Here is a 54,390-nt window from a genome sequence, read left to right as displayed (position 1 = left end):
TCCGGGAGCGTGTCGCTGCTACTCGCAGCGGAGCACAGTGCCACCCCCAACGTCCTGGCGAACCAGGAGACGCCGTGGATGCATGGTGACCGCAGCTCGTTGGGCATCCCGGCGCCGTCCAGGAGTACGACTACGTCGTCATCCCAGATCGCGAAATCCTCGTTGGCCCGCCCGGGGCAAGCGCTGCTGAAGGCCGAGACGAACATGTCAGGCAGCCTCGTGCAGCAGCACACCGCTCGCTGATCGGCTCGCCTTCACCGACTTGTCCCCAGGCGTGTAGTCGCACGCAACGACCATCGAGAAGGGGGAAGTACCCGCCTGCTCATAGAGAGAGGCGAGGTTTTCGTTCAGGTAGTGGGCCACGCCCAGTGACCCGACAGCGTGAACACCCGCGATGAGGAGGAACGTTCCCTGCCCGTCCGGCCGAGGAAGCCTTCCCAGGTAGGCCACGTCTGCCGGGGTCGCGTCGTTCGGGTCGTCGCTCGGCGAGGTGTACACCGTGCCGCTCTCTCGCTCCACGAGAGCCCACCGCCCGTCGGTCAGGGTCTCGAACGAGAGCCGCGGGTCCAAGCTGAGCGCGGCCGCAGCGGCAGCAGACGTCTTCGGCCCACAGACGACGACCAGGTCCTCGCGGTTCAGGTCGAGTTCTCCTGAGACCGGGATGTACTGGAGCTCTCCGTCAAGTTGGAGGCTATGCGCCAAGGCCAGCATCTTCTGTCCCGTGGAGCTGTCTTCCACTGCCACGTACTCCCGCTCTCCGGGGCGTAGCGGTACGGCCACCTGGACGCTCTGCGTCCCGAGGAATGCCCGCTCCGGCGGCGGGCCGGCGTCCCGGAGTTGGGCAACTCGGGCGCGACTAACTCCCATGAGCTTCGCTACGTCGGCCATGGAGTGACCGTTCTTCCTCAACCACGCGATGCTCTCCTTGCGCATGCGTGAGGTCTCGATGACAGCCGATTGCAGCTCTGTCATGAGGTCAGCAGCGGCCTTGACTCGCAGGGCATGGTCCTGCATCGCCGAGACCCGTCGAACTTCCTCGATCAATGTCCCGCCTCGCGTATCGGCTCAGTGAAGTACTTCCAGCACCCATGTTAAGGGGGGCTTGACATCAAGCGCCAGCCGCCGCCATGCTCTGTGGCAACCCCCCCTTAACAGGAGGGCTACCGGATCGCTCGGGTGGTAACCCTCCCTTGCCATTTCCGGTGATGCCCGGAGAGCCCGTTAAACGGCTTGAAGGAAGCGATCGGTGCTTGAGAACTGAACAGCGTGATGAGAGATGAGGCCGCCGCCTCCTCGATAAGGCGGTCGGCGCGGCGAAGGTCCGCGCACTCAACCTCTCCGCAGCCCACGGCTGCGGCCGGTTGCCTCCTCCGCCCGTCCGGCCCCTCGCGGGGCCCGTACGGGCGGGGCTGAGGGGAGCCGGAGATTCCTGGTTCTACGGCGTGAGCCCCCGGAGCGGTAACTCCGGGGGCTCGGTTCGGGCCGCTCTCTTGGAAGGGAACACGACCCAATGAAGTCCATCGCTGCACTTCAGGCCGCTGTTACGGCCACCCCGTTCGACGGTGAGCCGTCGGACGCGGAGCTGGACGCGATCGATACCGAGATGCCGCTGATCCTGGCGGAGGTCGACCTGCTCGACGCGCAGATCATGACCATCGACCGGCCGGCCACCGAGCTGGACACGCGCCGTGTGCGCCGGGCCCGGAACCGGGTGCTGGCCGCGCGGCGTGACCTGACGAACCGCACCGCTGGCGGGCTGAGCGTGCCGGGGGGCGCGGCATGAACGCTAAGACTGTGCTGCCCGCCGTCGCGATGACGGCGGTGTCCATGGTGCTGACCCTGGCTGTCGTCGTGATGTGGCTGGGCACGGCGATGCCGTGGCCGGTCGCCCTGGTCGTCGGCCTCGGCATCGACGGCGGGTGGCTGGCCACCCTCGCCTACGAACGTCGCCTGGCCGCGCAGGGCGACCGGTCGAACGGCGTCACGATCGTCGGCTGGTGCTTCGGTCTAGTCGCCACCGGTGTCCTGGTCGCCCACGCGCTCACCGCCGAGGAGTCCACCGGCGCGTGGCTGGCCGTCGCGTGGCTGCCCGTTGCCGCGAAGGCGCTCTGGCTGGTGCACGGGCTGTGGGAGCGCACCGCACTCACCCCGGGAGCTCTGGGAGCGATCCGCGGAATCCAGCAGGAAGCCCGGGACGAAGCGGCCGTGGCCCGCGCCCGGCTGCGGGCCGAGGCCGCCACCGAGGAGACCCGGCTGACGGCCGTGACGCAGGCCGGTGCCCGCGTCGCACGCGTCCAGGCCAAGACGGCACAGACGCTCTCCCGGGCGTGGTCGACGCTGGAGACGGCCCGGGACGGCGAGGACACCGGACGGGCGCTGACCAGCGTGACGACCCGCGTCACGCCCGGCGTCACACCCACCTGGGACTTGCCGGTCTGGGGCCCCACCGAACCCGTGGCGCTCGCCCTGGACGCGGCTCCCGCCCTCACCAACGAAACGCTCGACGCGCTGGTCGACCAGATCCGTCACAGTGAGAACCCGGCACTGTCCTACCGGGAGATGGCCACCCGCTTTCGCGCGGCCGGCCACTCGGCCTCGGAAGTCCGGCTGCGAGCCGCATGGAAGCGCGTGGCCGCCTGATGGGCACCGGTCAGGCGGTTGGACCCGCTTCACGGCTGATCAGGTACTCGATCCGCTCCGGAAATACGGGGATCCCGTACCTGCGCGGGATGTCCGTCAAGACCCGGTCGGGGACGTCGTAAAGGTCCCCATCGAGTCGTTCCAGTTCAACCCAGGACCGAACCTCTGCATCCGATAGCCCCGCCAACCGGTGACGGCCCCGGTACGCGCCTGTGGACCGGTCGAACTCCTCCAGAAGCCACACGGCCACGGACTGCCCTGTCATCCAGCCGCGCTGATCCTCCATGGCCGCGACTGTAGCCGCCGAGACGCCGGGTATCGCATCCCCCGCCTCGCTCGGCATGTGCACCCCCTGCGCCTACCCCGCCGCCGCCGCTTCCTGACCGGCATGACCGGTCAGCTCCAAACGAGGTCTGCCAGCTCCTCCAGCCAGTACCTCACCCGGTGCCACCGGCGACAGAACCGCTTCGGACGCCCCCACCGGCGCTCGCCGAGCGGCCGGTGGCACTGCTTGCACCGCTTCACACGCGTCTGCTGCTCCCCCATGGCCGCGACTCTAGCGGCCCCTCTGACCAGGGAGAACCCGTGAACAATCTGCCCGAACCCGCGCCCGTCGTGAGGCTCCCGGACGGCACGTACACCTACGCCGACCACCTGCTCGCCATCCACCAGCCGACCACCACCCCGCAGGTGGTCCATCAGCACATCCACCAGGCGCCGCCGGACCGCACGGTGCAGCGCATCGCGCTCGGCTCCGGTGTCGGCGCCGGCGCGGTCGCCGCCGGAGTCTACTTCGGCCCCCTCCTCGTCGGCGCGCTCACCGCGATCGCCGCCAACCTCGCCATCCTCGCGTTCCTCGCCGTCGCCCTCACCTGGGTCGTCACCACGGTCGTGAAGACGGTCGGCGGCAGCGACAGCAAGGTCGCCGCGAAGACGGTCCGCAGGGCCCGCCGCCGTCGCTGACGGCTGCCTGTCCGCCCCGGGACGTGCCGGGGCGGGTGGGGAGCCGGACAGCCCGGCCCCAGAAGGGACCCACTGCTGTGGACAGCACCCAGTACCGCGAGCGTGCCGAACAGCTCCTGACCAGTCAGCACCACCTCGACCTCAGCCCCGCCGTCGTCGAGCAGGCGGCCGTCTGGGCCCAGCTCGCCACCGCCGCCGCCATCACCGAGACCAACGAGCAGAAGGCGGAGGCCAAGTGATGGCGAACACCCGTGACCCGAAGCTGACGGCCGGTGAGACCGCCAAGGTCGCGTACTACGTCGCCCGTATGGCCAAGCGCTCCATCGCCAGCGAGACCGTCCACCAGGGCGACCTGGAACGGAAGGTCGAGCGGGTCATCGACAAGGCCCGTAAGCGGGCCGAGAGCGACGCCAAGAAGCGCAAGTAGCTGTGCCCCGGGGCGGTCGACAGCCGCCAAGCATCCCGACCGCCCCGGGCCCTGCACCGCCACCCTTACCGAGCAGCAGCAGGAGACCAGCATGACCGAGAACACCATGGCCGCCCACCTGCGGCCCGTGCCCGACATCGACGAAGAGACCCCCACCGCACCCGTGGCCGTGGACAATCCGGCTCTGCCGGAGCCGAAGGTGACCATCGAGAAGCGCAAGCCGGTCCTCGCCGGGTGGCTGACCAACCGGCGCGACTTCCTCGCCACCACCCGCCACGCGGGCGCCAACCTCGGCTATGCGGCCCTGTTCCACGGGGTGCGCCTGCCGGTCTACGCCGGACGCCTCGCGCTGACGTCACCGCGGGGAGCGTGCCGGTTCATCGCCTCCACCAACCGGTGGGTGTGGGACCGCGAGGCCGCACCGTTGCGGGACTACGCGGTGCGGACCGAGGACGTCGAGGAGTACATGCGCCTGGCGAAGCTGCGGGCCGGACGCATCCGGCTTCGCGGGCTGGTGACGCTGGTCGCGGCCGTGTTCGGCGCCGGGTTCGCTCTCTGGCTCTACGTCATCGCCCCCGCCTACCTGTACGCGTTCGCCGCCGGCGGAGTCCTCCTGCTGGGCTTCGCCGGTCAGCAGCCCGACGCCCCGGTCGTCGGCCCTGCGGTGCTGAAGACCGAGGTACAGAAGCTCACCGGGTCGATCGTGCTGCGCGGCCTGGACTCGATCGGCAACGCAAAGATCTCCGCCGCCATCAAGAAGGGCGGCGACATGAACGGCCTCAGGTTCGTCTCCGAGATCGTCCGTGACGGGCCCGGATACCGGGCCGACCTGGACCTTCCCTACGGTGTGACGCCCGAGGACATCATGGAGGCCCGCAAACCGCTGGCCTCCGGCCTTCGCCGCAAGACCGGCTGCGTGTGGCCCTCCCCTGACCCCGAGCAGCACGAAGGACGCCTGGTGCTCTGGGTCGGGGACAAGCCGATGAACGAGACCACGAAACCGGCCTGGCCGCTGCTGAAGACGGGCACGGTCGACCTGTTCAAGCCGGTCGTGTTCGGCAACGACCAGCGAATGCGGGACGTGACGGTGACCCTCATGTTCGCCGCGATCGTCGTCGGCTCCATCCCCCGCATGGGCAAGACGTTCCTCATGCGGCTGCTCCTGCTCATCGCCGCTCTCGACCCCCGCGCGGAGATCCACGCGTTCGACTTCAAAGGCACCGGTGACTTCGGCGCCCTGGAGCCGGTCTGCCACCGCTACCGCGCCGGCGAGGAAGACGAGGACATCGAATACGTCGTCGCCGCACTGCGGGAGCTGAAAGAGGAGCTGCGCAGGCGGGCGAAGGTCATCAAGTCCCTGCCCCGCTCCCGCTGCCCGGAGTCGAAGGTCACCCCGGCCCTCGCCAACGACAAGTCGCTCGGGCTGCACCCGATCGTGGTCGGGTTCGACGAGTGCCAGGTGCCCTTCGAGCACGAGGAGTACGGCAAGGAGATCGAGGCCATCTGCACCGACCTCGTCAAGCGCGGCCCCGCGCTCGGGATCGTCGGCATGTTCGGCACCCAGCGGCCCGACGCCAAGTCGCTGCCGACCGGCATCTCCGCGAACGCCGTGCTGCGGTTCTGCCTGAAGGTCATGGGCCAGCCCGCCAACGACATGGTGCTGGGCACGTCGATGTACAAGTCGGGATACCGGGCCACGATGTTCTCCCGCTCCGACCGTGGCATCTGCTGGATGGCCGGCGAGGGCGACGACCCCCGCATCGTCGCCTCCGCGTTCGTCGACGCCGTCGCCGCCGAGCAGGTCGTCGCCCGCGCCCGCCAGGCCCGCGAGGAGTACGGCAACGTCACCGGCCACGCCATCGGCAAGGGCCCCGACAAAACCACCGGCAGCGACATCCTCGCCGACGTCCTCGACGTCATCCCCGACGGCGAGAAGGCCGTGTGGTGCGAGCGGATCGCGCAGCGTCTCGCCGAGCTCCGCCCCAACACCTACGCCGGGTGGAAGGGCGAGAACGTCACCGCCGCACTCAAGCCCTGGGGCATCAAGCCCGGCCAGGTCTGGGGCCAGACCGACGACGGCAAGGGCGCCAACCGACGCGGCATCGAACGCGCCGACATCACCGCCGCCATCACACGCCGTAACGCCGACAGGGCCGCCGCCTGACCCCAGCACCACTGCTAGACCTAGCACCCGCGCCCGCTAGGTCTAGCAGCCCCGCTAGCAACCAAACCTGGCCCTGACCTGCGCACTAGCGTCTAGCAGCCCACCTGCGAAAACCCCCGGAAACAGCCCCTGAGAGGGAGTGACCACCCATGCTCGCCGCTAGCACCCTGCTCCTGGTAGCCACCCTCGCCGGTTACGCACTGTTGTGTGCCGCGTCGCCGTTCGGCCCCTGCCGCACATGCCGGGGCCTCGGCTACAAGCACGTCCTCGACTGCAAGGGCCGCCCCAAGCGGGCCAAGCCCTGCCGCCGCTGCAAGGGCCACGGCAAGCGCCTCCGCCTCGGCCGCCGCCTCTCCAACCACAGCCGCGCCGTCCACCAGGCCGGCACCCGCTGAGCCGCGTCGTGGGACCGGTGGCCGCCCACCTAGTCGCGGACTCGCTCAAGAGCAAGGGCTCGCCAGCACGACCACCGGTCCATGTCCCCAAGCTTGCGAGCACCCGGGGCCCCGCGCAGCCTACCCACCCACCTCACCCAGTGATCAAGGGAGTTTCGGCATGGCCATCACGGTCTCGCTCGTCGCCCTGTTCGGGCTCGTCCTGTTCTTCCTCCTGCGCTCCCACAGCCTCACCCCCGGCGCCGCGTTCACCGCCGCAGGGTTCGGGTTCTTCCTCGCCTCCACCGGCGCCGCCGAACCCATCAACCAGCTCACCACGGCCGTCGTCCAGGCCATCCCCAACCTCTAACAACGACAAGGGCGGCCCCCGTCTCGCCAAAGTCCGGGGCCGCCCTCACATCCAGCGCTGAACAAGAGAACTGGAGACACCCAGCATGACTCATCCGACCCTCGTCCGGCGAGACGTCCGGACCGATCATCCCCTCGACATCGCCCTGCACCTGGCGGCCGGCGCCTTGCCGGTGCTACCGCTTCGCGCCGGGAAGGTCCCGTTCGGCAACTGCCGCACCTGCGCGGACAACGCGTGCAGCGGCCGGCCGAACATGAAAGCCGCGGGGAACTGCGCCTGCCCCCGCCCATGCCACGGGTGGGCCGCCGCCACGACCGACCGCGACGTCCTCTCCTCCCCGGCCTGGGCAGTCGCGTGGAGCCGGGCCGAGACGGTCGCCTACCACCCGGGCGGCGCCGGGGTGACGGTGGTCGACCTGGACGACGCCGACGCCATCGCGTGGGCCCGCGAGAACCTGCCACCGACCCGCACCGTCGCGACGACGCGGGGCGAGCACTGGATCTACCGGGGCACGATGCGCTCCGCTAACGCCGTGCGCCCTGGCGTGGACATCAAGTCGTCCATGTCCTACGCCCGATGGCTCGGGACCGGAACCGGCATCATGGCTCCGCTGCCGTCAGTCGTCCGAGCTCTGGTCGTCAAGGCGTCCGCCGTCGTCCGGCCCGTGCGGTCCGCCGTGTCCGCGCCAGCCGGTGACGGGCAGTGCCCTCACCGTTCGCCCGTGTTCCTGGAGCGTGGCATCGCCATGGCGGAGCAGCGCATCACCGAGGCACGCACCCAGGTCCACGCGACCGTGTACCGGACGTTCCTCGCGGTGCTGTCCGCACACGGCCGGTGCGGGTGCCTCACCGAACCGCACATCGACCGGCTGTTCACCGCCGCGCAGGCCCAAGGTGAAACGGCCCGGCACTGCACCGAAGCGTGGGCCAACGCCCGAACGAGCCTGGGACTGTGACGATGGCTGACGACGAGAAGACTCCGGCCCGCGAGGTCATCACCGACTACGCGCAGCAGCATTTCCGGTACTTCCGCACCGCCGACGGCACCGTCTACGCGCAGAAGAACGGCCATCCCGTCGCACGGCCGATCCGCTCACAGGGCACGACCGGCAGCCACCGCCAGGAACTCATGGTCGGCCTGTTCAAGGACGGACACGGCGTATTCAACGGCACCGCCCTCAAGGAGGCATTGGACTTGATCGAGGCACTCGCACTCACCGAGACCGTGCAGCCGGTCCACATCCGCGTCGCGCCCGGGTTCGACGGGGCGACGTGGCTCGACCTGGGTCGCGACGACGGCAAGTCCGTCCGCATCCACCCCACCGGCTGGGACATCACCATCCCCGACCCCCAGGAAGTGTGCTGGCGCCGTACCCAGCTCACCGGGGAACTGCCCCTGCCGGCCAAGGACACCAACGGCAAGGGCATCGACCTGCTGATGCGGCTGTGTAACTTCGCCAATGCGGAGACCGAGTGCCTGGCCCTCGCGTGGCTGATCGGGTGCCTCGGGCCGTCCGTGCCCGTCCCCGCACCGTTCCTCACCGGTCCACAGGGCGCGGGCAAGTCCACCGGCGGACGGATGCTGGTGCGGATCATCGAGGGGATGAGCGGCGACCTGCGCCGCGCGCCGAAGGACGAGGAGAACCTGATCGCGGCCGTGGCCGCGGGCTGGGTCACCGCCCTGGACAACCTCTCCCACATGACCCCGGACCTGTCCGACGCCATGTGCTGCATCGTCACCGGAGCCGAGAACGTCAAACGCGCCCTGTTCACTGACGGCGACGTCGTCCGCTCCCGCTACCGCCGCCCGATGCTCCTCACCGGGATCGACGTCGGAGTGATCCGCCCCGACCTCGCCGAACGTCTCCTCCCGCTGCGTCTGGAGCGCCCGCAGGTGCGGCGGACCGAGGCGGAACTGTGGGCGGAGTACGAAGAGGCCCTGCCCCTCATCCTCGGCTCGCTCCTCGACCTGACGGTCAAAGTGCGGGCCGCCGAAGCGGACATCCCCACCGACCTGCGGATGGCCGACTTTGCCCACCTGTGCGCGCAGCTCGACGCGGCGACCGGCGTCGGTGCACTGGACGCCTACCGGGCAAGCCTGGACGACCTCAACGACGACGTCATTGAGGGTGACTTGCTGGCCCAGACCGTCCTCAAGCACGCCGCCGGGATGGCTCCAGGCGCGGAAGTGCGGATGACGTCCTCGGAGTGGCTGCACGCGCTCACCGGCCTCTACAGCGGCGAGGAATGCCGTCCCTTGCCGAAGGGGTGGCCCACCACCGGCAAAGTCCTCTCCGACCGGCTCAAGCGACTCCAGCCGACGCTTGCCGCACGCGGCGTACTCGTCGACTGGGGCCGCACCAGTACCGCCCGCTACATCGAGATGACCCGACGCCCCGCCCCGGCCCTGGACCAGCCGGACCCGATGTTCTGACCCGACCCGCCGCCAGGGCTCACGCACAAGCAAGAGGAGCACCCGCGCCCAGGCCAGGGGTGCTCCTCTTGCTGTTCGGCGGCTCGCCGCCGCCCGAGGGACGCGCCGCGAAGCGGCCCCTCTTCACGTCCTAAGGCACGCACAACCACAGACACCACCCCCTTCTCTTTTCCTAAGAAGGGAAGCGCTGCGTCACCTGCGTCACGACAGCCCCGCATACGGCTCGTGAGCTGGGGCTATGGCGGTGACGCAGGCGCCAATCTCTGCGTCATCCCGCGTCACCTGCGTCATCCGGTGACGGACGCAATGACACGCCGATGACACACGACCCGGCCCCTGCGTCAAACGAAACCGCAGGTCAGACGTGCGGAAGACGCAGATGACGCAATGACGCAGAAATTCTCACCTCGGACAGACGCAACCACCCGAGGCGGGAGAGCCGACGTCACTCCAACTCCCGGAGGGCAACCCAGTGCCGCCCACATCCGACCCTCGCTCCACGCTCCGAGGCGGTCTGCCGGACCGCTACCTAACCCCCGAAGACATCGCCGCGATGTTCTCCGTCCCGATCGAGACCGTCTACCACTGGCGCAAGCAGCGCACCGGCCCACCCGGATTCCGCGTCGGCCGCCACGTCCGTTACGACCCCGCCGCCGTGCAGGCCTGGGTCGTCCAGCAGAGCGACCTCGACGCCGCCGCCTGATCCGCCCTCCTCGGCCCGTGGCGCTCCTCACCGGAGCGCCACGGGCCTTCCCGTACCCGAAAGGACCGCAGCGCCCCTATGGCCGGCCACATCCAAGACCGCTGGTACAAGACCGAGACCGGACCCGACGGCAAGCCCCGCCAGGTCAAGACCGACCGCTACGGCCTCGGGCTCCGCTACCGCGCCCGCTACATCGGCCCCGACGGCACCGAGAAGTCCAAGAGCTTTCCCGACAAGCAGAAGCGTCTCGCCGCCCAGTGGCTCGCCCACATCGAGGCAGACATGTCCCGAGGTCAGTACGTCGACCCGGCCGCCGGCCGGACCACGTTCCGGCAGTACGGGGAGAAGTGGCTCGCATCCCAGACGACGGACCCCACGACGCAGACGGCCGTGGCCGTACAGCTCAGGCGCCACGCGTTTCCGTATATCGGGACTCGGCCGCTCGACTCGTTCCGGCCCGAGCACATCCGCGACTGGCTCAAGGAGCTGGAGACGGCCCTGCCTGTGTCCTCATACCGACGCGTCATCTTCGCCAGCGTCTCGGCGGTGCTCGCCGCGGCCGTGGACGATGAACTGCTCGCCAAGAACCCGTGCAAGTCACGCTCGGTCCGGCCGCCGGCGGCTGTACCGCCCCGGGTGAAACCGTGGACTCCGGATGTGCTGTTCGCGGTGCGTTCCGCGCTGCCCAGGCGATACCAGGCCATGGTCGACGTCGGCGGCGGGTGTGGCCTTCGGCAAGGCGAAATCTTCGGTCTCGCCGAGGAACACGTCAGGTACGACACCGGATGGCTGCGCGTGGCAAATCAGGTGAAGGTGGTCAACGGCCATCTCGTATTCGGCCCGCCAAAGCGCGGAAAGGAACGTGACGTCCCACTCCCCCGCCAGGTCGCCCGCGTTCTCCGCGAGCACGCCGAGGAATTCCCGCCTGTCGACGTCACCCTGCCGTGGTTGAGGCCGGACGGGCCACTCGTGACGAAGCGGCTGTTCTTCTCGCTCACGGGTGGCGGCGCCGTTCGGCGGACCGACTTCAACACCCGCGTCTGGAAGTTCGCGCTCGTCGAGGCCGGCATCATTCCCGAGCCCGAGGAGGGCGAGCGCCACCAGGCCGCCCGCGAGCACGGGATGCACGCGCTGAGGCACTTCTACGCTTCCGTCCTGCTGGACGCGGGCGAGAACATCAAGGCGCTGAGCACGTACCTGGGCCACAGTGACCCCGGCTTCACGCTCCGGGTCTACACGCACCTCATGCCGAGCAGCGAGGGGCGGACGCGCAGGGCCGTCGACGACATGTACAGGGCGCTCGGTGAAACGTCGGACGGCCCACAGACGGCCCAGGGCGGGTGAGACGACTCAGGGCCAGCGGCTGACTGCCGCTGGCCCTGATCGTCGTTTCGGGGCTGTGCCCGCTCTGACCTGTGCTTACAGCACCGGGAGGTTCTTCCGCAGCTCGAAGGCGGTGACCTCGGAGCGGTACTCCTCCCACTCCTGCTTCTTGTTGCGGAGGAAGAAGTCGAAGACGTGCTCGCCCAGTGTCTCCGCGACCAGTTCGGACTTCTCCATCAGGGCGATCGCCTCGCCGAGGTTCTGCGGCAGCGGCTCGATGCCCATCGCGCGGCGCTCCGCGTCGCTCAGCGCCCAGACGTCGTCGTCCGCGCCGGCCGGGAGTTCGTAGCCCTCCTCGATGCCCTTGAGGCCCGCCGCGAGGAGGACCGCGTAGGTCAGGTAGGGGTTGGCGCCCGAGTCGATGGAGCGGACCTCGACGCGGGAGGAGCCCGTCTTGCCCGGCTTGTACATCGGGACGCGGATCAGGGCCGAGCGGTTGTTGTGGCCCCAGCAGATGTACGAGGGGGCCTCGCCGCCCGCGCCCGCGCTGCGGGCCGAGCCGCCCCAGATGCGCTTGTAGGAGTTGACCCACTGGTTGGTGACGGCCGAGATCTCGGCCGCGTGCTTGAGCAGGCCCGCGATGAAGGAACGTCCCACCTTGGAGAGCTGGTACTCCGCGCCCGACTCGTAGAACGCGTTGCGGTCGCCCTCGAAGAGAGAGAGGTGCGTGTGCATGCCGGAGCCCGGGTACTCCGAGAACGGCTTCGGCATGAAGGTCGCCTGCACGCCCTGCTCCAGCGCGACCTGCTTCATGACCAGGCGGAAGGTCATGATGTTGTCGGCCGTCGACAGCGCGTCCGCGTACCGCAGGTCGATCTCCTGCTGGCCCGGCGCGCCCTCGTGGTGGGAGAACTCCACCGAGATGCCCATCGACTCCAGCATGGTGATCGCCTGGCGGCGGAAGTCCATGCCCACGTTCTGCGGGGTGTGGTCGAAGTAGCCCGAGTTGTCGGCCGGGGTCGGCTTGGTGCCGTCCAGCGGCTTGTCCTTCAGGAGGAAGAACTCGATCTCGGGGTGGGTGTAGAAGGTGAAGCCCAGGTCCGAGGTCTTGGCGAGGATGCGCTTCAGGACGAAGCGCGGGTCCGCGAAGGACGGCGAGCCGTCGGGCATGAGGATGTCGCAGAACATGCGGGCCGTGCCCGGTGCCTCCGCGCGCCAGGGCAGGATCTGGAAGGTGCCCGGATCCGGCTTGGCGATCATGTCCGACTCGTAGACGCGGGCGAAGCCCTCGATGGCGGAGCCGTCGAAGCCGATGCCCTCGTCGAAGGCCTGCTCCAGCTCGGCGGGCGCCACGGCCACCGACTTCAGGAAGCCGAGCACGTCGGTGAACCACAGCCGCACGAACCGGATGTCGCGCTCCTCGAGCGTCCGGAGCACGAATTCCTGCTGCTTGTCCATATCCACACCCATCTTCGCTGGTCAGGCCGCCTGTTCCCACCGCCTCGGGCACATCGGGGGGCACCTGAGCATCCCACCACATGGTTTCGCGCACGTTGCACACCCATAGTGCCTGCTCCGGTGTGACACAGGTAACGGGGGGACCGGCCGTTTCCGTGCGCCTGTTCCCCCCGCCCGCGCGCCGCCGGCCGCCCTCCCCGTCCACCCACCTGTCCCGTACGGCCCCCTGACCACTACGATCTCGGCCCATGGGGGGCACTCCACTCGTACGCCCGTTCCGGCGCGCGCGTCCCATGGCACTGCTGAGTGCCGTGGCGACGCTCCTCGCCGCGCTCTTCGTCTGCCTGGGCGCGGGTGAGCCGGCCGCCCACGACATGGCCGGACGCGACATGGCCGGACGGGCGGCGCACGCCCCGCACACCACCGTCGTCGCGGACGAGTACGTCTGCCCGTACGACGACGGCGACTGCTCTCTCTTCCCCTCCCTCAGCCCGGCGGTGCTCACCGCGCCGCCGCTCGACCCCCCGCCGCACGCGGAGGGCCGGCTCCCGCGCCCGGCGCCGTCGTACGACACCGGGTGGGCGCCCCGCCCCGACGCACAGCCCCGTGCGCCGGACCTCCACGTCCTTCAAGTGCTGCGGACATAGCGGCCGGGCCCGCACGCCGCACGTCTCACGTCACCCCACATCGAGAAGGACGACATCACCATGGCCGCCAACCGCTCCTCCCACTCCGACCGCCGCGCCCGAATAGAGGAGATGCGCCGCGCCGAGCAGGCCCGCGAGCGCCGTAACCGCATCATCACGATCGGCGTCTCCGCCGTGGTCGTCCTGAGCCTCGTCGGCTTCGGCGGCTATGTGCTCAACGAGAAGTCGAACGAGAAGGAGCAGCAGGAGGCCGCCGCCAAGGCCCCCATCAAGGACGAGAAGTCCTGGGACGCCAAGAAGCTCGGCCGCAACCACGTCACCACCCCCGTCGCGTACGAGATGAAGCCCCCGGTCGGCGGCGACCACGACCAGGTCTGGCAGAACTGCGACGGTGACGTCTACACCAGCAAGATCGCCGAGGTGAACGCCGTGCACTCGCTGGAGCACGGCGCCGTCTGGGTCACGTACAACAAGAAGGCCGCCGAGGCCGATGTGAAGAAGCTCGCCGAGAAGGTCGAGAAGACGCCGTACTCCCTGATGAGCCCGGTCGACGACCAGGCCGGCGCGATCATGCTGAGCGCGTGGGGCAAGCAGGTGACGGTGGACAGCGCGAGCGATCCGCGGATCGACGCGTTCTTCACCAAGTACGTGCAGGGCCCGCAGACCCCGGAGCCGGGCGCGGCCTGCACCGGCGGGATCGGCCAGTGACGGGTGCGCGCCCGCCGCGTACGTCCCCGGCGTCCACGTCCCCGGCCGGCGCGCCCCCGGCCCGTACGCCGGTGACCCGTACGTCTCCGGCGCGTACGTCGTTGACCCGTACGCACTGGGCGTCGATCGTCGCGGTCGTGCTCGCGCTGCTCTTCGCCGGGGGCGCCGTCACGGTCGCCTCGGCGCAGCGCGAGGAGGCCCCGAGGACGCCCCTGTCGAACTCGGCGGACGCGGGCTTCGCCCGTGACATGGCGGTCCACCACCAGCAGGCCGTCGAGATGTCCTTCATCGTGCGGGACCGTACGACCGACGACGACGTGCGGCGCCTCGCGTACGACATCGCCAACACCCAGGCCAACCAGCGCGGCATGATGCTGGGCTGGCTGGACCTGTGGGGGCTGCCGAAGACCGAATCCGGCACCGAGCCGATGGCCTGGATGGGGATGGGCGGCCACGGGGCCACCGGGCCCCTCGACGGCGCGCTGATGCCCGGCATGGCGACGAAGACGGAGCTGCGTCAGCTGCGGAAGGCCTCCGGCAAGGAGGCGGAGATCCTCTACCTCCAGCTGATGACCGACCACCACAAGGGCGGTGTCCACATGGCCCAGGGCTGTGTGGAGAAGTGCTCGGTGGACGTGGAGCGGAACCTCGCCCAGGGCATGGTCGAGGCGCAGGAGTCCGAGATGGGTCTGATGGCGGAGCTGCTGAGGCAGCGGGGCGCGAAGCCCCGCGCCTGACCCGCGTGGCCCACGTGCCCCACGTGGGCCGCCTGGAGCCGCGCGGCCCCCGCGACCTCACCGGTCGCGGGGGCCGCTCCGTACGCGCACAATGGGTGACGCTCGGGGACGTACGTACGACGACGTTCTACGGAGGTACGCACCCCATGACCACGGCGAAGGACATCATGCACACCGGGGCCCGCTGGATCCCGGCCCACGAGACGCTCGACCGTGCCGCGCAGCTGATGCGCGACCTCAACGTCGGCGCCCTGCCGATCGCGGACGAGAACGAACGGCTCTGCGGCATCATCACGGACCGCGACATCGTGGTCAACTGTGTGGCCATGGGTCACGACCCGGCGAGGGTCACCTGCGGCGAGATGGCGCAGGGCACTCCGCGCTGGATCGAGGCGAACTCGGACGTGAGCCAGGTCCTGGAAGAGATGACGGGCCACCAGATCAAGCGGCTGCCGGTCATCGAGAACAAGCGCCTGGTGGGGATGATCAGCGAGGCCGATCTCGCCAGGCACCTGGACGACGAGCAGATCAAGGCGTTCGTCGAGCAGGTCTACGCCCGGTCCTGAATCCGGGCCGGCTTCTGGATCGACGGGTCCCGCGGCGACGGTTCCCGCGTCGACGGGGCCTGGTCGAGTACCGCTCGCGCCACCGCGTCCGGGCGGTCCAGCATCATCAGATGGCCCGACGGCTCGGCCGCCTCGTAGTGGGCGCCGAGCTGTCGGGCCAGCTCGCGTTGTCGCCGCGCCCAGCGGGCGGAGCCGTTCGGGGCGGCGAGCACGGTGGCGGGCAGGCCGGGCGGCAGCGCGAAGCGCTCGCGCAGGGCGAGGAGTTCGGCGGCGACCGCGCGGTAGTGGGTGTTCTCCAGGAGGGCGCCGTGCAGCACGCGTGAGGTGGCGTAGCAGCGGCGTACGAGCGCGGCGGGGGCCGGGTCGCCGCCGGCGGCGCGCGACAGCCGTACGGTGGCGCGGCGGACGGCCGGGCCGACGGCGGCCGGCGCTCCGGTGGCGCTGAGGAGCGTGCCGAGGCCGCGGGCGGCGGCGGTGCGCAGGGCGGGGGCGACGGGGGTACGGGCGTGCTCCTCGACGGAGGAGTCGACGAGGACGATCCCGGCGGCGCGGGCCGGGTGGAGCCGGGCGAAGGCCTCGGCGTGGAAGCCGGCGATCGAGTGGCCGACGACGGTGGCCGGTCCGGGCAGCCGCAGCGCGTCGAGGAGCGCGGCGACGCGGTGGGCCTCGCCGGTGGCGCTGGGCGGGACGGCGGCGGGGGCGGAGAGCCCGTGCCCCGGCCGGTCGAAGCGGACGACCGTGCGGTGGGGGGCGAGCAGCGGGACGACCGGGTCCCAGTCGAACCAGCTCATGGCGAGCCCGGCGCTCAGGACGCAGACGGGCCCCGACCCCTCGACGACGACATGGTGGGCGACGCCCCCGACCCGTACGAACAGGCTCGAGTCGTTCACGAACGCTCCCTGGGGTGCGGGGACGGGCACGGGCGCGGGCCCGGACAGACGGACGGGCACAGGCGCGACCGCGGGACGGGACGGGACGAGACGGGACGAGACGGGTACAGGCGCGCCCACGGGATGGGACGGGCACCGCGATCCAGACTGCCACGAGCCCGATCCGCGGCCGTCGGCCGGCCCGTACGCCAGGACATAGCGTCGGTCTGACGATTACACTGGGCCCGTGCCTCAACTACGCCTCGCTCTGAATCAGATCGACTCGACCGTCGGCGATCTCGCCGGGAACGCCGAGGCGATCGTCCACTGGACCCGGCACCCCGCCGAGCAGGGCGCGCATCTGGTCGCGTTCCCCGAGATGGCGCTGACCGGCTACCCCGTCGAGGACCTCGCGCTGCGGTCGTCCTTCGTCGAGGCGTCCCGGGACGCCCTGCGGGCGCTCGCGCGGCGCCTCGACGCCGAGGGTTTCGGGGAGCTGCCGGTCGTCGTCGGCTATCTCGACCGCTCGGAGCGGGCCGAGCCCCGGCTCGGGCGGCCGGCCGGCTCCCCCGAGAACGCGGCCGCCGTGCTGCACCGCGGCCGGGTGGCGCTCCGCTTCGCCAAGCATCACCTTCCCAACTACGGCGTCTTCGACGAGTTCCGCTACTTCGTCCAGGGCGACACGATGCCCGTCGTACGGGTCCACGGCGTGGACGTCGCCCTCGCCATCTGCGAGGACCTCTGGCAGGAGGGCGGCCGGGTGCCCGCCGCGCGGAGCGCGAACGCCGGGCTGCTCGTCTCGATCAACGCCTCGCCGTACGAGCAGAACAAGGACGACACCCGCCTTGAGCTGGTCCGCAAGCGGGCCCAGGAGGCCGGCTGCACCATCGCCTATCTCGCGATGATCGGCGGCCAGGACGAGCTGGTCTTCGACGGCGACTCGATCGTCGTCGACGCGAACGGTGAAGTGATCGCGCGCGCCCCGCAGTTCTCCGAGGGCAGCGTCCTTCTCGACCTCGATCTGCCGGCCGCCGCGGCCGACGCGCCCGAGGGCATCGTCGACGACGGGCTGCGCATCGACCGGGTCGTCCTCTCCGAGGACCCGCTGCCGGCCTACGAGGCGGAGCTGACGGGTGGTTACGCGGACCGGCTCGACGACGACGAGGAGGTGTACTCGGCACTGGTCGTCGGCCTGCGCGCGTACGCCGCCAAGAACGGCTTCCGTTCCGTCCTCGTCGGCCTGTCCGGTGGCATCGACTCGGCGCTCGTCGCGGCGATCGCCTGCGACGCGGTCGGGGCGCAGAACGTCTACGGCGTGTCGATGCCGTCGAAGTACTCCTCGGACCACTCCCGGGCCGACGCCGCCGAACTGGCCCGCCGCACCGGGCTCAACTTCCGTACGGTGTCGATCGAGCCGATGTTCGACGCGTACATGGGCGCCCTCACCCTCACCGGCCTCGCTGAGGAGAACCTGCAGTCCCGGCTGCGCGGGACGCTGCTGATGGCCCTCTCCAACGAGGAGGGCCACATCGTCCTCGCGCCGGGCAACAAGTCCGAGCTGGCGGTGGGGTACTCGACCCTGTACGGCGACTCGGTCGGCGCGTACGGGCCCATCAAGGACGTCTACAAGTCGACCGTGTTCCGCCTCGCCCGCTGGCGCAACCGGGCGGCCCGGGAGCGCGGGCAGACCCCGCCGATCCCGGAGAGCTCGATCTCCAAGCCGCCGAGCGCCGAGCTGCGCCCCGGGCAGGTCGACACGGACTCGCTGCCGGACTACGACGTCCTGGACCGGATCCTCGCGCTGTACGTCGACCGTGACCAGGGCCGGGACGCGATCGTGGCGGCCGGTTTCGACGAGGAGCTGGTGGCCAGGACGCTGCGGATGGTGGACATGGCGGAGTACAAGCGGCGCCAGTACCCGCCGGGCACCAAGATCTCGGCGAAGGGCTTCGGCAAGGACCGCCGGCTGCCGGTCACGAACCGCTGGCGGGAGACGACGATCCGCTGACGGCCGGGTCGGGCGCGCGCCGGGCTCGCGCTCGTGTCCGTGCCCGAGCTCGCGCCCGTGCCCGTGCCCGTGCCGAGGGGACTTCCCGCGACGACGCGGGACGAGCCGGGCGAGCGCCGCCATGGCCGGCGGGCCGAGGACGGTCACGACAAGGCGTTTCGGGGGGCGTCAGAGCCGGACGCGGGCCGCGATCGGCAGGTGGTCGCTCCTGGTCTCCGGCAGCGTCCAGGAGGAGACCGGCTCGACGCCCTTCACCATGATCTGGTCGATCCGCGCCATCGGGAACGAGGCCGGCCAGCTGAAGCCGAAGCCGTCGCCCGACGCGCCCTGCGTGGAGCGCAGCTGCGAGGTGACCGCGTTGAGCGAGCGGTCGTTCATGGTGCCGTTGAGGTCGCCGAGCAGGACGATCCGCTCGTGCGGGTCGGCGGCGATGGCCTCGCCCAGCGCGTCCGCGCTGTTGTCGCGCTGGTTGGCGGTGAAGCCCGCGTTCAGCTTCACCCGTACGGACGGGAGGTGGGCGACGTACACGGCCACGTTCCCCTGGGGCGTGGCGACGGTGGAGCGCATGGCGCGGGTCCAGCCCATCCCGATGTCCACCGGACGGGTGTCGGTCAGCGGGTACCTGCTCCACAGCCCGACGGTGCCCTGCACGGAGTGGTACCTGTACGTGTCGGCCAGGCCGCGCTCGTACACCGGGACCATCTCGCCCTTGAGCTCCTCCAGGGCCACCACGTCCGCGCCGGAGCCGGCGATCTGGCGGGCGGTGCCCTCGGGGTCGGGGTTGTCGGCGTTCACGTTGTGGGTGGCGACGGTCAGGTCGCCGCCCGTGCCCGACTTGTCGGTGATCAGACCGCCGAAGACGTTGAGCCAGACGAGGGCCGGCAGCAGCAGGGCGACCAGCGCGGTCGCGGAGCGCCGCAGCAGGGCCAGGACGAGGAGCACCGGCACGAAGAGGCCGATCCAGGGCAGGAAGGTCTCGGTGAGGCTGCCCAGGTTGCCGATCCGGTTGGGGATCTCGGCGTGGAAGACCATCAGCAGGGTGAGCAGCACCGCCGTGCCGGCCAGGACGATGCCGCGGCGCCAGATGCCCCGGTCGCCGCGCCAGCGGTCGAGCATCGATCGGAACCGGGATCCGGAGCGCTCGTCCCGGGCGCCGCCGTTCTCGGTCGCCGTCATGTCCACCCGCGCCATCGCTCTGTCCTCACTGCCTTGCTGCCGTGCTGCCTTGCTGCTGTGCTGCTGTGCTGCCGTGCTTGTCTTGCTGCCGTGCCTGTCCTGCGGTTCGCCGCTGTCCGGCTCGGTGACCCGACCTCGACACTAGGTGATGAGGGCTCGGTCGTACTGCCACGAGGGACGACGGGACGGCGCGGCGGGTTCCTGCCGGTGGCGAAGGCGGCGGGGCTGTGACAGAACGCGCACATTCGTACGGATGCGGCGGCGATGTGAACAGCACCACTTCGGCCCACTTCCCCCCTCACCGCGCGAGGTGCCACCATGGACGTGGTCCGGGGACGCCGTCAGGGCGCCTCGAGATGACGAAGGAGCCGTTCACCATGACGCTTCAGGCTGCCCCGAAGCCGTCCGCCGATAGCGGCAAGACGCTGTACGGAGGCAAGGGCACGCGCCGCCTCACCGTCCACGACATCGCCGCCGCCAAGGTCCGCGGCGAGAAGTGGCCCATGCTCACCGCCTACGACGCGATGACCGCGTCCGTCTTCGACGAGGCCGGCATCCCGGTGATCCTCGTCGGCGACTCCATGGGCAACTGTCACCTCGGCTACGACACCACCGTGCCCGTCACGATGGACGAGATGACGCTGCTCTCCGCCGCCGTCGTCCGGGGCACCCGGCGTGCCCTCGTCGTCGGCGACCTCCCCTTCGGTTCGTACCAGGAAGGGCCCGTCCAGGCCCTGCGCAACGCCACCCGGCTCGTCAAGGACGCGGGTGTCGGCGCGATCAAGCTGGAGGGCGGCGAGCGCTCGCTGCCGCAGACCGAGCTGCTCGTCCAGGCCGGCATCCCGGTCATGTCCCACCTGGGGCTGACGCCGCAGTCCGTCAACACCATGGGCTACCGCGTGCAGGGCCGCGGCGACGAGGCCGCGCACCGGCTGCTCAGCGACGCCAAGGCGGCGCAGGACGCGGGCGCGTTCGCGGTCGTCCTGGAGCTCGTACCGGCCGAGCTGGCCGCCGAGGTGACCCGCTCCCTGCACATTCCCACCATCGGCATCGGCGCCGGACCGGACACGGACGCGCAGGTCCTCGTCTGGACCGACATGGCCGGCCTGACCGGCGGCAAGGTGCCGCGCTTCACCAAGCAGTACGCCAACCTCCGTGAGACGCTCGGCGACGCCGCCCGCGCCTTCGCGGAGGACGTGGCCGGCGGGGCGTTCCCGGCCGAGGAGCACACCTTCCACTAGCCGACACGGCACCGACCGACAGCCCCGACGACAGCGCGACCGACAGCCCGCCGACCTCTCCCGTCGGCGGGCTGTCGTTCGCTTGTCGGTCGCTTGTCGGTCGTCTGTCGGGGCGTTGTCGGTGGCGGCTGGTCCACTGGGGGACATGACGCGATCCGCACACAACGCCGTCGAGGTACGAGGCCTCGTGAAGCACTACGGCGAGACGAAGGCCCTCGACGGGGTCGACCTCGATGTCCGGGAGGGCACGGTCCTCGGCGTGCTCGGGCCCAACGGCGCCGGGAAGACCACGCTCGTCCGCTGCCTGTCCACCCTGATCGTCCCCGACGCGGGGACCGCCACCGTCGCCGGTTACGACGTGGTGCGCCAGCCCCGCCAGCTCCGCCGCACGATAGGTCTCACCGGGCAGTACGCCTCGGTCGACGAGAAGCTGTCCGGCTGGGAGAACCTCTACATGATCGGGCGGCTGCTCGACCTCTCCCGCAGGGACGCGCGGCGCCGCGCCGACGAGATGCTGGAGCGCTTCTCGCTCACCGAGGCCGCCAAGCGGCCGGTGATGAACTACTCCGGTGGTATGCGCCGCCGGCTCGACCTCGCCGCCTCGATGATCGGACAGCCGGCCGTCCTCTATCTGGACGAGCCCACCACCGGCCTCGACCCGCGCACGCGCAACGAGGTCTGGGACGAGGTCCAGCGGATGGTCTCCGAAGGCGTGACCGTCCTGCTCACCACCCAGTACATGGAGGAGGCGGAGCAGCTCGCGAGCGAGCTGACCGTCATCGACCGGGGCAAGGTCATCGCCCGGGGCAAGGTCGACGAGCTCAAGGCCCGGGTGGGCGGCCGCACGCTGAAGATCCGTCCGGTGGACCCGGCCGACCTGCCGGCCATGGCGGGCGCGCTGCGCGAGTCCGGCCTGGACGGCATCGCCGGCTCGACCGTCGTCCCCGACGAGGGCGTGCTGTACGTACCGATCCTCAGCGACGAGCAACTGACCGCCGTCGTCGGCCTGCTCGGCGCCCGGGGGTACGGCATCGCCCACATCGGTACCCATCTGCCCAGCCTGGACGAGGTGTTCCTGGCCATCACCGGCGAGAAGACCTCCGGATCCGACTCATCCGGCTCGTCCGGCTCGTCCGGCTCGTCGGACTCCTCCGACTCCGTGTCCGACGCGCTTGCCGAGGAGGCCGCCGCATGAGCGCCACCACCACGACCACCCAGCTCGCCAAGTCCCCCGCCGGCAGCCCGGCTACAGGCCCGGGGCCGCGCCCGGCGGGCGGCGCGCCCGTCGGCGAGGGCCGGATCGGTCTGCGGGCCAACCTCCGCCACATAGGCGCCCTGGTGCGGCGCAACGCGCTGCAGATCAAACAGGATCCGGAGTCGATGTTCGACGCCGTCCTGATGCCGATCATCTTCGTCCTGCTCTTCGTGTACGTCTTCGGCGGCGCGATCTCCGGCAAGGGCAACAACGACGACTACGTCAACTACGTGGTTCCGGGCCTGATGGCGATGATGGGCATGAACATCTCCATGGCCGTCGGCGTGGGCATCAACGACGACTTCAAGAAGGGGGTGATGGACCGGTTCCGGACGATGCCGATCGCCCGGTCCTCCGTCCTCATCGCGAAGATCGTCGTGGAGATCGGCCGGATGATGATCGCCACCGCGATCCTCCTCGGCATGGGCTTCCTGCTCGGCCTGGAGATCAAGTCCTCGGTCCTGGACCTCTTCGCGGCGATCGGTCTGTCCGTGGTGTTCGGCGCCTCGCTGATGTGGATCTTCATCCTGCTCGGTCTCACCATGAAGACGGCCCAGGCGGTCCAGGGGATGGCGATGCTGGTGCTGATGCCGCTGCAGTTCGGCTCCTCGATCTTCGCGCCGCCGACCTCGATGCCCGGCTGGCTGGAGACCTTCACCGACTACAACCCGCTGTCGAACCTCGCCGACGCCGCCCGCGCCATGATCAACGGCACGCCGGTCGGGGACTCGGTGTGGATGACGCTCGGCTGGGCACTGCTGATCACTGTCGTCACGGCGCCGCTCGCGGTCGCCAAGTTCCGCAGGAAGACCTGACCGTACCTGTACCTGTACCTGTACGTGTACGTGTACGTGTACGGGTTCAGGATGACTCGGCGCGCCTTCTGATCGCGTCGGCGCTGTCGAGCAGGGCGGTGGCCTCCTCCAGGGAGAGGCCGCCGCCTTCGGCGTAGGCGGCCTCGAAGGCGGCGTCGTCGCCGAGCGCGGTGCGGGTCAGCTCGGTGGCCCGGGCGAGGTTCTCCCGCTCCAGGGGCGCCCGCAGGTGTCCCGGCGGGAGGAGATTCTCCTGTGCGCCGAGGAGCCGGGCCGCGACGGGCGCGTGGGGGCCGCCGAGGCCGGCCAACGCCCAGGCGGCGGTGACCAGATGGATCGCCGGCATCTGCGGGGCGACTGCCGTCGACAGGGCTCCCTTCGCGCGCTCAAGGGCCTGGCGTACGAGCGGGAGGGCGGCGGCGTGCCGCCCGTCCAGGTTCTCCAGCCAGGCCAGCGAGCCGAGGGTGAAGCCCTCGAAGATGGCGAGCGTGAGGGAGCCGAACTCGCGCATCAGGATGTTCAGATGGTCGCGCGCCTCGGCGGTGCGGCCGGTGCGGCCGAGCAGGATCGCGAGGAAGATCCGCGCCGCGAGCATCGGTTCGTGCCCGGGGTGCCCGGTCTCCAGGACCTCGCGCAGGATCACCTCGCCCTCCTCCTCGCGGCCGGTGACGGTGAGCATGTCGGCGTACCGGGCACGCAGCAGTGTGGTCTGGGACTGCGCCCCGACCCGCCCGGCGTAGGCGACGGCGGCGGCGAAGTCCTCGGCGGCGCCCTCGAAATCGCAGCGCCTCTCGCGGGCCTCGCCGCGCGAGGAGAGCGCCTCGGCGGCGCCCCAGGCGTCACCGAGGCGGAGGAAGATCTTCAGGCTCTCGTCGGCGTCGGCGGTCGCCGTACCGGCCGAGTCGGCGCGGTTGGCGAGCATGTTGGCGCGCAGCTGGAGGCCGTTGGCGAGCTCCCAGTCGTAGCCGTGGGCGCGGCAGGCCTCGACGGTGGCGGCGAGTGCCTCGCGCATCCCGTCCACGTCACCGGTGAGGAGCACGGCGAAGACGGAGAAGGCGCCGGGCAGCCGGCAGGCCTGCGGCAGGCCGGGCTGGTACGCGGTGGTGATCCGGCGCAGCCGCTGGACGCCCTCGGGGGTGGTCCACCGGCCGGTCTGGTAGTCCATGTTGAGCAGTTCGAGGAGCCGCGCCCCGCGTCGGGCCTCCCACAGCTGGTCCTCGCTCAGCGGGGGTGGGGCGGCGGTGCAGGGCTCGTGGAGCGGTACGACGGGAGGGGCCTGGGGGCCGAAGGGGTCGGGGCCGAGGGCGGCGACGGCCTCGGCCCAGTGGAGGGCGTCGGCGCGCAGGTCGCGCATCTGCCAGTACCAGAGGAGGGAGTGGACGAGGCTCAGCGCCTCGTGCTCGTCGCGGGCGGCGACGGCGCGGCGCAGGGCGGTGCGCAGGTTCTCGTACTCGGTCCGGAACCGGGCCATGGCGGCGACCTGCCGGGCGTCGCGCAGCTCGGGGTCGGTGAGGCGGGCGAGTTCGCGGTAGTGGACGAGGTGGCGCCGTTCGAAGGCGGCCCGTTCGCCGGCCTCGTCCAGGCGCTCGGCGGCGTATTCGGCGACGGTCTCCAGGAGGCGGTAGCGCATGGCGCCGTCGTCGGAGGGGGCGGCGACGACGAGCGACTTGTCGACGAGGGAGCCGAGGACGTCGACGACGTCGATCACGGCGGCGGTCGCGGCGGCGGTCGCGGCGGCGGTCGCGGAGCAGACGGCCTCGGCCGCCTCCAGGTCGCAGCCGCCGCTGAAGACCGAAAGGCGGCGCAGGACGGCGCGTTCCGGCTCGTCGAGGAGGTCCCAGGACCAGTCGACGACGGCGCGGAGGGTCTGCTGGCGGGGCAGGACCGTACGGGCGCCGGAGGTCAGCAGGCGGAACCGGTCGTCGAGGCGGTCCGCGATCTGGCGCGGGGTGAGCATCCGCAGCCGGGCGGCGGCCAGTTCGATGGCGAGGGGGAGGCCGTCGAGGCGGCGGCAGATCTCGTCGGCGGCTTCCGGGTCGTCCTCGACCCGGAAGCCGGCCTGGGCTGCCGCCCCGCGCTCGGCGAGCAGCCGCAGTGCGGTGTCCCGGGGCAGCGGGCCGAGCGGGCGGACGGACTCCCCCGGTACGCCCAGGGGTTCGCGGCTCGTCGCGAGCACCGTCACTCCGGGGCAGCGGGCCAGCAGGTGTTCGGCGAGCCGGGCCGCCGCGCCGACGACGTGCTCGCAGTTGTCGAGCAGGAGAAGCATCCGCCGGGCGGCACAGTGCTCGACGAGGCGCCCCAAAGGGTCGCCGCTGCCCCGCAGTTCCTCCGCTCCGGCACCCCGCAGCACCGTCTGACGCGCCCCGACGGCCCCGAGCACGGCCTCGGCCACCGCCTCGGGGTCGGCGACCGGCGCCAGCTCGGCCAGCCAGATCCCGTCGGGCCACGCCCCCTGTTCGGCCGCGCTCTCGGCCGCCTCCTGCGACAGCCGGGTCTTCCCCGCCCCACCGGTCCCGAGCAGCGTCACGAGCCGCGCCCCCCGCAGATCGTCCCGCAGCGCGGCAATGTCCTCCTCCCGCCCGACAAAACTGGTCAGCCGCACACGAAGGTTGCCGGGCACCGACACCGCGCCCGGCGCGGGCCGCGGGCCCGAGCGGGAGGCCGCCGCGCCCCCGTCCGGCGCGGCAAGCCCGGAGCCATCGGCCGCCCGACCCGGCCCGGGACGCGCCGGTGCCCCCGTGGGTGCGCTGGAGCCCACCGCGTCACCGTCCCACGCAGTGGTGCCGGCCACGTCGGCCGCCGAGGCCCGGCCGGAGGCAGCCCTGCGGGCGCCGACAGGCGCAGCCGGGCCTGGACTCGAACCGCCCCGTTCCCCTCCCGAGCCCGCCTCGCGCGGGCCCGTGCTCGCAGGGGCCGGTTCGGAGGCCGCCGCGCCCCCGTCCGGCGGCAGGCCCCGGCCGGAGGCCGCCGTGTGCGGGTCGGGAGACGCCTTGGCGGACAACAGCTCTCTGTGGAGGGACTGGAGGGCGGGCGAGGGGGTCGTGCCCAGGCGGGTGGCGAGGGTGTGGCGGAGGGATTCGTAGGCGAGGAGGGCCTCCGCGGCGCGGCCCGTGGCGCGGAGGGCGCGGATGCGGAGGAAGTGGAGTGGTTCGTCCAGCGGGTGGGCCTCGCAGAGAGCGGCCAGTTCCGGAAGGGCCGAGGAGGCCTCGCCGAGGGCCAGGGACGCCTCCAGGCGGGCCCGGCGCGCGTCCAGGCGGCGGGCGTCCCAGCGGGCGGCCTCCACCGCGCGGTCCGGCAGGTCGGCGAGGGCGGGTCCCCGCCACAGACCGAGCGCCTCGTCGAGCAGGGCCGCCGCCCGTGCCGGAGCGCCCGCGCCCAGCTCCCGTACCCCCTCCCGCGCGAGCCGCTCGAAGCGGTGCGCGTCGACGTCGTCGGCGGTGGCCGCCAGCCGGTAGCCGCCCGGGGCGGAGACCACGGCCTCCCGCCCCAGCGCCCGGCGCAGCCGTCCGACCAGCGCCTGGAGCGCGGCCGGCGCATCCCCCGGCGGCTCCCCGTCCCACACCTCGTCGACGAGCACGGTGACCGGGACCGTCCGCCCGGCCCGCAGCGCCAGTACGGTCAGCAGGGCTCGCAGCCGGGCCCCGCCGACCGCGACGGACGTCCCGTCGGCGGTGTGGGCCCGGGCCGGGCCGAGGACGGAATAGCGCACAGGCCCTATTCTCCGTGAGCCGGGGATCTTCGCAGGAACTCACCCCCGCCCCGGCACGTTTTCCCGCACACACCCCGCCGCCCCCAGGGAGCCCCCGATGTCCACGGCCACCACCCGCAGCCAGGAGCGCAGGATCAGCCCGGTGTTCCTGGCGATCCTCGCCGTCATGGCGGTCACCGGCTGGGCGGTGTGGACCGGTTTCGCGGCCTCCCCCGGTCTCGCGATCTTCCTCTTCGTGACGGCGGCGTGGATCGTCTCGCTCTGTCTCCACGAGTACGCGCACGCCCGCACCGCCCTGCACGGCGGCGACATCACCGTCGGTGCCAAGGGCTATCTGACGCTCAACCCGCTCGCGTACACCCACGCCGTGCTCAGCGTCATCCTGCCCGTGCTCTTCGTGATCCTGGGCGGCATCGGCCTGCCGGGCGGCGCGGTCTTCATCGAGCAGGGCCGGGTGAAGGGCCGCTGGAAGCACAGCCTGATCTCGGCGGCGGGCCCGCTCACCAACGTCCTGTTCGCGATCGTGTGCACCGCGCCGTTCTGGCTGGACGCGCTGGACGGCGTCCCGCCTGCCTTCCGGTACGCGCTCGCCTTCCTGGCGTTCCTCCAGGTGACGGCCGCGCTCCTGAACTTCCTGCCGGTTCCGGGCCTCGACGGGTACGGAGTGGTCGAGCCCTGGCTCTCGTACAAGCTGAAGCGGCAGATCGAGCCGTACGCGCCCTACGGCTTCTTCGTCGTCATCGCGCTGCTCTTCGTCCCGGCGGTCAACGGCGCGTTCTTCGACACGATCGACGCGCTGATGCGGGCGCTGGGCGTGCCGGAGATCTCCCGCTACTGCGGCTCGGACCTCTACCGCTTCTGGCAGGAGACGCCGGACATCTGCCAGGTCTAGGCGTCGGCCTCGGCGTCGGCGTCGGCGTCGGCGTCGACGGGGATCTAGGCGTCGACGGCGCGCGCCCGGCGGATGTAGTACCAGGCCATGTTGGAGGAGAGGCCGGCCAGGAGCACCCAGACGATCCCGAGCCAGCTGCCCGAGACGAAGGAGACGACGGCCGCGACGACCGCGAGGGCGCAGACGGCGAGGGCGTACAGAGCGAGGCGGGGCATGGGGGTCGGCTCCTGTCCGGGTACGGCTGATGGTGCCCGTCCAGTGTCCCCCATGCCCGGGGCGGGCTCGACGTGGCTACACGTCGGTGACGCGCAGGCCCGCGTGTGCCTTGTAGCGGCGGTTGACCGCGATCAGGTTGGCGACGAGCGCCTCGACCTGGTGGGCGCCGCGCAGCCGGCCGGCGAAGACGCCCCGCATGCCGGGGATGCGGCCGGCCAGCGCCTGGACGATCTCCACGTCGGCGCGCTCCTCGCCGAGGACCATCACGTCCGTGTCGATCTCGTCGACCGAGGGGTCCTGGAGCAGGACGGCGGAGAGGTGGTGGAAGGCGGCGGTGACCCGGGAGTCGGGCAGCAGGGCCGCGGCCTGCTCGGCGGCGGAGCCCTCCTCGGGCTTGAGGGCGTAGGCGCCCTTCTTGTCGAAGCCGAGCGGGTTGACGCAGTCGACGACGAGCTTGCCGGCGAGTTCGGCCCGCAGCGTCTCCAGTGTCTTGGCGTGACCCTCCCAGGGGACGGCGACGATCACGATGTCGCTGCGGCGCGCGCACTCGGCGTTGTCGGCGCCCTCGACGCCGAGGCCGAGCTCGTCGGCCGCGGCCCGCGCGCGGTCGGCGGCGCGGGAGCCGATGATCACCTTCTGGCCGGCCTTGGCGAGCCGGTAGGCGAGGCCGCGGCCCTGGTCGCCGGTGCCGCCGAGGACGCCGACGACGAGGCCGGACACGTCGGGCAGGTCCCACGGGTCCTTGGGAGCCTTGGGGGCTGTGGGGGCTGTGGGGGCCTTGGACTCCTCGGGCCCGGGGGCGGAAGACGAAGCGGTGGAAGTCATGGCCTCGACATTACTGGCCGGTCGCTCGGGTCCGGATCCCGTACGGGTGGAACGGCCCCGAACCGGCCGCGCGCGGGACGCGGCTGCGGCAGGATGCGGCCCCATGGATGCCGTACGGGTCGCGCTGCTGCGGGACGTGCTCGCCGGGACCGAGTGGCCGAGGGCGGCCCGCCGCCTCGCGGGAGCGCTCCGGTCCTCCGTCGTACCGCGGGGCGGCGGTCTGCTCCTGGTGGGCACGGAGGCGTACGAACCGTGGCACCTGGCGGCGCACCTGGTGGACGAGGCGGCCTGGTCGGGTCAGCCTGAGCTGGCTCCGACGCTGGTACGGCACCTGGTGCGGCCGGGCGATCCCGCGCATCTGGCGGTGGGTCTCGGCCGCCTGGAGTCGGCGGGACGCGGGTCGACGCTGCTGATGGTGGCCCCGGAGCGGCCGGGGGCCGGGCTCCTGGAGCGGGTGCACGACGCCCGCAGGGCCGGGGCGACGGTGCTCGCGCTGGACGGCGGGGACCCGGAGGTCCACGGCCTCGCGCATGAGGGTCTGACGGTGCCGGAGGGGGCGGAGGTCGACCTGGACACGGTCCAGCACCTGGTGAGCGCGGCGGCCGGGGAGAACAGCCTGCCGTCCCCGCGCGGCCGGCGCCGCCTGCGCGACCGTCTCTCCCTCCTCGCCGACCACCTGACGGCCCCGCCCCCGGCGCGCTGGTAGCTCGGGGGGCGGCGCCCCAGGCCCGGGCGTGCGGGAGGCCGGGGCCGAGGCCCCGGCCTGAGGTGAAGCCCATGAAGCCCTCGCCCGCCGCGCGACCCCGCCCGACCTAGTCCGGGGGCTGGTCCGTCTTCGGGGCGTCGTGCCACTTCGGGTCGGTCTCCCACTCCAGGTTGCGCTCCCGGGCGGTCTCCATCGCGCGGGACGCCTCCTCCCGGCTGCCATAGGGGCCGAAACGGTTCTTCGCCGGGCAGTCGGGGCCCTCCTCGACCTTCTTGTGCTCCAGGCAGTAGTACCATTCGCCCGGTTTGCCCACCGTGCGCTTCTTGAACAGGGCCATCGTCGGCTCCTTCCTCTGTCGCCATGCTGCCCCAGACACGGTCGTTAGACTCGCTGACATGTCTGGCCAGTCACTGCTCGTACCCGGGGAGATCTCCCCCCACCGCTCCGTCCCGGGAGCCATCCGCCGTCCCGAATACGTCGGGAAGCCCGCACCCACCCCGTATCAGGGGCCCGAGGTGCAGGACTCCGACACCATCGAGCGGATGCGGATCGCCGGCCGCATCGCCGCACAGGCGATGGAGGAGGCCGCCAAGCACATCGCGCCGGGGGTCACCACGGACGAGCTGGACCGCGTCGCGCACGAGTTCATGTGCGACCACGGGGCGTACCCCTCCACGCTCGGCTACCGCGGGTTCCCGAAGTCGCTCTGCTCCTCGGTCAACGAGGTCATCTGTCACGGCATCCCCGACTCCACCGTCCTGAAGGACGGTGACATCGTGAACCTCGACGTCACGGCGTACATCAACGGCGTCCACGGCGACAACAACGCCACCTACCTCTGCGGCGACGTCGACGAGGAGTCGCGGCTGCTGGTCGAGCGGACCCGGGAGTCCCTCGCCCGCGCCATCAAGTCCGTCAAGCCCGGCCGCCAGATCAACATCATCGGCCGGGTCATCGAGTCGTACGCCAAGCGCTTCGGCTACGGCGTGGTGCGCGACTTCACGGGGCACGGCATCAATTCGTCCTTCCACTCCGGACTGATCGTTCCGCACTACGACTCCCCGCACCACACCACCGTCATCCAGCCCGGCATGACCTTCACGATCGAGCCGATGCTGACGCTGGGGACGCACGAGTACGACATGTGGGACGACGGCTGGACGGTCGTGACCAAGGACCGGAAGCGGACCGCGCAGTTCGAGCACACGCTCGTCGTCACGGAGACCGGGGCCGAAATCCTCACGTTGCCCTGACGCGTCAGCGGGGTAGCGTTTTACCGACAGGTCGTCGGGAACGAGTTGACTTAGGTAAGCCTAAGTATCAGGATCTTCAACAGGTTCCCACGTCCCCATCGGTCATGGCCCACGGAGGCACGCCTTGGACACGCCCTTCTCGACGCTCATCCGCACGGCCTCGCACGAACAGCACACCGAGGCGGAGACGTCGACCTTCATGAGCGACCTCCTCGGCGGGCGCCTCGGCGTGGACGCCTACACCCGCTACACGGAGCAGCTCTGGTTCGTGTACCGCGCCCTGGAGGACGGTGCGGAGGCCCTGAAGGCCGATCCGGTCGCCGGGCCGTTCATACAGCCGGAGCTGTTCCGTACGGCGGCCCTCGCGCAGGACCTCGCCCACCTCCGGGGCCCGCGGTGGCGCGACGGGCTCGCGCCGCTGCCCGCCACGGCCGCCTACGCGGCACGTGTGGCGGAGTGCGCGCGCGACTGGCCGGCCGGTTATGTGGCGCACCACTACACGCGGTACCTCGGCGACCTCTCCGGCGGCCAGATCATCCGGGACAAGGCCGAGCGCACCTGGGGCTTCTCGCGCAAGGGCGACGGCGTCCGCTTCTACGTCTTCGAGGAGATCGCGAACCCGGCGGCGTTCAAGCGCGGCTACCGCGAGCTGCTCGACCGGGTGAACGCCGACGATCTGGAGAAGCAGCGGATCATCGACGAGTGCAAGCGCGCCTTCGACTTCAACGGGGCGGTGTTCCGGGAGCTGGGAAGCGAGTTCCCGCTCAGCGCCTGAGCGGCGCCCCGGGCGCGCGGTTCGCGGCCGCGCGGGCGCGCGGCGCTCAGGGCGGGGCGCTCAGGGCGGGGCTGCTCAGGGTGTGAGGGTGAGCGTCCGCTCCAGGCGGACCCGGCCGCCCAGCTCGATCACGCCGTCGGGGCCGGGGGCCGTCAGGATCTGCGACCCCCGGCCCTGCGTGATGTTCAGGGCCCGGCCCAGCTCGGCCGTCAGGAGCAGCGCCGCCGCGCCCGTCGCCTCGTCCTCGTCGATGCCGTCGCCGCGCCCCGGGAACGCCCGCGCCCGGATCCGCCCCGACGCCTCCTCCTCCCACGCCCAGGCGTAGATCCACTCGCCCGGCTCCGGTACGTCGAGAGCGTCCACCTCGGCGGCCGACCCGTACCGTCGCAGGGTACGGGGCGGGGCCCACTCCGCGCGGGCCTCGATCCAGGTGAACTCGCCGTCCCCGCGCACCCACACCTCTCCCGCCTGCGGATGGACGACCTCCAGGTCCAGCAGCCAGGCCGCGCCGACCAGCGGATGCCCGGCGAAGGGCAGCCGGACGCCGGGCGTGTAGATGTCGACGTCCCCGCGCTCCGGGTCGTCCACGAACACCGTCTCGCTGAAGCCGAGCTCCTTGGCGAGCGCCTGCCGTGACGCCTCGTCGGGATGCGTACGCCCGTCGCGCACGACACCGAGGGCGTTGCCGAACCGGCCGTCGCCCGCGCAGAAGACCCGCAGGACGTCGATGTCGGTGGCGCTACTCGTCACGGTCGTGTTCATGGCGGAATTCAAGCATCCGGGCGTCCCATTCGGCGGCTCCACCGGGAATCGGCCAGGCGCGGGTGCGTGCTTCGTCGTAAGCAACGCCCGAGACCGCCCAGGCGAAGCTCCGGGCGACGGTCTCGTACTGACGCGCGGGGTCGGGGCCCCGGAAGCCCCGCGCCGTCAGCGCTTCGTGGTCGGCGGTCATGGCCGCGATCGTCTCGGCCACCCTCTCCGCGTCCTCGGCGCGGTGCAGCACGACCGTGCGCGGCGTCAGCCCCTCGGCGAGCGCGGCCACCGCGCGGTCGTGGCCGTCCAGGAGCAGCCAGCCGTCGAAGGCCGTCACCCACCACAGCAGTACGGGCGGGAGGTCGCCCTCTCCGGCCTGCTTGCGGTACGCCTTGACGCGCGGGGCGTCCGGTGCCGACAGCGGCCGGAGCGGGACGACGCCGTTCCAGCCGTCGTTCCAGTCGAGATGCCCGCCCGGCCACGTGGTCAGGAAGTCCTCGCCCCAGACGTACGGCGGGAACACCTCCCGCGCCCCGATCAGCCACCGGCCCGCGTGCAACGGCCCCTCGGCTGCCGCCTCCAGCCAACTCGCGTACCGATACCGCCAGTCCGGCCGTCGCCGAGCCTCGTCCGCCCGTATCGGGGGGAGCGGCGAACGGTAGCCCTCGCGACGGTGGACGCGGATCCCGCCACGGTCTTCGTCGACCCGGGCGAGCAGGACAGGTCGGCCTCCCTGGCGGAGCAGCATCCGGCGGCCGTCCGTCATCTCCATGCGCAGGGGCGGGGGTTCGGGCGGTCCTTCGGCGTGCAGGACAAGGGGCCCAGGACGGTTCTCTCGCCGGATGCGCATGTCCGGCACGCTAGCCGGGCGAGCGGCAGGGCCGCACCGCCGTTTCCGGGGGGGGCGGCCCTGCCTGTGGGGGGTGGCGGAATCAGGAGACGGGGTCTCAGGAGGCGGGGTCTCAGGAGGCGGTCGTGCGGCGGCGGGCGGCGAAGACGACGGCCGCGCCCGCGAGGGCCGTGGCGCCGGCCGCGCCGAGCAGCGCGCCGGTGGGCACGCCCGCGCCCGTGGCGGCGAGCGAGCCGGAGCCGCCGACGGAGCCGCCGACCGTACCGCCGCCACCCGTGGTGGTCGAGCCGGTCGTGCTGCCGGTCGTGCTGCCGCCCGCGGAACCGCCCGTAGTGCCGCCGCTCGTGCCGCCGCTCGTGGACGGCAGGGTGGCGTCCGCGTCGAGGGAGAGGGTGACGGTCACCGGGTCGACGGCGGTGCCCGGCTGGTAGAAGGACTCTCCGTTCGGTCCGGCGAACTGGGCCGCGCCGTCCTTCGTGAGCGTGGCCGGGACGTCCTTGAGCGTGAGGACGCCGCTCTTCGCCGTGTAGTCGGCCTTCGACAGGTCGAGGGCCGCGAAACCGACGTCGTTCGCGGTGCCCTTGGCGGTGGTGACGTCGGCGACGAGCGTGCCGGTCGCCCCGGTCGCCTTCACCTTCACGTCGCTGATGGTCCAGTCGATGGTGTGGGCCGCGCACGTGAAGCGGAGGGTGCCGGCGAAGCTGGTGTCGGCCGTGCGGGCATCGGCGTTCACCTGGGCCGTACCGAAGGCGAAGTCGTAGACCGAGCCGTTCTTCGTCGCGCCGCCGGACGCGGCGACCGCGCCGCCGCAGGTGTCCACGACGTACTTCCGCCAGGACGCCTTCACGCCCCACGTCAGCTTTCCGCCGACGACGGTGCCGGGCCTGACGGTGGGCGCCGTGGTCGGCTGCCGCGTCGCGGGGGCCGTCGTGGGCGCGGTGGTCGGAGGGGCGGTCGTCTTCGTCGGGGCGGGGGTGGGGCTCGGGGTCGAGGTCGAGGTCGGGGGCGTGGTGGAGGGGGTGGGCGTCGGGGTGGGCTTCGTCCCGCCCGCCGTCACGGTCAGGGTGGCCGCGTCGAGCGTGTCGCCCTCCTTGTAGTAGCCGGCGAAGGCCTCGGCGCCGCCCTTGGTCAGGGTGGCCGGTATGTCCTTGAAGACCATCGCGCCGCCCGCGCCCCGGCCCGGCCGCACACCCGTCATGTCGAGCGCGGCGATGGCGATGTCGTCCCGGGTGACGAACTTCCCGTCCTTGCCCTTGGTGACGACGTCCGCGGTGATCTCGCCGGTCGGCGCCGCCGCGCCCTTGGTGGTGAGCTTCAGGTCGGAGAGCTTGATGTCGAGGACGCCGTCGTGGGCCTCGAAGTGGACGCCGCCCTTGAAGGAGGTGGCGGTGGCGTGCGTCCCGGTGTCGTAGGTGCCGGTGCCGTCCACGAAGGTGAAGAGGCCGTGGTCGGCCGCCTGCTTCGCGCCGCCGTCCACCGTCGTCCTGCCCTTGGCGAAGGGCGAGGCGAGGTACTTACGGAAGGACTCCTTGAAGCCCCAGTCCAGCGTGCCGTCCTTGAGCTCCATCACCGGAGCCGCTGCTTTCTCGGGCGTTCCGTCCACGGCGAGGGCGGGCAGGGCGAAGACGCTCGCGCCCAGTGCGGCGGCGGTGGCGACGGCCGCGGTGAGGGCGAGCGGACGGCGGCGGCTGGGGGAGGACATGGTCGTCGATCTCCTAGGGATGAAGGGCTGTCGGGGAAGGGCGGATCGGGAGGAAGTCAGTCGGTGGCGCCGGGGGCGGTGGCGGGCGTGGTGGCGTCGGAGGCGGTGGCGGGCGTGGGGGCGTCGGAGGTGGTGGCGTCGGTACGACGACGGCGTACGGCTCCGAAGACGGCGAGCGCGGCGACGAGGAGCGCTCCCGCGCCGAGGGTCACGTACGTGGCCGTGTTCGAGCCGGCGGGCCCCGCTCCGGCCGCCGGGGAGGCGGACACGGAAGCGGAGGGCGAGGCGGCCGGACCGCTGCCCAGGTCGGGCAGCGCGGGAAGCTGGGCCCGCGCGTCGACGGCGACGGCCAGCGACACGGGGTCCATCTCCGTGCCCGCCCGGTACATCCCGCCGAACGCCTTGGCACCGCCCTCGGTCAGGGTCGCGGGGGCCTCCGTCACCGTGGCGAGGCCGTTCTTCGGGGCGAAGTCCCCGGCTGGGAAGGTGATCAGGGGGACGGCCTTCTCGGTCTTCCCGCCGCTGATGACGTCGGCGCTGAGCGTGCCCTTGCCGCCGGTCACCCGGACCGCGACCGCGCCGAGGGCGAGGTCGAGGTGGGTGCCGGTGAAGCGGACGGAGCCGGCGAACGTGGCGTCGAGGGTCCGCCTCTCCGGGTCGTACACGCCCTTCCCCTTCGGGAAGCGGAACAGCGCGCCGCCGTCCTGGGCGCCGCCGGACAGGGTCCACCTGCCCTGGGCGATGGAGCCGGTTACGTATTCGCGGAAGGTGCGGCGCACGCCCCAGTCAACGGCGCCGTCCCGGAACGTTCCGGTGGCTGCGGCTGCACTCGCCGACGCCTCGGGGGCGGGAGTGAGGGAGGGGGACGCGGTGGGCGTGGCCGCCCGGCCGGCCGCCGCCCGCACATCGACGGTGAGGCTGAGGGGATCGAGCGAGGTGCCGGCGGTGTAGTACCCGGCGAAGGCCTCGGCGCCCTGGGTGGTCAGCGTGGTGGGCACCTGGGAGAGCGAGACCGGGCTGCCGCCGCCGCGCATGTCGATGCCCGACAGGTCGAGCGAGGCCAGCGCGACCTGCGAGCGGGAGGTGATCGCGCCCGTCCCCTTGGCCTTGCTCGCCATGTCCGCGTAGAGCGTGCCGCGTCCGCCCTCGATCCGGACGCGGGGACGGCTGACGGTCAGGTCGAGTTCGGGGGTGCCGTCCGCCTTGCGATGGCCGACGAAGCGCACGCCGCCCGTGAAGCCGGCGGTGAAGGCGCCGCTCGCGGGGTCGTAGGAGCCCTGCGCCGAGTGGAAGCGGAACTGGCTGCCGCCGACGGTGGCGGCGCCGCCCGTGAGACTCCAACTCCCCCGGGCGATGGGGCCTGTGACGTAACTCTGGAAGGAGGACTTGATCCCCCAGTCGAGCCTGCCACCCTGCACGGTGCGGTCCGCGGCCTGGGCCGCGGCGGCCGGGAGCAGGGGTCCGAGAAGCGCCGCGAAGAGCGTGACGGCGAGCACCCGGGCCGGTCTGGACAGCAGCATGGAACCCCTCCGAGGACTAGCAAGTGAGGTAAGGCTACCTAAGCTACGCGGAGCCGGAATGACAGACCGACAGACCGACAGACCGCAGACGACAGACCGCGGCCAGAACGAACAGGACGGTGCTTCCCCGTGCAGAGATCTCGCCTCGCGGGTGTGCTGATGTCGGCACTCGCCCTCGCCCTCGTGGCGACCGGCTGCGGTGACGGTGGTGGTGCCGGTGGTGGTGCCGGCGACGGGGGCACGTCTCGTACGGCGGCGGCGCCCGACCGGGTCGAACCCCTCGCCGGCGTCCCGGAGTCGCGTCTGCCCGTGACCGTGGAATCGGCGGACGGCCGCGAGGTCACCGTCACCTCCACCAAGCGGATCGTCCCGCTCACCGGCTCCCTCAGCGAGATCGTCTTCACCCTCGGCCTCGGCGAGCGGGTCGTCGCCCGTGACATCACCGCCACCTTCGAACAGGCCGCTGATCTCCCCGCGGTGACCCGCGCGCACGACGTCTCCGCCGAGAGCGTGCTCTCGCTGCGGCCGACGCTTGTGCTCGCCGACACCTCGACCGGACCGGCCGAGGCCGTCGCCCAGATCCGCGACGCCGGCATACCGCTCGTCGTGGTCGAGCCGGCGAAGGAGCTGGCGGACGTCTCCACCCGGATCGCGGCGGTCGCCGCCGCCTTGGGCGTACCGGACTCCGGCGCCGCGCTCCAGAAGCGCACCCGGGACCGGATCGCCGCCGCCCGCGAGGGAGTTCCGGCCCACGGGGGCGAGGGGAAGCCGCGCGTGGCCTTCCTCTACGTACGCGGCTCGGCGGCCGTCTATCTGCTCGGCGGGGCCGAATCCGGGGCGACTTCGCTCCTGGAGGCGGCCGGAGCCGTCGACGCGGGCAAGGAGTCCGGCCTGACGAAGGACTTCACCCCCCTCACGAGCGAGGCCCTGGCCGCCGCCGCGCCCGACGCGCTCCTCGTGATGAGCAAGGGGCTGGAGTCGGTCGGCGGCGTCGACGGCCTGGTGAAGCTCCCCGGCGTCGCGCAGACCCCGGCCGGGATGGCCCGCCGGGTCGTCTCGATCGACGACGGCGTCCTCCTCAACTACGGTCCCAGGACCGACGAGGTGCTGCGCTCCCTGGTGTCGCAGCTGTACGGGGAGTCGAAGTGACGGCCCTCGACGACTCCCTGACGTCCGGTCCGGCGCCCCGCCCCACCGATCCGGAGCCCCCCGGCCGGTCGGGCCGGGTCCCAGGCAGGGGCGCCCCGAGCGAGCCGGACCCGGCCCCCGCCCGCCGTCCTCGCGGGACCGCCGTCACCCTCACCCTCTGCCTCCTCGTCGCCCTGGTGCTCCTCGCACTCGTCTCCGCCGGGCTCGGGGCGTACGAGATCCCCCTCGGGGACGTACTCGCCTCCCTCCAGCACCGCCTCGGGCTCGGCGGGCACGCCCTCGACCGCTCGGCGGAGAGCGTGCTGTGGAACATCCGGCTGCCCCGGGTCGTCCTCGCCCTCCTCGTCGGCGCCTCGCTCGGCTGCGCCGGCGCCCTCATGCAGGGTGTGTTCGGCAATCCGCTCGCCGAGCCCGGCGTGATCGGCATCTCGTCCGGCGCGGCCGTGGGCGCGGTCGGGGCGATCGCGCTCGGTCTCGACTTCTTCGGCAACTGGACGGTGACCGTCTGCGCGTTCGCGGCCGGCGTCGTGACCGTGTTCCTCGTGTACGCGATGTCCCGCTCGGGCGGCCGTACGGAAGTGGTGACCCTCATCCTCACCGGGATCGCCGTCAACGCCTTCGCGGGCGCCCTGATCGGCCTCTTCATCTTCTTCGCGGACAACGCGCAGATCACCCAGATCACCTTCTGGCAGCTCGGTTCGCTCGCCCAGGCCACCTGGCCGAAGGTCCTCGCCGTGCTGCCGTGCGCGCTGCTGGGTCTGGCCGTGGCCCCGTTCCACGCCCGCGAGCTGGACCTGCTGGCGCTCGGCGAGCGGCCCGCCCGGCACCTGGGTGTCGACGTCGAGCGGCTGCGGGCCGTCCTGATCCTGGTCGTGGCGCTGCTCACGGCGGCGGCCGTCGCCGTGGCCGGGATCATCGCCTTCGTCGGTCTGCTCGTCCCGCACCTGCTGCGGATGGCGAACGGCCCCGGCCACCGCTTCCTCGTCCCGGGCAGCGCCCTCGGCGGCGCGGTGGTCCTGGCCGCCGGCGACCTCGCGGCCCGTACGGTCGCGGCCCCGGCCGAACTCCCCCTGGGCGTGCTCACCGCCCTCATCGGCAGCCCGTTCTTCTTCTGGCTGCTGCGCAGGACCCGTCGCAGGCAAGGTGGTTGGGCATGATCCGCGATCTTCTGAACCTGAGGGTACGGGCCCGGGAACTGCCCCCACCGGTACCGGTCGGCGAGGTCGTCGCCGAGGCCAGGGAGCTTCATGTCGGGCTCGGCGGACGGGAGGTGCTCGCCGGGGTGGACGCCGCCGTACGGGCCGGTGAGGTGCTGGCCCTGGTCGGGCCGAACGGCGCGGGGAAGTCGACCCTGTTGGCCGCGCTCGCGGCGGATCTCACGCCGTCCGGCGGACACGTTCGGATCTGCGGTCGGACCGCCGCCGGCTGGTCCGCGCCCGAACTCGCCCTGCGCCGGGCCGTCCTGCCGCAGTCCGCCGCGCTCTCCTTCCCCTTCCCGGTCGCCGAGGTGGTTCGGATGGGCCGGGCGCCGTGGGCCGGGACCGAGCGCGAGGAGGAGGACGAGGCGGCCGTCGCCGAGGCCATGGCGGCCACCGAGGTGGCGGAGTTCGCCACCAGGCCGTTCTCCGCGCTCTCCGGCGGCGAACGGGCCCGGGTCGCCCTCGCCCGCGTCCTCGCCCAGCGCACGCCGCTGCTGCTCCTCGACGAGCCGACGGCCGCCCTCGACCTGCGCCACCAGGAGTTGGTGCTCCGCCTCTGCCGCGAGCGCGCGGCCGCCGGTGTCGCCGTCGTCGTCGTACTCCACGACCTCGGCCTCGCCGCCGCCCACGCGGACCGGGTCGCGGTGCTCCACGAAGGCCGGATCGCCGCCGACGGGCCACCGGCCGAGGTCTTCGGCGAGGACCTGCTGAGCCGCGTCTACCGGCAGCCCGTCGAGGTGCTCCCCCACCCCCGTACCGGCGCCCCGCTGGTCGTCCCGCGCCGCACCCCGCCCGCCTCCTGACGTGCCGCCCCCCGCCTTCAGGTCACGGTGTGGACGCTCTACCCGGTCCCGGCGTTCGTGGTGTTCCCGGCCCCGGTAGGGTCAGGTCCGTCCGTGCCGGTGGAGGAGCAGAAGGCGACCGATGAGAAGGCTGAGGCGACCGTCGAGGGCATGCGTGGCGACGACGGCGGCGACGGTGCTGGCGCTGACGGCGAGCGGCTGCGTGACGGTGCACGGCGAGCGAGAGCTGCTCCCGGCGGCGACGAAGGCCGAGGCCCAGCAGGCCCTCGACGACTTCACCGAGGCGTACAACAAGGCCGACAAGGCGTACGATCCGGCGCTCGACGCGGGCCGGGTCACCGGCCCCCTCGGGGCGATCAACCAGGCCGGTCTGAAGTCCCGTGCGATCACCAGCCCCGGCGGCAACCCGAACCACCAGCCGCTGGAGCTGACGGACGCGAACTTCGCCCTCCCCAAGAAGGCGGGCTGGCCGCGCTGGTTCGTCGCCGACACGGACTCCAACCGGGACACCGACCAGGGCCCCGGGGACAACCGCTGGCTCCTGGTCTTCGTGCGCAACGGCGCCGAACAGCTGTGGGAGGTCGCCTACTTGGCGATCCTGCCGCCGAACGAGATCCCGGAGTTCGCGACGGACGCCGAGGGTTACGCCGAGCCGGTCGCCGCGGACTCGGCGCGGCTGGCGGTCGCGCCGAAGGACCTGGGCCGGCAGTACGTGTCGTTCCTCGGAGGCGGTGAGCAGGGGCCGTTCGCGGCCGGTGCGCACACCACGGCGTGGCGGGATCAGCGGCAGAAGGCGGCGAAGCGGGCGGGTCTCGCGACGCAGTACATCGACCAGCCCACGGACACCGGCGACTTCGCGCCGCTGGCCCTCGCGACGCGGGACGGCGGGGCGCTGGTCTTCTTCGCGACGCGGTACTTCGAGCGGCAGACGGCGGCACAGGGCTACCGGCCGAAGGTCTCGGTCGATGTGAAGCCGCTGCTGACCGGCGAGGTGAAGAACACGGTCACGAAGGAGTGGGTGTCGAGCCAGGCGGCCCTGGTGAAGCCGGCGGGCACGGACCGCGACGGCGTCACGATCACGGGCCGGCTCCAGGGCGTGACGGCGGCGAAGGGCTCCTAGCCGCGCCCGGGCGCCGCCCCGGCGGCCACGGAAGCGACGGACCACGAAAACGGCGGCGACGGGCCGAGCGGCCACAGCCCCGGCGTGGTTCCGGCGGTCAGCGGCGACCGAGGGGCCAGGCGACCTCGTGCTCGGCGTGCGCGCCCCGCTCCTCCCGCTCGGCCGCGTGCCGGGCGCACGCGTCGGTGAGGGTCTCGAGGAGGTTCAGCGGGTCGGGCAGGGGGTGCTCGGGGCCGCGGATCCAGGCGACGGCCGGGTGCTCGTCCTCGTCACCGATGAGCCGGGCCGGGGGTACGAGGACGTAGCTGCCGCGGCAGTGCCAGCGCAGCCCCGGGTGCTCGTCCATGGTCTCCGGGTGGCAGTCCAGCTCGCACGGCCACCACTCGTCCTCGTCCTCGGGGGTGCCGCGGGTGGCGGTGAAGAAGAGCATCCGTCCGCCGTCGCCCGCGCTCTCCGCGGACTCGGCGACCGGTCCGACCTCGACTCCCTGGGCGAGCAGCCGCTCCAGGGCGGCGCGGCCGGCCGCGAGGGGGACGTCGAGGACGTCGTGGACCATGCCGGTGGCGGTGATGAAGTTCGCCTCCGGCTCGCCCGCGGCCCAGCGCTCGATCTGGGCGCGGTCGGTGGTCGACTGGGTCTGCCAGGCGAAGGAGACGGGGTGGCGGGCCGGGGTCGGACAGCCGATGCGTTCACAGGAACAGCGGTAGCCGACGGGGTACGCGGCGGGGGCCAGCGGCAGGCCCGCCGCGGCGGCGGCCAGGAGCAGCGCCTCGCGGCGGTTCTCGTCGTCGGCCGCCGTGCGCTTGGGGCGCCTGCGCAGCCACTGTGCGAGTTTGCTCTCCGTGCCGCGGTAGCGGCCGATACCGTCGCCCATCTATCCCCTCACACCCCACTACTCGCCCGTTCGGCTCCGCCCATGGTCCCACCATCCTGCGCTCCGGGTGACCGGAGTCCTCAACCGGGGTGGGCATCGGGGTTGCGTCCGGGGGGCGCGGGGGTGGCGTACAGGGGGAGCATGGGGGAGCACGGGGAGATCACGTACGGGGTGCGAGGCCGCGCAGGGCGTAGTCGACGAGGGTGTCGGCGTAGGCGTGGGTCAGGGGCAGGGTGCGGTGGAGCCAGCGGTGGTTCAGGGGGCCGACGAGGAGCTCCAGGGCGATGCGCGGGTCGACGTCGGGGGCGATGTCCCCGGCGGCCTGGGCGGCTTGGATGCGGCGGACGTAGTACTGGAGCTGGGGTTCGAGGAGCCGCTCCACGAACCGGGCGCCGAGTTCGGGGTTGACGATGCCCTCGGCGGCCAGGGCGCGGGAGGGGGCGTCGTAGACGGGGTTGTTCAGCTCGTCGACGGTGGCGCGCAGCACGTACTTCAGGTCGGCGGCGAGGTCGCCGGTGTCGGGGATCTCACTGTCCGCTTCGCCGCCGAGCGCCTCGTTGGCCTGGGCGGCGAGGTCGAGGAAGGCGTCGAGGAGGACGGCGGCCTTGGAGGGCCACCAGCGGTAGATGGTCTGCTTGCCCACGCCGGCGCGGGCGGCGATGCCCTCGATGGTCGTCTTGGCGTAGCCGGCCTCGGAGACGAGGGCGAGGGCGGCGTCGTAGATCGCGCGGCGGGAGCGCTCGCTGCGGCGCGAGGAGTCGGGTGCCTTGGTGTCGGACATGCGGCCAATCTAACAGGTGGCGAGACGACACGTCTCGTCATGTGGTGTGCCCCGGAACCACCCGAACGGTCCACTGCGCGGACGCCGTCCAGGGCGGACCATGGGGCCACCGCACTCAACCAACGTCCGTACGTCCGTGAGGAGCCCTCTTTGCGCCCTACCCCGCGCGAGGCGTCGCCCCGCCGTTATCTGATGTGCCCACCCACGCACTTCAAGGTGACGTACTCCATCAACCCCTGGATGGACCCCACGAAACCGGTCGACCTGCCGCTCGCCCTCACCCAGTGGGAGGACCTGCGCGACCGCTACCGCTCGCTCGGCCACACCGTCGAGCTCCTCGACCCGCACCCCGACCTGCCGGACATGGTCTTCGCCGCGAACGGCGCGACCGTCGTGGACGGCCGGGTGCTCGGCGCGAAGTTCGCCTACCCGGAGCGCGCGGGCGAGGCGGCGGCGCACCTGGAGTGGTTCCGCCGCAACGGCTACACCCAGGTGCGGGAGCCGGAGCACGTCAACGAGGGCGAGGGCGACTTCGCGGTGACCTCCTCGTGGGTCCTGGCCGGCTGCGGCTTCCGCTCCAGCCCGCTCTCCCACGACGAGGCGCGGGAGTTCTTCGGCCGCCCCGTGATCGGCCTCGAACTGGTGGATCCGCGCTACTACCACCTGGACACGGCCCTGTCCGTCCTGGACGACGCGCGCGACGAGATCATGTACTACCCGGCCGCCTTCTCCGCCGACAGCCGGGCCGTCCTCGCGCGGCTCTTCCCCGACGCCCTCCTGGCCACGGAGCGCGACGCCGCCGCCCTGGGCCTGAACGCGGTCAGCGACGGGCGGCACGTGCTGCTGCCGCAGGCGGCCGTGGGCCTGTTCGACCCGCTCCGCGAGCGCGGCTTCGAGCCGCTGGGCATGGACCTGACGGAACTCCTCAAGGGCGGCGGCAGCGTGAAGTGCTGCACGCAGGAGCTGCGCCCCTGACCCGCCGGGGCGGCCCGAGGCGCCCGGCGGGCGGCCGGTGGGACCGGCCGGGGGGAGACACCCCTACTCCTCCGCCGGGGGCCAGGGGTCGCCCCACTCCACGTCGCGCGCCGCCTTGTACAGCGGCCCGTGGCGCTTGGTGACCGTCTCCTTGGCGAGGCCGTCGGGCCCGCAGAGGTCCAGCAGCACCAGGCCCTTGCGGATCTGGGGCCTGCGGATGACCCGGGCCGCCACCGGCATCACCGGGAACCTGGTCGCCGCGACGTAGCTGAACTTCTCGTCCTCGTACGGCAGGGAGCCGCCCTTCACCTGCCGGTGCAGGGAGGACCGGCTGACGCGCGCCGAGAAGTGGCACCAGTCGGTGCCCGGCTCGATGGGGCACGCCCCGCTGTGCGGGCATGGCGCGGCCACGGTCAGCCCCGCCTCGACGAGGAGCGAGCGCGCCGCGATGATCCGCTCGTAGCCGTCGGGGGTGCCGGGCTCCACGATCACGACCGCCCGCGCCACCCGCGCCGCCTCGGTGACGAGGGCGCGGCGGTCGGCCTCGGTCAGCTCCTTCAGGACGTAACTGACCGTCACGAGGTCCGTCCCCTCGTCGAGGCGCAGCGCCCCGCCGATCCGGGCCCGCCGCCACTCCGCGTCGAACACGCCCTCCGCCAGCTCGCGCCCCAGCGCGAGCGCGGGCTCCGCCCAGTCCAGGACGGTCGTGCGCGCCGCCCCGTCCCAGGCCTCGGCGACCGCCCAGCTCGCCGCTCCCGTGCCGCCGCCGACGTCGGTGTGCGTGGCCGGCTCCCACGCGGGCGCCGCGTCCCGCAGGGCGCCGAGCGCCGCCCGTACCGCCTCGAAGGTCGCCGGCATCCGGTAGGCGGCGTAGGCGGCGACGTCCGAGCGGTCGCGCAGGACCGGGGCGTCGGTCGGGGTGGTCCCGCGGTAGTTGGCGATCAGCCGCTCGACGGCCTGGGCGGCCTGTCGGGGCGGCAGCCCGCCGAGGAGCCCGGCGAGTGCGGCGCGCAGGGCGTCGGCGGTGGGAGCGGTCGGGAGGGAGGCGTTCACCTCGATATTTTAGGCGCGCCCCGGAGGCGCACGGCCGCTCAGGCCGACTGCGGCTCCGGCGTGCGCCACGGCCGGCACATCGCGAGGAAGCACGTGAGCGCCCCGACCGCGCAGATCAGCTGCACCAGGGCCATCGGCACCGCCGTCGCCTCCCCCGCGATCCCGACGAGCGGCGAGGCCACCGCCCCGATCAGGAAGGACGAGGTGCCGAGCAGCGCGGAGCCGGAGCCGGCCGCGTGCGGGGTCCGCATCAGGGCCTGAGCGTTGGTGTTCGGCAGCGCCAGACCCATCGCGGACATCAGTACGAACAGACCCGCGGCGACCGGGACGAGCCCCGGCTCCCCGAACACCCCGCTCGTCATCAGCAGCAGCGCCACCGAGGCGAGCAGGATGACGGCCAGCCCCCAGCCAAGCGCCTTGTCGAGGCTGACCCGACCGACGAGCAGCTTGCCGTTGATCTGGCCGACGGCGACGAGACCGATCGAGTTGAGGCCGAAGAGCAGGCTGAAGGTCTGCGGCGAGGCGCCGTAGATCTCCTGGACGACGAAGGGCGAGGCGGAGATGTACGCGAAGAGCGCGGCGAAGGCGAGTCCGCCGGTCAGCATGTAGCCGGTGAAGACGCGGTCGACGAGCAGCCCGCGCATGGTGCGCAGCGCCTCGCCGACGCCGCCCGCGTGCCGCCGCTCGGGCGGCAGCGTCTCGCGCAGGAACCGCCACACCACCACGGTCAGCAGGACGCCGATGACCGCGAGGACGTGGAAGACGCCGCGCCAGTCGGTGATCCGGAGGATCTGCCCGCCGATGAGCGGGGCGATGATCGGGGCGACGCCGGAGATCAGCATCAGGGTGGAGAAGAAGCGGGCCATCTCGTCGCCGTCGTACAGGTCGCGGACCATGGCGCGGGCGATGACGATGCCCGCCGCGCCCGCGAGGCCCTGCAGCAGCCGGAAGGCGATGAGCAGCTCGACGGAGGGGGCGAGCGCGCAGACCGCGGTGGCGGCCACGTACACGATCATGCCGACGAGCAGCGGGCGGCGCCGGCCCCACCGGTCGCTCATGGGGCCGACGACGAGCTGGCCGAGGGCCATGCCGGCGAGGCAGGCGGTGAGCGTGAGCTGGACGGTCGCGGCGGGCGCGCGCAGCGACTCGGTGACCTCCGGCAGGGCGGGCAGGTACATGTCCATGGAGAGCGGCGGAAGGGCCGTCAGACCGCCGAGGACGAGAGTGACGAGCAGCCCGACGCGGCGCGCGGCGGCGACGCCGTCGGGGGTGCTGATACTTCTTCCGGTGGTGCTGGTGGTGGTGCCGGGTATGTGTCCTTGCTTCGTGGTCCGGCCGCTCTCCGGCATCAACACAGCTCCATTTCGTTGAATCCTTCCCTATGCTCTCAGCTCGTCGAGAGTGGTCGAGACCTTTTTTGGGGTGGGGCACATGACAGGGACCGTGCGGTGGGGCGTGCTGGCGACGGGCGGGATAGCGGAGCGGTTCACCACCGATCTGCGGTCGGTGGAGGGCGCGGAGGTCGTGGCGGTGGCGTCCCGTACGGAGGCGTCGGCGCGGGCCTTCGCGGACCGGCTGGACATCCCGCGGGCGTACGGGTCGTGGGCCGCGCTCGCCGCCGACCCGGAGGTCGACGTGGTGTACGTCGCCACCCCGCACCACGCGCACCGGGCGGCCGCCGGGCTCGCCCTGGAGGCGGGAAAGGCGGTCCTGTGCGAGAAGGCCTTCACACTGAACGCGCGGGAGGCGGAGGAGTTGGCCGCGCTCGCCCGGGAGCGCGGTCTCTTCCTGATGGAGGCCATGTGGATGTACTGCAACCCGCTGATCCGGCGGCTGGCCGCACTGGTGGCGGACGGCGCGATCGGCGAGATCCGGACCGTGCAGGCGGACTTCGGGCTCGCGGGACCGTTCGCGGCGGACCACCGGCTGCGCGACCCGGCGGTGGGCGGCGGAGCGCTGCTGGACCTCGGGGTCTATCCGGTCTCCTTCGCGCACCTGCTGCTCGGCGAGCCCGACTCCGTACAGGCGCACGCGCTGCTGTCGGCGGAGGGCACGGACCTGAACACGGGCATGCTGCTGGGGTGGGCATCCGGGGCCTCGGCGCTGCTGTCCTGCTCGATCGTGGCGGACACCCCGCTGACCGCGTCGGTGACGGGGACGAAGGGCCGGATCGAGCTGCCGCGGGGTTTCTTCTTCCCGGAGCGGTTCACGCTGGTGCGTGAGGGCCGGGAGCCGGAGGAGTTCGTGAACGAGGACGATCCGCACTCCCTGCACCACGAGGCGGCCGAGGTGACGCGCTGTCTGCGGGCCGGGGCCACGGAGTCGTCGCTCGTCCCGCTGGACGGGACGCTCGCGGTGATGCGGACGCTCGACGCGGTACGGGACCGCATCGGCGTCCGCTACCCCCAGGAGGACCTGGTCGACCGGCTCACGCCGGCGTGAGTCCGGGGGCGCCCGCCTCCGTGACGTAGGACGCGGCGGTGGTGACGGGGGCGCCCGGGGTCGTCACCGCCGAGACCGTACGGAAGTCGGCGCGGGCGCTGTCCTCGCCGAGCGCGACCGTCACATAGCCGCGCCGCCCGTCGTAGAACTTCAGGTGCGGGTTGGCGGCCATGAGGCTGTCGTAGTTGCCGGGCCGCTCGGCGCCGTCCTCGCCGCTGGCGATCGAGGTGGCGGCGATCTCGGTGCCGACGGTCCGCGAGGCCGGGTCGCGGAAGTCGGCCTTGATGTCGAGTCCGTAGCTGACGTGCACGTCGCCGGTGAGCACCATCAGGTTCTCGATCCCGGCCGCGGCGGCCCCGTCCAGGACCCGCCGCCGGGAGGCCGTGTAGCCGTCCCAGGCGTCCATGGAGACGGTGTAGGAGGCGGTCGGGTTGCTGCGGCGCTCGGAGAAGAGGACCTGCTGGGGAACGACGTTCCACAGCGCGTCCGACTGCTGCCAGCCGTCGAGCAGCCACCGCTCCTGCGTCGCGCCGGTGATGGTGCGGCTCGGGTCCTCGGACTCGGGGCCGGGGACCCGCCAGCCGTCGCCGTAGGCCTGGTCGGAGCGGTACTGGCGGGTGTCGAGGATGTCGAACTGGGCGAGCCGGCCGAAGTGGAGGCGACGGTAGAGCCTCATGTCGGGGCCCACGGGATGCTGGGGTGTCCGCAGGGGCTGGTTCTCCCAGTAGGCGCGGTAGGCGGCGGCCCGGCGGAGCAAAAACTCCTCCGGCGGCACGTTGTTCTCGGGCGTCGCGCCCGCGTAGTTGTTCTCGGTCTCGTGGTCGTCCCAGGTGACGACGAAGGGGTGCGCGGCGTGCGCGGCCATCAGGTCGGGGTCGGACTTGTAGAGGGCGTACCGCAACCGGTAGTCCTCCAGGGTGACGGTCTCCCGGTTGAAGACGGCGGGCAGCAGGCGGTCGGTGTAGGCGCGGGCGCCGCCGGCGGCGTCCACGGCGTACTCGTAGAGATAGTCGCCGAGGTGGAAGACGACGTCGACGTCCTCCTCGGCGAGGTGGCTGTAGGCGGTGAAGTAGCCGTCGTGGTAGGCCTGGCAGGCGACGGCGGCGAACGTGAGTGCGGAGTTCTGGGCGTCGGCGGCGGGCGCGGTGCGGGTGCGGCCGACGGGGCTGATCCAGTCGCCGGCGCGGAAGCGGTAGAAGTACACGCGGTCCGGGTCGAGGAGGGTGATCTCGACGTGCACGCTGTGGTTGTACTCGGGGTGCGCGGTGGCCTGGCCCTTTCGGACGTTCTGGGTGAAGCGGTCGTCGTGGGCGAGCTCCCAGTCGACGGTGACCTTCTCGCGGGGCAGTCCGCCGCCGACCTCGAAGGGGCGGGGTGCGAGCCGGGTCCAGAGGAGGACGGAGCCGGGCAGCGGGTCACCGGATGCCACCCCCAGGGTGAACGGGTCCTCGGTGATCCGGCGGCCGTGGAGCTCGGCGGCGCTCGCCGCACCGGCGGCCGGCAGGTTGACGGCGAAGGCGAGGGCGGCGGCCGCCCCGGTGGCGCTGAGGAACCGGCGGCGGCCGAAGTGGCGTGCGGCGGCGCGGAGTTCGGCGGAGTGGATCTGTGCGGTCGTCATGTGCCCCTCGCCTGATGGATGTTCTCCGTCAAGTATTGGAGCGGAGCGGGACGACCCGGCGTTGTCGGGTACGGAACGTCCGCGTGTCGGACGGATGAGTTCCCTGTGCACCGATCTCCCGTACGCTGCGCGCCCATGAGCATCGCTGTAGTGACTGGAGCAGGTTCGGGCATCGGCCGGAGCGTGGCGCTGGCTCTCGCGGAGGCGGGCTGGTCGGTGGCGCTGGCGGGCCGCAGGCGGGAGGCGCTGGAGGAGACGGCCGCGAACGTCCCGCCGGAGCAGGCGCTGTGCGTCCCCACGGACGTGACGTCACCGGAGGCGGTGGCGGCGCTCTTCGACGCGGTACGGGAGCGGTTCGGCCGGGTCGACCTGCTCTTCAACAACGCGGGGACGTTCGCGGGCGGCGGTGTGCCGGTCGAGGACCTGGATCACGCGACCTGGCGCTCGGTCGTCGACGTGAACCTCACGGGCTCGTTCCTGTGCGCCCAGGCCGCCTTCCGGGCGATGAAGGAGCAGTCCCCGCAGGGCGGCCGGATCATCAACAACGGCTCCATCTCGGCCCATGTGCCGCGCCCGCACTCGATCGCGTACACGGCGACGAAGCACGCGATGACGGGCCTGACGAAGTCGCTGTCCCTGGACGGGCGGCCGTACCGGATCGCCTGCGGACAGCTGGACATCGGGAACGCGGCGACGGAGATGACGTCCCGGATGCAGACGGGGATCCTGCAGGCCAACGGCGAACTGGCGGTGGAGCCGGTGATGGACGCGGCGCACGTGGCGGCGACGGTGGTCCACATGGCGAGCCTGCCGCTGGAGGCGAACGTCCAGTTCGCGACGGTGATGGCGACGACGATGCCGTACATCGGCCGGGGCTAGGACACGGCCCGAGTAGGGGCGGCCGGGGTCCACCCCGGCCGCCGGGTCAGGCCTGGCCGGTCTCGAAGCGGACGACTTTCCCGCCCTCGACGACGAAGCGCCAGCGGGTGCGCATCTCGCCCCAGGTGTCGTTGCGGAACCGGGCGACGAGGACGTGCCCGTCGTCCTTGACGGACTCGATCTCCATGTGGCCGCGCGAGGAGAAGATCTCCTTCTCGGTCCACTCGTCGATGTCACGGTCGGAACCGTCGTCGGACATGGTGGCGCCGGGCGCCAGTGCGGCCCGGAAGGCCTCCTCGTCGTTGGCGTTGACCGCGGCGACGAAGGCGCGCACGGCGGGATCGGTGAGCTTCTCCACGGGAATGGTCATGCCCTACCCGTACACCCGCCGACGCCCGGCCCCCCGCACCCGGGCCGGAAGGGTGCCGCCCGCCGGTGCACGCACTCGGCCACCTGGTCGAGCACCGCGGCTGCCTACGGCAGCCTTGGGGCTTATGACGGACACCTGGGACACCATCGACCGACTGACCTCCTGGATCGCCGCCCACCACACCCTGCCGCACCAACAGGACGTCCTCTTGCGGATCCTGAAGCTCTCGGAGGAGGTCGGCGAGGTGGCCGAGGCCGTCATCGGGGCGACGGGTCAGAATCCGCGGAAGGGGACGAGTCATACCTGGCAGGACGTCGAGTCCGAGCTGTGCGATGTGATCATCACGGCGATGGTCGCGCTGCGGACCCTGACGCCGGAGGCGGCGGAGGTCTTCGCGGGGCACCTGCGCCGGGTGGCCGACCGGTCGCTGGAGGGCTGAGGAGCCAAGGGGCCGAAGAAGGAAGGGCCCCTGAGTCAGGGCCCTTCCCCGCTGGTCGGCCGACAGACGAGCTGGGCTGTACGCCGGGTTCTGTACCCCGGGACCTCGCGGTCGTCGGGGTGACGGCCATCCATCTAGGACCGGCGTTGCCACCGGTCTCGTGCGGTCTACCCGCGAACTCGGGCGGGCAGCCCTCAAGCGTTCGCGCAGAGCCGCCTGTCTCCAAGCGGCCCCTCTTGACCTTGCTCCGGGTGGGGTTTACCTAGCCGCCTGAGTCACCTCAGGCGCTGGTGGTCTCTTACACCACCGTTTCACCCTTACCGAGGACCGAGGTCCCCGGCGGTCTGTTTTCTGTGGCACTGTCCCGCGGGTCACCCCGGGTGGCCGTTAGCCACCACCCTGCCCTGTGGAGCCCGGACGTTCCTCGGGAGGATCCGATGGATCCCCACGCGGCCGCCCGCCCGGCTCGTCTGCCGTGCCGACCATGCTACCCGCCGCGTCCGCTCCGCTTGACCCTGTCGCGACGTCAGGGTTTGTACTGGGCTCATGCGAATCGGCGAGATCGCCGCGCTCGTCGGGGTCACCCCACGGGCCGTGCGGCACTACCACCATCTCGGGCTGCTGCCCGAGCCCGTACGGCGGGCCAACGGCTACCGCGAGTACGGCATCAAGGACGCCGTCCTGCTCGCCCGGATCCGGCGCCTGACCGAGCTGGGGCTCGGACTCGACGAGGTACGGGACGTCCTCGCCGACGACGCCGGGCGGGATCTGGTGGAGGTGCTGGAGGAGCTGGACGCCGACCTCGGGCGCCAGGAGGCGTTGGTACGGGAGCGGCGCGCGCGCCTCGCGGAACTGCTCGGCGAGGCGCGGGCCGGGCGGCTGACCGCCGAGGGCCCCGTGTCGGCGGAGCTGACCGAGCTGCTGGCGGAGATGGGCGAGGTCCCGGCCTCCCCCATGGCCGCCCAGGACCGGGAGCTGCTCGTCCTGCTCGACACCGTGGCACCGGCGGAGGAGCGGCAGCGGTTGATGGGCGCGATGCGGGAGATGACCGCGACGCCCGCCGCGCGGGACCGGGCGCACGAGGTGTACGCACGGCTCGACGCCCTCGCCGACGCGGACCCGGACGACGCGCGGGTGGCGGAGGCCGGGGCAGCGCTCGCCGCCCTGCTGCCGGACGCGGTGGTGGCGGGGCTCGACGGGCCCGGCCTACCGGAGGGGCGTCTCACCGACACCTTCTTCGGCGACTTCTCCCCGGCCCAGACGGCCGCGGTCCACCACGCCCTGCGCCTGGTCCAGGAGCGAGCCCGATGACCCCCGCCGACGCACGCCCTGCCGGAACGGCCACCACCCGCCCCGTCGCCACCCGGCTGCTCCGTGCCGTCGCGTACGCCGTGCTCCCCGCCGAACTCGTCGTCGCCATCACCCTCCTCGCCGGGGTACGGATACCGCCGGCCGCCCTCCTCCTCGCCGAGGGCGCCGTGCTGCTGCTCATGGCCGGCGAGGCGGCGGCGTACCTCCGGCTCCGGCGGCGCGGTCTGAGCCGGCGGGAGGCCTTCGGCGAGCTGGTCCCCGAGCCCGTGCTGCGCCTGATCGGGCATGAGCTGCGGCTGATGGCGAGCCTCGGCCTGTGGGTCGCCCGGCGGCGGCACGGGATCCGCCCCGGCGACCGGGCGTTCCCCCACGCCCGCGACCAGGCCGCCCTCTTCTACGGCTTCGCGTTCGTCTGCCTCGTCGAGACCGTCGGCATTTCGTACCTGCTGGCCGGCCTACCGGTCGTCCACGCGATCGTCCTGGTCCTCGACGTGTACACGGTGCTGTTCGTGCTCGGGCTGCACGCCGCCTCCGTCACCCGGCCGCACGTCCTGGCGCCCGGGGCCCTCCGGCTGCGCCAGGCCGCGCACGTCGACCTCCACATCCCGCTGGAGAAGATCGCCGCCGTCCGGCACGAACCGCGCTTCACCCACGAGAAGACGGAGGGGGAGCTGAACCTGGCCGTCGGCTCGCAGACCTCCTTCACCATCGAGCTGACCGAGCCGCTCGACGCGCCCCGGCTCCTCGGCGCGCCCCGCCCCGTCCGTACCGTGCGCGCCCACGCGGACGACTCGCGCGCGCTGCTGCGCGAGCTGCGGGCGGCGCTCACGCGGGTGCGAACAGCGCCTTCGCCCTCCCCGGGTCCGCCTGCGTCAGCCTGACGCGCAGCCACTCGCCGAGCGGCAGCCGGACGTCCCCGCCCTCGATCCGGGCGACGACCGCGGGCTCGTCCAGGTGCACGGTTCCGACGGCCGGTTCGCGCTCCTTCACGTCGATCACGTACGCGTCGAAGGTCTCGCCGATCCGTCCCCTCAGGAGGGCCGCCTCGACGATGTCGACGGACTCGCGCTCGATGTTGTTCGCGCGCCGGGAGCCCTCGGCCATCTCCCGGGGGAGGCTGTCGAGCGCCTCCCGTACCCAGGCGGGCGGCTCCTCGCCCGCCACGGCGGCGACGCACAGCTCGCCGGCGTACCGGTCGACGAGCCGGCGCAGCGGTGCGGTGCAGTGGGTGTACTCGTCGGCGACGGCGGCGTGGACGGCGGGCGAGGGGACGCCGCCGTCGGTGAAGACGGTGTAGCCGGCGCCCCGGAGCAGGGTGGTGCACTCCTGCAGGAAGGCGGCGTGGCGCGGGTTGGTGGGGTCGACGGAGCGGACGACGTCGGCGTACGAGACGTGGTGCGGCCAGTCGACGCCGAGGGCGTGCGCGGAGCGGCGCAGCCGGGCGACGGCGCCGTCGGGGGCGGTAGGCAGGGTGCGGAGGATCCCGGTGCCGGCGGCCGTCATGAGGTCGGCGGCGGCCATTCCGGTCAGGAGCGAGATCTGGGCGTTCCAGCCGTCGGCGGGGAGCGGGGCGCGGTAGGCGAGCGAGTACGAGCCGTCGAGCTCGACGATCTCCTGCTCGGGGACGCTGAGGGAGATCCCGCCGCGCTCGGTCTCGAGGGCCTCGCGCAGCAGGCCGATGTCCTTGAGGAGGGCGAGGGGCTCGGGGGCGGTACCGGAGTCGATCTGCCGCTGCACGCCCGCGTAGTCGAGTTTGGCGCGGCTGCGGACGAGGGCGCGGCGCACGTCGGTGGCGACGCGCCGGCCATCGGCGTCGAGGTCGATCCGCCAGAGGAGGGCGGGCCGGGGTTCGCCGGGCAGGAGGCTGGCGGCGCCCTCGGAGAGGACAGGGGGGTGGAGGGGCACCTTGCCGTCGGGGAAGTAGAGGGTGAGGACCCGGCGGTGGGCCTCGGCGTCGACCGCGCCGCCGGGGCGCACAAAGGCGGCGACGTCGGCGATGGCGTAGTGGACGCGGTAGCCGCCGTCGGCGCGGCGGGCCAGGTGCATGGCCTGGTCGAGGTCGGTGGAGGTGGGCGGGTCGATGGTGAAGAAGGGGATGTCGGTGGCGTCGTGCGCGGGGAGGCGGGGCGCCTTGGCCGCCGCCTCGGCCTCGGCGAGCACGGCGGGCGGGAAGGTCTCGGGGATCTGGAGCTCGGTCCGGAGTGCGCGCAGGGCGGCCCGCAGCGGAGCCTCGGCTGCGCCGGTCACGCGAATGGGACGGCGGGGCATGGATCGAGCCTAGGGGTCAGAGCGGTGGGGGGCACCTCGTAGGGTGGGTTTTCCGGGGCCGCATCCCCGTCCCGTACGTCTGAAGGAGAACCACCGTGCTCGTGCTGTTGCCGCCGTCGGAGGGTAAGGCCGCGTCGGGGCCCGGGGCGCCGCTGAAGGCGGAGTCGCTGTCGCTGCCGGGTCTGGCCGAGGCGCGGGCGGCGGTCCTGGACGAGCTGGTCGAGCTGTGCGCCGCCGACGAGGAGAAGGCGCGCGAGGTGCTGGGCCTGAGCCAGGGGCTGCGTGGGGAGGTCGCCAAGAACAGGGAGCTGCGGACGGCGGGGGCCCGGCCGGCCGGGGAGATCTACACGGGGGTGCTGTACGACGCGCTGGGCCTGGCCACGCTGGACGCGGCGGCCCGGAAGCGGGCGCGGGCCTCGCTGCTGGTGTTCTCGGGGCTGTGGGGCGCGGTGCGGGTGGACGACCTGATCCCGTCGTACCGCTGCTCGATGGGGGTGAAGCTGCCGGGGCTCGGGGCGTTGGGCGCGCACTGGCGGGGCGCGATGGCGTCCGTCATGCCGGAGGTGGCGGGGGACGGACTCGTCCTGGACCTGCGGTCCTCGGCGTACGCGTCGGCGTGGAAGCCGAAGGGCGAGGTGGCGGCGCGGACGGCGACGGTACGGGTGCTCCACGCGCCGACCCGGAAGGTGGTCAGCCACTTCAACAAGGCGACGAAGGGGCGGATCGTGCGGAGCCTGCTGGAGGCGGGGGCGGCGCCGAAGGGCCGCGAGGAGCTCGTGGAGGCGCTGCGGGATCTGGGGTACGTGGTGGAGGAGGGGAAGGCGGGGGTGCTGGACGTGCTGGTGGACGAGATCCACTAGAGCCACTCCGGAGGGCGTTGCACGCCGTGCAACGCTCGTTGCGGGGAGCACACACCGCGGGCAGGATGACGCCATGCCCTCCGCGCCGCCCTCCGTCCTGGACCTCGCTCCCGTCGTCCCCGTCGTCGTCGTCGAGGACGCCGCCGACGCCGTCCCGCTCGCCCGGGCCCTGGT

At 72.3% G+C, this 54,390-nt stretch carries 57 protein-coding genes and 1 other RNA gene (2 of these 58 only partly in view); 36 read left to right on the top strand and 22 right to left on the bottom strand.

The window, feature by feature from the left end:
• A protein-coding gene (locus tag ACF06X_RS03625; protein WP_392285512.1) for a protein phosphatase 2C domain-containing protein crosses the window boundary here: on the bottom strand, positions 1–206 show its beginning. 604 nt of this gene lie to the left of the window's left edge; the window shows 206 of its 810 coding nt (coding positions 1–206); it begins with the start codon at positions 204–206; its stop codon lies off the left edge, out of view.
• A 1-nt stretch (position 207) separates the two neighbouring features.
• The gene (locus tag ACF06X_RS03620; RefSeq protein WP_392285511.1) at positions 208–1,044 is read right to left on the bottom strand and encodes a sigma-70 family RNA polymerase sigma factor; all 837 of its coding nucleotides are present in this window, start codon (positions 1,042–1,044) and stop codon (positions 208–210) included.
• Between the two features lie 466 nt (positions 1,045–1,510).
• Between ACF06X_RS03620 and ACF06X_RS03615 the strand changes: the two genes are divergently transcribed.
• Both ACF06X_RS03615 and ACF06X_RS03610 read left to right on the top strand, forming a co-directional pair.
• Positions 1,511–1,783 carry a DUF6284 family protein gene (locus ACF06X_RS03615; protein WP_392285510.1) on the top strand — a complete coding sequence of 91 codons (273 nt, stop codon included), beginning with the start codon at positions 1,511–1,513 and terminating at the stop codon, positions 1,781–1,783.
• A complete protein-coding gene (locus ACF06X_RS03610; protein ID WP_392285509.1) occupies positions 1,780–2,640 on the top strand; it encodes a protein spdB in 861 nt (286 codons plus the stop codon). Before ACF06X_RS03615 ends, ACF06X_RS03610 begins: the two co-directional genes overlap by 4 nt.
• Before the next feature lie 10 nt (positions 2,641–2,650).
• On the opposite strand, the gene ACF06X_RS03605 is transcribed toward ACF06X_RS03610, so the two are convergent.
• Positions 2,651–2,926 carry a hypothetical protein gene (locus ACF06X_RS03605; protein ID WP_392285508.1) on the bottom strand — a complete coding sequence of 92 codons (276 nt, stop codon included), beginning with the start codon at positions 2,924–2,926 and terminating at the stop codon, positions 2,651–2,653.
• Positions 2,927–3,225: 299 nt separating this feature from the next.
• On the opposite strand from ACF06X_RS03605, the gene ACF06X_RS03600 reads away from it, so the two are divergent.
• The 10 genes from ACF06X_RS03600 (at position 3,226) to ACF06X_RS03555 (ending at position 11,418) form a co-directional block, all read left to right on the top strand.
• Positions 3,226–3,603, top strand: a complete 378-nt coding sequence (locus ACF06X_RS03600) for a DUF6251 family protein (RefSeq protein ID WP_392285507.1) — start codon at positions 3,226–3,228, stop codon at positions 3,601–3,603.
• A 77-nt stretch (positions 3,604–3,680) separates the two neighbouring features.
• Positions 3,681–3,842, top strand: coding sequence for a hypothetical protein (locus ACF06X_RS03595; protein WP_392285506.1), 162 nt, complete (start codon positions 3,681–3,683; stop codon positions 3,840–3,842).
• Positions 3,842–4,030 (top strand): DUF6257 family protein, encoded by a 189-nt coding sequence (locus ACF06X_RS03590; RefSeq protein WP_392285505.1) that lies wholly within the window; start codon positions 3,842–3,844, stop codon positions 4,028–4,030. The genes ACF06X_RS03595 and ACF06X_RS03590 overlap by 1 nt, the downstream gene beginning before the upstream one ends.
• Positions 4,031–4,121: 91 nt before the next feature.
• Positions 4,122–6,194: a cell division protein FtsK gene (locus ACF06X_RS03585; protein ID WP_392285504.1), complete on the top strand. Its 2,073-nt coding sequence runs from the start codon at positions 4,122–4,124 to the stop codon at positions 6,192–6,194.
• A 149-nt stretch (positions 6,195–6,343) separates the two neighbouring features.
• Positions 6,344–6,589, top strand: coding sequence for a hypothetical protein (locus ACF06X_RS03580; RefSeq protein ID WP_392285503.1), 246 nt, complete (start codon positions 6,344–6,346; stop codon positions 6,587–6,589).
• Between the two features lie 160 nt (positions 6,590–6,749).
• Positions 6,750–6,938: a hypothetical protein gene (locus ACF06X_RS03575; protein ID WP_392285502.1), complete on the top strand. Its 189-nt coding sequence runs from the start codon at positions 6,750–6,752 to the stop codon at positions 6,936–6,938.
• An 85-nt stretch (positions 6,939–7,023) separates the two neighbouring features.
• Positions 7,024–7,893, top strand: coding sequence for a bifunctional DNA primase/polymerase (locus ACF06X_RS03570; RefSeq protein WP_392285501.1), 870 nt, complete (start codon positions 7,024–7,026; stop codon positions 7,891–7,893).
• Between the two features lie 2 nt (positions 7,894–7,895).
• On the top strand, positions 7,896–9,371 hold the full coding sequence (locus tag ACF06X_RS03565) for an ATP-binding protein (protein WP_392285500.1): 1,476 nt from the start codon (positions 7,896–7,898) through the stop codon (positions 9,369–9,371).
• Between the two features lie 472 nt (positions 9,372–9,843).
• A complete protein-coding gene (locus tag ACF06X_RS03560; RefSeq protein WP_392285499.1) occupies positions 9,844–10,074 on the top strand; it encodes a helix-turn-helix transcriptional regulator in 231 nt (76 codons plus the stop codon).
• A gap of 78 nt (positions 10,075–10,152) precedes the next feature.
• Positions 10,153–11,418, top strand: a complete 1,266-nt coding sequence (locus tag ACF06X_RS03555; protein WP_392285498.1) for a tyrosine-type recombinase/integrase — start codon at positions 10,153–10,155, stop codon at positions 11,416–11,418.
• Between the two features lie 75 nt (positions 11,419–11,493).
• Here ACF06X_RS03555 and ACF06X_RS03550 read toward each other — a convergent pair whose 3' ends face one another.
• Positions 11,494–12,855, bottom strand: coding sequence for a glutamine synthetase family protein (locus ACF06X_RS03550; protein WP_158986756.1), 1,362 nt, complete (start codon positions 12,853–12,855; stop codon positions 11,494–11,496).
• Between the two features lie 293 nt (positions 12,856–13,148).
• On the opposite strand from ACF06X_RS03550, the gene ACF06X_RS03545 reads away from it, so the two are divergent.
• From ACF06X_RS03545 to ACF06X_RS03530, 4 genes are all read left to right on the top strand, one after another.
• Positions 13,149–13,502, top strand: coding sequence for a hypothetical protein (locus ACF06X_RS03545; RefSeq protein WP_392285497.1), 354 nt, complete (start codon positions 13,149–13,151; stop codon positions 13,500–13,502).
• A gap of 60 nt (positions 13,503–13,562) precedes the next feature.
• The gene (locus tag ACF06X_RS03540) at positions 13,563–14,210 is read left to right on the top strand and encodes a DUF3105 domain-containing protein (RefSeq protein WP_392285496.1); all 648 of its coding nucleotides are present in this window, start codon (positions 13,563–13,565) and stop codon (positions 14,208–14,210) included.
• A 101-nt stretch (positions 14,211–14,311) separates the two neighbouring features.
• Entirely contained in the window at positions 14,312–14,947 is a 636-nt protein-coding gene (locus tag ACF06X_RS03535) for a DUF305 domain-containing protein (protein WP_392285962.1), read from the top strand.
• Between the two features lie 146 nt (positions 14,948–15,093).
• The gene (locus tag ACF06X_RS03530; RefSeq protein ID WP_392285961.1) at positions 15,094–15,513 is read left to right on the top strand and encodes a CBS domain-containing protein; all 420 of its coding nucleotides are present in this window, start codon (positions 15,094–15,096) and stop codon (positions 15,511–15,513) included.
• On the opposite strand, the gene ACF06X_RS03525 is transcribed toward ACF06X_RS03530, so the two are convergent.
• Positions 15,498–16,403 (bottom strand): alpha/beta fold hydrolase, encoded by a 906-nt coding sequence (locus ACF06X_RS03525; RefSeq protein ID WP_392285495.1) that lies wholly within the window; start codon positions 16,401–16,403, stop codon positions 15,498–15,500. The two genes, ACF06X_RS03530 and ACF06X_RS03525, sit on opposite strands and share 16 nt — an antisense overlap.
• Positions 16,404–16,629: 226 nt before the next feature.
• On the opposite strand from ACF06X_RS03525, the gene ACF06X_RS03520 reads away from it, so the two are divergent.
• Positions 16,630–18,390 (top strand): NAD+ synthase, encoded by a 1,761-nt coding sequence (locus ACF06X_RS03520; protein WP_392285494.1) that lies wholly within the window; start codon positions 16,630–16,632, stop codon positions 18,388–18,390.
• Between the two features lie 168 nt (positions 18,391–18,558).
• On the opposite strand, the gene ACF06X_RS03515 is transcribed toward ACF06X_RS03520, so the two are convergent.
• Complete coding sequence (locus tag ACF06X_RS03515; protein ID WP_392285960.1) at positions 18,559–19,506, bottom strand: endonuclease/exonuclease/phosphatase family protein; 948 nt, start codon at positions 19,504–19,506, stop codon at positions 18,559–18,561.
• Positions 19,507–19,943: 437 nt separating this feature from the next.
• Here ACF06X_RS03515 and panB point away from each other — a divergent pair, with 437 nt between their 5' ends.
• The 3 genes from panB to ACF06X_RS03500 all read left to right on the top strand — a co-directional run bounded on the left by panB (position 19,944) and on the right by ACF06X_RS03500 (position 22,877).
• Positions 19,944–20,807: a 3-methyl-2-oxobutanoate hydroxymethyltransferase gene (panB, locus tag ACF06X_RS03510; protein WP_392285493.1), complete on the top strand. Its 864-nt coding sequence runs from the start codon at positions 19,944–19,946 to the stop codon at positions 20,805–20,807.
• Positions 20,808–20,952: 145 nt separating this feature from the next.
• Complete coding sequence (locus tag ACF06X_RS03505) at positions 20,953–22,002, top strand: ATP-binding cassette domain-containing protein (protein WP_392285492.1); 1,050 nt, start codon at positions 20,953–20,955, stop codon at positions 22,000–22,002.
• Entirely contained in the window at positions 21,999–22,877 is an 879-nt protein-coding gene (locus tag ACF06X_RS03500; protein ID WP_392285491.1) for an ABC transporter permease, read from the top strand. The genes ACF06X_RS03505 and ACF06X_RS03500 overlap by 4 nt, the downstream gene beginning before the upstream one ends.
• Before the next feature lie 46 nt (positions 22,878–22,923).
• Here the strand turns inward: ACF06X_RS03500 and ACF06X_RS03495 are convergent, their stop codons facing one another.
• Positions 22,924–26,583 carry a BTAD domain-containing putative transcriptional regulator gene (locus ACF06X_RS03495; protein WP_392285490.1) on the bottom strand — a complete coding sequence of 1,220 codons (3,660 nt, stop codon included), beginning with the start codon at positions 26,581–26,583 and terminating at the stop codon, positions 22,924–22,926.
• A gap of 97 nt (positions 26,584–26,680) precedes the next feature.
• Between ACF06X_RS03495 and ACF06X_RS03490 the strand changes: the two genes are divergently transcribed.
• Positions 26,681–27,475 (top strand): site-2 protease family protein, encoded by a 795-nt coding sequence (locus tag ACF06X_RS03490; RefSeq protein ID WP_392285489.1) that lies wholly within the window; start codon positions 26,681–26,683, stop codon positions 27,473–27,475.
• A gap of 44 nt (positions 27,476–27,519) precedes the next feature.
• On the opposite strand, the gene ACF06X_RS03485 is transcribed toward ACF06X_RS03490, so the two are convergent.
• Together ACF06X_RS03485 and npdG are read right to left on the bottom strand one after the other, a co-directional pair.
• Positions 27,520–27,744: a hypothetical protein gene (locus ACF06X_RS03485; protein WP_392285488.1), complete on the bottom strand. Its 225-nt coding sequence runs from the start codon at positions 27,742–27,744 to the stop codon at positions 27,520–27,522.
• A 22-nt stretch (positions 27,745–27,766) separates the two neighbouring features.
• Entirely contained in the window at positions 27,767–28,516 is a 750-nt protein-coding gene (gene npdG, locus ACF06X_RS03480; RefSeq protein WP_392285487.1) for an NADPH-dependent F420 reductase, read from the bottom strand.
• Positions 28,517–28,619: 103 nt separating this feature from the next.
• Here npdG and ACF06X_RS03475 point away from each other — a divergent pair, with 103 nt between their 5' ends.
• Entirely contained in the window at positions 28,620–29,222 is a 603-nt protein-coding gene (locus tag ACF06X_RS03475; protein WP_392285486.1) for a hypothetical protein, read from the top strand.
• Between the two features lie 106 nt (positions 29,223–29,328).
• Here the strand turns inward: ACF06X_RS03475 and ACF06X_RS03470 are convergent, their stop codons facing one another.
• Positions 29,329–29,559: a hypothetical protein gene (locus ACF06X_RS03470; RefSeq protein ID WP_392285485.1), complete on the bottom strand. Its 231-nt coding sequence runs from the start codon at positions 29,557–29,559 to the stop codon at positions 29,329–29,331.
• Between the two features lie 58 nt (positions 29,560–29,617).
• Between ACF06X_RS03470 and map the strand changes: the two genes are divergently transcribed.
• A complete protein-coding gene (gene map / locus ACF06X_RS03465; RefSeq protein WP_392285484.1) occupies positions 29,618–30,475 on the top strand; it encodes a type I methionyl aminopeptidase in 858 nt (285 codons plus the stop codon).
• Between the two features lie 124 nt (positions 30,476–30,599).
• Positions 30,600–31,250, top strand: coding sequence for a heme oxygenase (biliverdin-producing) (locus ACF06X_RS03460; protein ID WP_392285483.1), 651 nt, complete (start codon positions 30,600–30,602; stop codon positions 31,248–31,250).
• Positions 31,251–31,325: 75 nt separating this feature from the next.
• Here the strand turns inward: ACF06X_RS03460 and ACF06X_RS03455 are convergent, their stop codons facing one another.
• From ACF06X_RS03455 to ACF06X_RS03440, 4 genes are all read right to left on the bottom strand, one after another.
• Positions 31,326–32,012 carry a PhzF family phenazine biosynthesis protein gene (locus ACF06X_RS03455; protein WP_392285482.1) on the bottom strand — a complete coding sequence of 229 codons (687 nt, stop codon included), beginning with the start codon at positions 32,010–32,012 and terminating at the stop codon, positions 31,326–31,328.
• Positions 31,990–32,853: a hypothetical protein gene (locus ACF06X_RS03450; protein ID WP_392285481.1), complete on the bottom strand. Its 864-nt coding sequence runs from the start codon at positions 32,851–32,853 to the stop codon at positions 31,990–31,992. The genes ACF06X_RS03455 and ACF06X_RS03450 overlap by 23 nt, the downstream gene beginning before the upstream one ends.
• A gap of 112 nt (positions 32,854–32,965) precedes the next feature.
• Positions 32,966–34,555, bottom strand: a complete 1,590-nt coding sequence (locus tag ACF06X_RS03445) for an HtaA domain-containing protein (RefSeq protein ID WP_392285480.1) — start codon at positions 34,553–34,555, stop codon at positions 32,966–32,968.
• A 56-nt stretch (positions 34,556–34,611) separates the two neighbouring features.
• A complete protein-coding gene (locus tag ACF06X_RS03440; RefSeq protein WP_392285479.1) occupies positions 34,612–36,075 on the bottom strand; it encodes an HtaA domain-containing protein in 1,464 nt (487 codons plus the stop codon).
• Positions 36,076–36,234: 159 nt separating this feature from the next.
• Here ACF06X_RS03440 and ACF06X_RS03435 point away from each other — a divergent pair, with 159 nt between their 5' ends.
• From ACF06X_RS03435 to ACF06X_RS03420, 4 genes are all read left to right on the top strand, one after another.
• Positions 36,235–37,224, top strand: coding sequence for a hemin ABC transporter substrate-binding protein (locus tag ACF06X_RS03435; RefSeq protein WP_392285959.1), 990 nt, complete (start codon positions 36,235–36,237; stop codon positions 37,222–37,224).
• A gap of 17 nt (positions 37,225–37,241) precedes the next feature.
• Positions 37,242–38,381, top strand: coding sequence for a FecCD family ABC transporter permease (locus ACF06X_RS03430; protein ID WP_392285958.1), 1,140 nt, complete (start codon positions 37,242–37,244; stop codon positions 38,379–38,381).
• Positions 38,378–39,226: a heme ABC transporter ATP-binding protein gene (locus tag ACF06X_RS03425; protein WP_392285478.1), complete on the top strand. Its 849-nt coding sequence runs from the start codon at positions 38,378–38,380 to the stop codon at positions 39,224–39,226. The genes ACF06X_RS03430 and ACF06X_RS03425 overlap by 4 nt, the downstream gene beginning before the upstream one ends.
• A gap of 121 nt (positions 39,227–39,347) precedes the next feature.
• Positions 39,348–40,346 carry a hypothetical protein gene (locus tag ACF06X_RS03420; RefSeq protein WP_392285477.1) on the top strand — a complete coding sequence of 333 codons (999 nt, stop codon included), beginning with the start codon at positions 39,348–39,350 and terminating at the stop codon, positions 40,344–40,346.
• Between the two features lie 97 nt (positions 40,347–40,443).
• Here ACF06X_RS03420 and ACF06X_RS03415 read toward each other — a convergent pair whose 3' ends face one another.
• Both ACF06X_RS03415 and ACF06X_RS03410 read right to left on the bottom strand, forming a co-directional pair.
• A complete protein-coding gene (locus ACF06X_RS03415) occupies positions 40,444–41,220 on the bottom strand; it encodes a bifunctional DNA primase/polymerase (RefSeq protein WP_392285476.1) in 777 nt (258 codons plus the stop codon).
• A 160-nt stretch (positions 41,221–41,380) separates the two neighbouring features.
• The gene (locus ACF06X_RS03410; RefSeq protein ID WP_392285475.1) at positions 41,381–42,001 is read right to left on the bottom strand and encodes a TetR/AcrR family transcriptional regulator; all 621 of its coding nucleotides are present in this window, start codon (positions 41,999–42,001) and stop codon (positions 41,381–41,383) included.
• Positions 42,002–42,151: 150 nt separating this feature from the next.
• Between ACF06X_RS03410 and ddaH the strand changes: the two genes are divergently transcribed.
• Positions 42,152–42,976, top strand: coding sequence for a dimethylargininase (ddaH, locus tag ACF06X_RS03405; RefSeq protein WP_392285474.1), 825 nt, complete (start codon positions 42,152–42,154; stop codon positions 42,974–42,976).
• A gap of 63 nt (positions 42,977–43,039) precedes the next feature.
• Here the strand turns inward: ddaH and ACF06X_RS03400 are convergent, their stop codons facing one another.
• Both ACF06X_RS03400 and ACF06X_RS03395 read right to left on the bottom strand, forming a co-directional pair.
• Positions 43,040–44,029: a small ribosomal subunit Rsm22 family protein gene (locus ACF06X_RS03400; protein ID WP_392285473.1), complete on the bottom strand. Its 990-nt coding sequence runs from the start codon at positions 44,027–44,029 to the stop codon at positions 43,040–43,042.
• A gap of 38 nt (positions 44,030–44,067) precedes the next feature.
• Positions 44,068–45,378, bottom strand: a complete 1,311-nt coding sequence (locus ACF06X_RS03395; RefSeq protein WP_392285472.1) for a Bcr/CflA family multidrug efflux MFS transporter — start codon at positions 45,376–45,378, stop codon at positions 44,068–44,070.
• An 82-nt stretch (positions 45,379–45,460) separates the two neighbouring features.
• Between ACF06X_RS03395 and ACF06X_RS03390 the strand changes: the two genes are divergently transcribed.
• Positions 45,461–46,471: a Gfo/Idh/MocA family protein gene (locus ACF06X_RS03390; protein WP_392285471.1), complete on the top strand. Its 1,011-nt coding sequence runs from the start codon at positions 45,461–45,463 to the stop codon at positions 46,469–46,471.
• Here ACF06X_RS03390 and ACF06X_RS03385 read toward each other — a convergent pair.
• The gene (locus ACF06X_RS03385; RefSeq protein ID WP_392285470.1) at positions 46,458–48,089 is read right to left on the bottom strand and encodes an alkaline phosphatase D family protein; all 1,632 of its coding nucleotides are present in this window, start codon (positions 48,087–48,089) and stop codon (positions 46,458–46,460) included. The two genes, ACF06X_RS03390 and ACF06X_RS03385, sit on opposite strands and share 14 nt — an antisense overlap.
• Positions 48,090–48,224: 135 nt before the next feature.
• On the opposite strand from ACF06X_RS03385, the gene ACF06X_RS03380 reads away from it, so the two are divergent.
• Positions 48,225–48,968 carry an SDR family oxidoreductase gene (locus tag ACF06X_RS03380; protein ID WP_392285469.1) on the top strand — a complete coding sequence of 248 codons (744 nt, stop codon included), beginning with the start codon at positions 48,225–48,227 and terminating at the stop codon, positions 48,966–48,968.
• A gap of 46 nt (positions 48,969–49,014) precedes the next feature.
• Here ACF06X_RS03380 and ACF06X_RS03375 read toward each other — a convergent pair whose 3' ends face one another.
• A complete protein-coding gene (locus ACF06X_RS03375; RefSeq protein ID WP_392285468.1) occupies positions 49,015–49,338 on the bottom strand; it encodes a nuclear transport factor 2 family protein in 324 nt (107 codons plus the stop codon).
• Between the two features lie 124 nt (positions 49,339–49,462).
• Here ACF06X_RS03375 and ACF06X_RS03370 point away from each other — a divergent pair, with 124 nt between their 5' ends.
• Positions 49,463–49,777, top strand: a complete 315-nt coding sequence (locus ACF06X_RS03370; protein ID WP_392285467.1) for a MazG-like family protein — start codon at positions 49,463–49,465, stop codon at positions 49,775–49,777.
• Positions 49,778–49,840: 63 nt separating this feature from the next.
• On the opposite strand, the gene rnpB is transcribed toward ACF06X_RS03370, so the two are convergent.
• Positions 49,841–50,246, bottom strand: an RNA gene (rnpB, locus tag ACF06X_RS03365) — RNase P RNA component class A.
• 77 nt (positions 50,247–50,323) lie between these two features.
• Between rnpB and ACF06X_RS03360 the strand changes: the two genes are divergently transcribed.
• Positions 50,324–51,088 carry a MerR family transcriptional regulator gene (locus ACF06X_RS03360; protein ID WP_392285466.1) on the top strand — a complete coding sequence of 255 codons (765 nt, stop codon included), beginning with the start codon at positions 50,324–50,326 and terminating at the stop codon, positions 51,086–51,088.
• The gene (locus tag ACF06X_RS03355) at positions 51,085–51,969 is read left to right on the top strand and encodes a hypothetical protein (protein WP_392285465.1); all 885 of its coding nucleotides are present in this window, start codon (positions 51,085–51,087) and stop codon (positions 51,967–51,969) included. The genes ACF06X_RS03360 and ACF06X_RS03355 overlap by 4 nt, the downstream gene beginning before the upstream one ends.
• Here the strand turns inward: ACF06X_RS03355 and ACF06X_RS03350 are convergent.
• The gene (locus ACF06X_RS03350) at positions 51,914–53,356 is read right to left on the bottom strand and encodes an RNB domain-containing ribonuclease (RefSeq protein ID WP_392285464.1); all 1,443 of its coding nucleotides are present in this window, start codon (positions 53,354–53,356) and stop codon (positions 51,914–51,916) included. The genes ACF06X_RS03355 and ACF06X_RS03350 overlap by 56 nt on opposite strands.
• Positions 53,357–53,451: 95 nt before the next feature.
• Between ACF06X_RS03350 and yaaA the strand changes: the two genes are divergently transcribed.
• Positions 53,452–54,216, top strand: coding sequence for a peroxide stress protein YaaA (gene yaaA, locus ACF06X_RS03345; protein ID WP_392285463.1), 765 nt, complete (start codon positions 53,452–53,454; stop codon positions 54,214–54,216).
• Positions 54,217–54,289: 73 nt separating this feature from the next.
• Positions 54,290–54,390, top strand: partial view of a bifunctional 4-hydroxy-2-oxoglutarate aldolase/2-dehydro-3-deoxy-phosphogluconate aldolase gene (gene eda, locus ACF06X_RS03340; protein WP_392285462.1) — the start only. Its footprint extends 544 nt past the window's final position; 101 of the gene's 645 nt are visible here — the first part of the coding sequence; its start codon is at positions 54,290–54,292; its stop codon lies off the right edge, out of view.

Source organism: Streptomyces sp. NPDC015346 (assembly GCF_043078785.1).
GTDB lineage: Bacteria > Actinomycetota > Actinomycetes > Streptomycetales > Streptomycetaceae > Streptomyces.
The sequence above is the reverse complement of the archived record's forward strand: the minus strand, read 5'-3'. Positions and strand labels throughout refer to the sequence as shown.

Excerpts from the sequence above, each read along its gene's own strand:
- ACF06X_RS03615 (WP_392285510.1), top strand. The coding sequence starts at position 1,511 with ATGAAGTCCATCGCTGCACTTCAGGCCGCTGTTACGGCCACCCCGTTC.
- ACF06X_RS03610 (WP_392285509.1), top strand. The coding sequence starts at position 1,780 with ATGAACGCTAAGACTGTGCTGCCCGCCGTCGCGATGACGGCGGTGTCC.
- ACF06X_RS03605 (WP_392285508.1), bottom strand. The coding sequence starts at position 2,926 with ATGGAGGATCAGCGCGGCTGGATGACAGGGCAGTCCGTGGCCGTGTGG.
- ACF06X_RS03590 (WP_392285505.1), top strand. The coding sequence starts at position 3,842 with ATGGCGAACACCCGTGACCCGAAGCTGACGGCCGGTGAGACCGCCAAG.
- ACF06X_RS03585 (WP_392285504.1), top strand. The coding sequence starts at position 4,122 with ATGACCGAGAACACCATGGCCGCCCACCTGCGGCCCGTGCCCGACATC.
- ACF06X_RS03580 (WP_392285503.1), top strand. The coding sequence starts at position 6,344 with ATGCTCGCCGCTAGCACCCTGCTCCTGGTAGCCACCCTCGCCGGTTAC.
- ACF06X_RS03575 (WP_392285502.1), top strand. The coding sequence starts at position 6,750 with ATGGCCATCACGGTCTCGCTCGTCGCCCTGTTCGGGCTCGTCCTGTTC.
- ACF06X_RS03570 (WP_392285501.1), top strand. The coding sequence starts at position 7,024 with ATGACTCATCCGACCCTCGTCCGGCGAGACGTCCGGACCGATCATCCC.
- ACF06X_RS03565 (WP_392285500.1), top strand. The coding sequence starts at position 7,896 with ATGGCTGACGACGAGAAGACTCCGGCCCGCGAGGTCATCACCGACTAC.
- ACF06X_RS03555 (WP_392285498.1), top strand. The coding sequence starts at position 10,153 with ATGGCCGGCCACATCCAAGACCGCTGGTACAAGACCGAGACCGGACCC.
- ACF06X_RS03550 (WP_158986756.1), bottom strand. The coding sequence starts at position 12,855 with ATGGACAAGCAGCAGGAATTCGTGCTCCGGACGCTCGAGGAGCGCGAC.
- ACF06X_RS03545 (WP_392285497.1), top strand. The coding sequence starts at position 13,149 with ATGGCACTGCTGAGTGCCGTGGCGACGCTCCTCGCCGCGCTCTTCGTC.
- ACF06X_RS03540 (WP_392285496.1), top strand. The coding sequence starts at position 13,563 with ATGGCCGCCAACCGCTCCTCCCACTCCGACCGCCGCGCCCGAATAGAG.
- ACF06X_RS03530 (WP_392285961.1), top strand. The coding sequence starts at position 15,094 with ATGACCACGGCGAAGGACATCATGCACACCGGGGCCCGCTGGATCCCG.
- ACF06X_RS03515 (WP_392285960.1), bottom strand. The coding sequence starts at position 19,506 with ATGCTCGACCGCTGGCGCGGCGACCGGGGCATCTGGCGCCGCGGCATC.
- panB (WP_392285493.1), top strand. The coding sequence starts at position 19,944 with ATGACGCTTCAGGCTGCCCCGAAGCCGTCCGCCGATAGCGGCAAGACG.
- ACF06X_RS03505 (WP_392285492.1), top strand. The coding sequence starts at position 20,953 with ATGACGCGATCCGCACACAACGCCGTCGAGGTACGAGGCCTCGTGAAG.
- ACF06X_RS03500 (WP_392285491.1), top strand. The coding sequence starts at position 21,999 with ATGAGCGCCACCACCACGACCACCCAGCTCGCCAAGTCCCCCGCCGGC.
- ACF06X_RS03490 (WP_392285489.1), top strand. The coding sequence starts at position 26,681 with ATGTCCACGGCCACCACCCGCAGCCAGGAGCGCAGGATCAGCCCGGTG.
- ACF06X_RS03485 (WP_392285488.1), bottom strand. The coding sequence starts at position 27,744 with ATGGGGGACACTGGACGGGCACCATCAGCCGTACCCGGACAGGAGCCG.
- npdG (WP_392285487.1), bottom strand. The coding sequence starts at position 28,516 with ATGACTTCCACCGCTTCGTCTTCCGCCCCCGGGCCCGAGGAGTCCAAG.
- ACF06X_RS03475 (WP_392285486.1), top strand. The coding sequence starts at position 28,620 with ATGGATGCCGTACGGGTCGCGCTGCTGCGGGACGTGCTCGCCGGGACC.
- ACF06X_RS03470 (WP_392285485.1), bottom strand. The coding sequence starts at position 29,559 with ATGGCCCTGTTCAAGAAGCGCACGGTGGGCAAACCGGGCGAATGGTAC.
- map (WP_392285484.1), top strand. The coding sequence starts at position 29,618 with ATGTCTGGCCAGTCACTGCTCGTACCCGGGGAGATCTCCCCCCACCGC.
- ACF06X_RS03455 (WP_392285482.1), bottom strand. The coding sequence starts at position 32,012 with ATGAACACGACCGTGACGAGTAGCGCCACCGACATCGACGTCCTGCGG.
- ACF06X_RS03450 (WP_392285481.1), bottom strand. The coding sequence starts at position 32,853 with ATGCGCATCCGGCGAGAGAACCGTCCTGGGCCCCTTGTCCTGCACGCC.
- ACF06X_RS03445 (WP_392285480.1), bottom strand. The coding sequence starts at position 34,555 with ATGTCCTCCCCCAGCCGCCGCCGTCCGCTCGCCCTCACCGCGGCCGTC.
- ACF06X_RS03440 (WP_392285479.1), bottom strand. The coding sequence starts at position 36,075 with ATGCTGCTGTCCAGACCGGCCCGGGTGCTCGCCGTCACGCTCTTCGCG.
- ACF06X_RS03435 (WP_392285959.1), top strand. The coding sequence starts at position 36,235 with ATGTCGGCACTCGCCCTCGCCCTCGTGGCGACCGGCTGCGGTGACGGT.
- ACF06X_RS03425 (WP_392285478.1), top strand. The coding sequence starts at position 38,378 with ATGATCCGCGATCTTCTGAACCTGAGGGTACGGGCCCGGGAACTGCCC.
- ACF06X_RS03420 (WP_392285477.1), top strand. The coding sequence starts at position 39,348 with ATGAGAAGGCTGAGGCGACCGTCGAGGGCATGCGTGGCGACGACGGCG.
- ACF06X_RS03415 (WP_392285476.1), bottom strand. The coding sequence starts at position 41,220 with ATGGGCGACGGTATCGGCCGCTACCGCGGCACGGAGAGCAAACTCGCA.
- ACF06X_RS03410 (WP_392285475.1), bottom strand. The coding sequence starts at position 42,001 with ATGTCCGACACCAAGGCACCCGACTCCTCGCGCCGCAGCGAGCGCTCC.
- ACF06X_RS03395 (WP_392285472.1), bottom strand. The coding sequence starts at position 45,378 with ATGCCGGAGAGCGGCCGGACCACGAAGCAAGGACACATACCCGGCACC.
- ACF06X_RS03390 (WP_392285471.1), top strand. The coding sequence starts at position 45,461 with ATGACAGGGACCGTGCGGTGGGGCGTGCTGGCGACGGGCGGGATAGCG.
- ACF06X_RS03385 (WP_392285470.1), bottom strand. The coding sequence starts at position 48,089 with ATGACGACCGCACAGATCCACTCCGCCGAACTCCGCGCCGCCGCACGC.
- ACF06X_RS03380 (WP_392285469.1), top strand. The coding sequence starts at position 48,225 with ATGAGCATCGCTGTAGTGACTGGAGCAGGTTCGGGCATCGGCCGGAGC.
- ACF06X_RS03375 (WP_392285468.1), bottom strand. The coding sequence starts at position 49,338 with ATGACCATTCCCGTGGAGAAGCTCACCGATCCCGCCGTGCGCGCCTTC.
- ACF06X_RS03370 (WP_392285467.1), top strand. The coding sequence starts at position 49,463 with ATGACGGACACCTGGGACACCATCGACCGACTGACCTCCTGGATCGCC.
- ACF06X_RS03360 (WP_392285466.1), top strand. The coding sequence starts at position 50,324 with ATGCGAATCGGCGAGATCGCCGCGCTCGTCGGGGTCACCCCACGGGCC.
- ACF06X_RS03355 (WP_392285465.1), top strand. The coding sequence starts at position 51,085 with ATGACCCCCGCCGACGCACGCCCTGCCGGAACGGCCACCACCCGCCCC.
- ACF06X_RS03350 (WP_392285464.1), bottom strand. The coding sequence starts at position 53,356 with ATGCCCCGCCGTCCCATTCGCGTGACCGGCGCAGCCGAGGCTCCGCTG.